We start from the raw sequence: 57,671 nt of genomic DNA, 5'->3' as shown, positions 1-57,671 counted from the left end.
GTATGCTCCAGGCCACGGAATTGGTCCCGCCGATGGACAAGGTGCACTTCCTTGGCAACGGGTTCAAGCATCAAGGCAATATCAATTGCGGAGTCTCCCCCACCAAGAATCGCAACCCGTTTGTCCGCATAATCAGCTTTATGATTAACAAAGTATGAAAGCTGCTTACCTTCAATCTCAGCTGCCCCTTCTAAAGCGAGCTTACGGGGAGTAAACGCTCCGTTACCAAGAGCAATGATTACTGCTCGTGACCGGGATACCCGCTTTGCTGATTTGATGGTAAAGGTTCCATCGTCTTCTTTAATGACGTCCTCAACGGTTTCGCCAAGGAATTGATCAATCGGTGCCACTGCCATTTGTTCATCTAGCTTAGCGATCAGGTCGTGTCCAGTTACGCCTGGCATTCCCGCTACATCCCAAACTTGTTTTTCAGGATAGAGCGCCCCTACTTGCCCGCCAAGTTGCGGAAGGCTTTCAATTAGCTGGGAATCTAATTCATGAAGGCCGCAATAAAATGAAGCAAACATCCCCGCTGGACCTCCACCAATAATTGTCACATCGTAAATTTTCTCTGCCATTTCTCCTCTGATCCTTTCATTTTCATCTCTAGAAGTATTATATCATCTTTATTTTTTCTAAAATTTCGTAAGCGGTCTCAAATTTTAATTGTAATTATTCCAAATTTAAATTAACATATTATATACAGAGATTGATTTTGCTTAAAATTGGAGGAATAAATACTATGGCAAAACGTAAAATGATTCTTGATTTAGATACTGGTGTTGATGACGCTTTAGCTATTGCCTATGCGCTCGCTGACCCAGAAGTTGATCTAATCGGAATTGTAAGTTCATACGGTAACAACCTATTAGATGTTTGTGCCGAAAACAGCCTTAAGTTATTGGAATTATTAGGTCACACTGATATTCCAGTATTTAAGGGTCTTCCACATTCATGCACTACTGACCACTTTGATGTAATGCAAGTTTCAAAGGATATCCACGGTGATAACGGTATCGGTGATGTTGAATTACCTGCTCCAAGTCGGGCTCTTGAAGAACAATCCGGTGTTGATTTCTACATCGAAGCCGCTCACAAGTATGGCAAGGACTTAATCATCATCCCTACTGGTCCAATGACTAACTTAGCTGCTGCTTTGAAGAAGGATCCTGAAATTGCTGACTTGATTGGTAATGTCACATTCATGGGTGGTGCCTTAACTGTTGAAGGTAATGTTACTCCTGTCGCAGAAGCTAACATTAACCAAGATCCAAAGGCTGCCGATGAAGTAATGAAGTCCAACTTGCCACTTACGATGGTTGGTCTTGATGTTACTCTTCGGACTCTTCTTACTAAGAACGAAACAAAGCAATGGCGTGAATTAGGCACTGCTTCTGGTAAGGCTTTTGCTGATATTACCGACTTCTACATCGACGCTTATTACAACCTTGATATTGATAAGCGTGGTTGTGCCCTCCACGATCCATTAGCTGTTGGTGTTGGTATTGACCCATCATTTGTTTCAACTATTAGCTTATTCATGAAGGTTGTTTACCAAGAAGGACCTTACTATGGTCGGACAATTGGTGACAACGCTAAGTTAAACGATCCTAACCCTAATGTTAAGGTTGCCGTTAACGTTGACAAAGAACGTTACCTCAAGGCCTTCATGGACCGCTTAAACAAGCTTTTCAAAGAAAACTAAATTTAATTAAGAGGCTGTTGAAAATAATTCTCCAGTCTCTTTTCATTTTGTAAGGCGTTATTCTCCTGTTTTTCTTCGATAGTTGTTATAATAAAATTTGTAAAGGATTGTTTTTGATTTTACTAAGGAAGTGTCTTATCAATGGGTCGTTTAGATAATAAAGTTGCAATTATTACTGGTGGTTCTAAAGGAATTGGGGCTGCTGTCGCAAAAAAGTTTATCGAAGAAGGCGCAAAGGTTGTTTTAACCGCTCGGAAGATGGATGAGGGACAAAAAGTCGCTGACCAACTAGGTGACAATGCGATCTTTATCCAACAAGACGTTGCTCGGAAAGGAGACTGGGACCGGGTAATTCGTCAAACTGTCCAAGTCTTCGGGAAACTCAATATTGTGGTTAACAACGCGGGAATTGCCGAATACGCCGATGTTGAAAAGACGGACGCTGAAATTTGGGATAAAACAATTGCCGTTAACCTCACTGGTACGATGTGGGGAACTAAGCTCGGTATTGAAGCAATGAAGAACAACGGGGAAAAGAATTCAATCATCAATATGTCATCCATTGAAGGACTAATTGGTGATCCTGATCTCTTTGCATACAATGCTTCTAAGGGTGGTGTCCGCCTCTTAACTAAGTCCGCTGCGCTTGATTGTGCCCGGAAAGGCTATGATATCCGTGTAAATACAATTCATCCTGGTTATATCTCAACTCCACTAGTTGATAATTTGGTCAAGGATGATCCAAAAGCAGAAGGACACCTAGAAAGCCTTCATCCCCTTGGCCGTCTTGGAAAGCCAGAAGAGATTGCTAACCTTGCTTTGTACCTTGCCTCAGATGAATCAAGCTTTAGTACTGGTTCGGAATTTGTCGCTGATGGTGGCTACACGGCTCAATAATATTCACAAAGGACAAAAACAAAAGGATCATTGCCAAACTAGATGACAGTGATCCTTTTGTTTTACATTAAATTCCGAATTACCAATGAAACTGCCAAAATCAACGATCCAATCCCGACAATTATTTGCATTAAGCGGCCAGGCAGGTGGCGAACAATAATCGGTCCTAAGTAGCCCCCAATTACATTTCCAATCATCAACGGAATAACATAATTCCAATAAATTGTCGTCTCAAGGGCGAACACTATCCAGGATGTTGTATTTGTAACTGTCATCGCAACATTTTTTAGCGCATTATTAACTGCAAAGCTCTTTTGCCGATTGATCACCGTCAGCAAAGTTAGCATTAACACTCCGGCACCCGCATTAAAGAAGCCCGAATAGATCCCGACAATAAAAATACCAATGATTGATAAAAATTGGCTGATCCGTGATTTACCAAATAATTTACTATTTCCTGCCATTGTCCCCGTACTTTGCTTCGGATGATGGGGAAACAACAAGATAATTCCGGCTAATGCAATGCATAATGGCACCAGTTCCGCAAACCACTTACTTGGGACAGCAAATAGCAAAAAAGCCCCAATAATGGAACCAGCAAATACCAATGGCAAAATAATCCATAATTGCCGTCGATTATGCTCTAATTCCTTAAACGATGAAAAGACCGAACTATAGTTGCCAGTGACTGTCGAAAAAGCACTCGTTACGTTTGCCATCACTGGTGGTAATCCTAGTGCAAGCAGTGATGGGTACGAGACTAGTGATGCTAAACCAGCGGCTGCACTAATAATCCCCGAAAGAATCCCAATTCCTAGTAATAATAAAACAAAAACTACTCCACTCATTTTTGAACCATCCCTTTAAATGCTAGTACTAATTGTAAACCACTTTTCTAAGATAAGTAACCTAATTAACGATTTGCATTCCGTTATAATATTAGCTATGATAATAGAGAATAAATCTGGGGTGCCAAACGGCTGAGATAATACCCATTGAACCTGCTCTGGTTAATACCAGCGAAGGGAGATTCAGTGATATTAACTTAATGATTAACTCCATGATTTTTTGTCATGGAGTTTTTTTGCCCTTATATCTTAAGGAGTTTTATTATGACTAAACGTTCATTACATTTGCGTGACATTATTTTGCTTGCCCTAATTGGAATTATTTTTGGTGTAATTTATTTTGCAGCCGGCTTTGTCTATAACGGGCTAACTGTTCTACTGACACCAATTGGTTATGGTCCAATGGCTAACGATTTAACAATGGGAATCTGGTGTATGGCTGGACCGCTTGCCGGCTTTTTGCTTCGGACACCGGGAGCGGCTTTCCTTGGTGAGTTTTTGGGAGCAGCCGTTGAAATGCTTCTCGGCGATCAGTGGGGAGCAGCCAACCTAATTTCTGGGGCAGTTCAAGGTATCGGGTCTGAGTTAGGTTTTACTTTTACGCTCTATAAAATGTATAACTGGCTGACCCTGCTCATCTCATCCCTCACCCTTACATTTGTTACCTTTGGCTGGGATTGGTTCCGCAATGGTTATAATCACTTCAGCGGACAAATGCTCATTATTATGCTTATTGCGCGCTTCATTTCAATGTTTGTCTTCTCGGGAATTCTGGTTAAATTGATTACTAATCTTCTCCAACGAGCCCACTTAATTAAACACTAAGACTATGAAAAATATACGATTTAATGATCTTTCCTTTAATTTTGATCAGCAACCAATCCTTAAAAATATCACCGCCGAATTTACGGCTGGAAAGATTCACTTACTTACCGGGGTCTCTGGGAGCGGCAAATCCACCATTCTCAAGTTAATCGCTGGTCTCCTGCCTAAATATGGTGGTGAAATAGTTGCGGGAGCAGTCGATGTATCAACAGATGCTCAAATTGGGATGGTATTTCAAGATCCGTTAATGCAATTTGCCCTTGATACGCCACGCCACGAATTAGAATTTACCCTAGAAAATTGCCAGGTACCCACTGACAAAATTCCAGAACGTGTTAAAAAAGCTTTACGATTTGGTAAAGTTGATGATCTTGCTAACCGGTTAATCACCACTCTTTCTGGTGGGCAACAACAGCGCGTGGCTTTAGCAGCTGCTACGGCAATGCAACCGAACGTGCTTCTATTAGACGAGCCCTTTGCCAATATTGATGAAGAAAACCGGCAACTTATCCTCAAACAATTAGTCCGCCTCAACAGTGACTATCACACAACAATTATCATTACTGACCACGATTTGCATGGTTACGAGCGACTACATCCACTGGTTTGGCAATTAGCTAAGGGGCGTCTTACTCAACTTTCCAGTAAAAATAGGAGCCAACTTTTAACAGCGAGCGCTACTCCCCAAATTACCACTGCTCTTCCCCCGTCAACCTTACCTGTGATTATCAAATTTGATGAATTAGCAATAAAACGAGATAATCGTTCCTTACTTTTACCGACCAATTTAGGCATTGTTAAAAATAAAATAACTTTACTAACTGGACCAAATGGGATTGGTAAATCTACCCTCCTAAAGGCAATTGCCCGGCTTTTGAAATATGAAGGAAAGATTGACTATGCGGGGGAAAGCATTCAAAAAATATCACCCGGGAAATATTACAAGTATCTGGGATTAATTTTTCAACATGCAAACGATCAATTCCTAAATGTAACCGTTGGCGAAGAACTGGCATTGGGCTTTAAAACTTGTCAGAACCCCTATTTTAATCAGCAACAAGTCAACGAAGCATTAGCAGCTCTTGGCCTGAACGGACGAGAAGATCAAGTTGTTTATTCTTTGAGTGGTGGTCAAAAGAAAAAGCTGCAAATCTTGCTGATGTTAATGCGCGGACAAGAAACACTATTGCTTGACGAACCATTTACTGGTTTAGATCCAGCATCTTTAAAGACTGTCCTGCAACTAATCAAAGCATCCAAAAAAGAAAAACCACAAACTTTGCTAATTATTAGTCATCAATTAAGCGGATTGGATGGATTCATTGATTATCACCTTACAATGAATCATCAACGTCTTAATTATGTTGGAGGGAGTTATGAATCCTAGTTTAAAATTATTACTTGTTATTTTGCTTTCATTTGAGCTGACTTTTGTAACTAAGCTGTGGATTAACCTGATTGTCATTGTGGTGTGTTTATTAATCCTTATCCATCAGCGATTTCACTGGCGACAATTTTGCTGGTTGGCTTTTGTCCCTCTCTTTCCGGCACTAGCTATTTTCATTACAATTGTCTTCTTTAGTCCTAGTCATAGTCTCTTCGATGGAACCGTTCTTTTCAGTCGACTTTACGTTTATGTCTGCCTTGGAACGGTCTTTACGTTCACAACCGATACCTTAACGCTTGCTCGCTCATTAGAACAAAATTGTCACCTTCCCAGCAAATATGCTTATGGGGTGCTCGCTGCTCTTAATCTGATTCCGAAAATGAAACAAGCCGTTACAACAATTTATACGGCAGGACAAATGCGGGGTGTTAATTTACATTGGTGGTCACCAACGCTCTACTTCAAAGCGATTCTGGTTGCGATTCAATGGTCAGATCAATTAGCACAAGCCATGGAATCACACGGTTTCGTTGAAGGACAAGCACGAACAACTACCGTGGATATTCCAATTACCAGTCGCGATTGGTTTTATTTTTTGAGTATTATTTGCCTTGTACAGATAATTGTAATTGCGCTCCCCTAAGATTACATGCGATAATAATATAAAAAGAAGGGATTGATATAGTGAACGATAATAATTTAACGGACCGGATCGTTAATGCTTTATCCTATTTAAGCATCTTATTTTTACCAGTTATCTTTCCACTAATTGTGTGGATAATTGCCAAAAGCAGTGATCGACCAACTATTGCTAAAAACGCTCGCTATGCATTTTGGAGTCAAATTTTCCCATTGTTATATGTAATAGGCGCAATTTTAGTCTTTAGTGTCTTTTCATTAAACCCCGCTAACTTCCACGGGGGCGCATTGTTTGGAATTCTCCTAACATTTGCTCTTTTATTAGCCCTTTTGTTATTTATTTATAATATTGCCATGGCCGTGAAAATGCTGATTGGCCGTGAATAAGCTAAGAGAGTAGTAAGTGGGAATTAACCTCCTCGACAAGGCGGTGGGCTAAGGATAGAACGGTGATTAGCACGGCACGGGCTGATTATCGTTCGGACTTAGCCTCGAGCCTTGTGGCGACGCGAAGCTAGTTCCACGATATCTTAACAATGTTCGTATAAATAAAGAGGCTGTTGAAAAAAATAAATTTTTCCAGCCTCAATTTTTTATCCAAAATATCAAGTGAGGTGATTAATCGATGGAAATGATTTTAGGCATTGTTCTTCTATTGACTGCTGTTGTTGCAGCTAATGTTGTTCATCTTGTTTACCCTAAGATTCCACTATCCATCTATCAAATTATTGCAGGAATTCTTTTAGCATCCCTGCCTACTGAGGCCACTAACTTTACCATGCATCCAGAATTATTCATGATGGTGATCATTGCTCCTTTAATGTTTAATGACGGGCAGAACCAATCATTCCGTTATCTTTCAAGCAATATCAAATCGATCCTATCAATGACTGTTGGATTAGCACTTGTAACAGTCTTGATTACTGGTAGCTTTTTACATTGGCTTCAACCGGAAACTTTCTCCTTAGCACTCGCCTTTATGCTAGCCGCGATTGTTACGCCGACTGATGCGGTCGCTGTAAAGTCAATTACTACTAATATGAAGGTCCCCAAAAACGTTAATGGTGCTCTCGAATACGAATCCCTCTTTAATGATGCATCAGGCATTGTGCTTTTAGATTTGGCGCTGGAAACCTACCGTTCTGGACAATTTTCGCTTGGTCATGGAATCTGGATCTTTGTTTATGTTTTCTTCGGCGGAATTATCTTCGGGGCAGTACTAGGAAGCCTATTAATTAGTCTCCGTACTAGTTTGATGCGGAAGCACGTTGATATTGGCTCCATCGTTATTCCGATCAACGTAATGACTCCCATCGTTGTTTACTGGTTGGCTGAAGAACTACACCTTTCAGGAATCCTAGCCGTCGTTGCAGCAGGAGTTGTTCATAGTATCCTCTATGATCGAATGCGGCTTACATCTACTAAAGTGCAAATGTCTACTACCACTATTTGGAACATCATTAGCGATGCGTTAAACGGGTTAGTATTTGTTCTTTTAGGGGTGATGCTTCCGCAGGTACTTGGAAGAACTTCTTGGCAAAATCTGGGTGCAATCGTCGCCTTAGCCTTTGCTATCTATATTATTACAACCCTCTTAAGATTCTTATGGGTCCGGTTTAAGCTCGTCAACATTCAATCGACTAACCTCAACCGTGATAGTCTCTTAATGGCGTTAGGAGGAATTCACGGAACAATCACTCTGGCATTGGCTTTCTCGTTGCCAGTTCTGATTAACAACCATCAATTTGCTTTCCGTAATTCAATGATCTTGATTGCCGCAATTGTTATTTTGATTAGTATTGCTGTCGGCGCAATTGGGTATCCAATTATTTTACCGCCTAAATCTAAGAGTTATTCGAAGAGTGAATTTCAAAAAGAACTTATTAAAACAGTTCAATATGCTATTAATGAGCTACGGACTTCAGAAAAATATTCCCCAGAAAAAGCCGTTGTTATTGACCAATTGAGTAGTCAAATGACGCAATACCACGAATTTAATCGTAATGTTTATAGTCAATTAATGGGTAAAGCTCATCAAATTGAATTAGCTACCTTAGACCGACTTAACGAAGAAGGCCGAATCTCTGACAAGGAGGCCAAATTCCTCGTTAATTTTGTTACACGGTCGATTTTCCGCGTAAATAAACACAGCTTTCTTGAGTTATGGGTCATCTTATGGCACCGGTTAAAATGGCGTTTTGTTCGCTACCGCCATCTCAAAAAAGGTTCCCGCTACAATGTGGGGCCAAAATATCAATTAACCAAGGAACAGCGCGCTGAAACAGCTGAGATCCTAGAAATAATTAATCGTGAAATCGATAAATACCTTCATTCGATTGAAACTCCACAAAACGCGAATGAAGTTGCCATGGTACGACGAACGTACTTCCAACGAAAACGATTCTTCCTGCACGATATTTCGATGGATACCGACCTTATTACTTCTTTATTTATTGAGGCATTTCAGCTTGAGCATAGTTATGTTCAAATGCAACTTGCTGATGACCAATTTTCACAAGAATTAGCAAACGCATTAAACGAACAGATCTCGACTGATGAATTGGTCTACACTCAATCATTAGACTAAAAAAGGGACTGTGACATAAGTTAAGTTACTTTCATAAAAAGCAAATACGCAGTACAATAATGGCCTCCAACGTCCGGCAAAACCGAACGTTGGAGGCCTATTATTGCTTGCGGGGGCTCGAAAACGAAGTCACAAGTGACTTCTGTCTCGCTCCCTTTTCCTACGATTAGTCAAGAAAAATATTTAGAAAAGAAGAGTATACTAAACCAACCCGGTTCTTCTTCAAAAATCGAGAATTAGTGGTATATTAAAATTGTGAGGTGATTATGCCTTCACAGGGACCATTGAGTCCGTATACCGATAGTGGTATTTTTCATGGTGCTTAATCATGGATAAGAGACATTTCAGAGTTTTATTCATACAAGCTACCATGGCGACCTTGTTCAGTTTTGGATGAGGTCGTTTTTCTTTTAAACGATAGTAATAGTCAACGATATGATTAGAATTAGCGTGTTGTTGGCGGATCATATTACCTACAGTAAAATATAAGAGCTTACGGGCAATCGGGTTTCCACGCTTATTAATGTGATCTTGACCTAAATAGGTTCCAGATTGGTAACGACAAATATCAATTCCGACAAAGGCATTAAGCTGATTAGCATTGTCAAAGCGACTAATGTCGCCCAATTCTCCCATTAACTGAGCCGCAGTTTGTTTCCCGATTCCCGGAAAAGAGCAGTATAGGATATACTCTGGCAAGCGCTGGGCAATAGACTCCATTCGCTTGATAACCTCTTCCTTTTTACGGGTTAAGGCAATTAATTGGCGAGCATAGTAGCGAACTTCATCAACCTGAATGGCATCACCAGAAACAGCCGGATATGAGTTTTGGGCGAGATCGATTAATCGATCGGCATACTTATAAGCTTTCATCTTAGATATTCGTTTATCTGTAGATGCCATTAGAATATTCTTTAATTTAACTCTCGAATAAGGCCTAACTAGTGCTGGATGAGGAAAAAGCTCCACGATATTCAACGCTAATTTAGATGTTCTATTTACAAATAATTGCTTAAGTTCTGGAAAAACTTGTTCAAGTGCAGTATGAAGATGATTTAGACGATAGTTCCAATCAGCATTGAGCTGATTATAGAACCGACTAAGCTCATGTAACTGAAGATAGTCTTTTTTCCAAGGAACTGTTAATCGAAAAGCATTTTCCTGGACAGTGAGCGCAATCCGATGAGCGTCTTTCTGATCGGTCTTAACTCGTCGTAGACTCTCGGACTTTAAATGAAGTTCTAGTGGATTAAGACGGCAAAAGCGGAGACCATTGGTCTCACAGAAATGTTCAATTACTCGCGAATAAATTCCAGTCGCTTCAAAGTAGATAATTGGCTTCTGAGCTTTCTTAATCATATCTCGTAGAGCATTAAACCCCGCTTTCGTGTGTACTAAAGAAAACTCCTTTAAACAGTGTTTCCCTCGATACCAGACACAGTAGCTTTTCCCCATTGAAACATCCAAGGCAAATATATCAGACATAAAAAGACTTCCTTTCTATAAATAGAGCTAGATATAACCGCTATCCTAGATTTGTACTTCATTTCCTAAATACTCGAACTCGTAGTTCCACAACCTAAAAGCAAAATATCAAATCAAAGATAGCGGAGATCATTTTATAATACGGACTCGAAGTCCCTGGGAGCATGATCGATCTTAGCTCTATCTTCAGAATAACAAAAAAGTCCAGGACAATAATTATTTTTGTCCTGAACTAATCTTAGGTTGTTTATGTTTAAAGAAATGTAAGTAAAAACGCAATCAACGCTGGTAAAAATTGAATTAGAATAATTTTTTTGGTTGCAGTAAGTGCACCAAATAATGCAACAACCATCACAAAAACCAAGAGCATTTGCCATACTAATACTAAGGTTGCCCCACTAAATAACCAGTAACTAGCGATGATAGCTGCTCCTAAGGCCCCGTTATAAATACCCTGGTTAGCAAATGAAACCCGTGCTTCATGCTGTTGCGTAAACTTAAGCGGTAAGTCAAACGCATTGGCTTGCTGTGCCGGGTTACCAAAGATTTCTAAGGCCATAATACCTAAATGTTCGATTGCAACAAACATCGTAACAATAATTGCAAGCATCTTTTTCCTCCAACTATTTAATATAATGATCTAAAAATTTTGTCAAATGGCGCCGATATTCGCTAGGATGGGTCGCATATGACTTCGCGTGCGCTGCTCCTGGCACTACCCACAATTCTTTACTTCCCTCTGTTGCACGGTAATTGCGATAAACCATTTCAGTTGGAACAAAATTATCTTTTGCTCCATGGATAAATAGCATTGGGCGATGATTATGATGCAACATATTTAAGGAGCTAGCTTCATGAATGTAAAAACCATTCTTCACCCGATTAATTAAACTCATCGTACTTATTAATGGCACCCGTAAAAACTTCGGAATCCCATATAAATTACCAGCTTCATAATTCAATTCATCATTAAGACTCGTATATCCACAATCTTCGACAAATGCTTTTACTTGTGGCGGAAGGTTAATGCCACTAGTCATCATTGTTGTCGCACCACCCATGCTAACACCAAACAAGACTACCTGACTGTCTTCCCCATTATGCCGAATAAGTTTATTAATCCATTTGCGAATATCATAACGCTCTGGCCATCCATAGCCAATGTATTTCCCTTGGCTTTGACCATGAGCTCGTGCATCTGGCATTAGAACATTATACCCCATCTGGTGGAAAAGCGCGGCATATTCGCCCATCTTCTCTTTGTCACCCATAAAACCATGGGCAATTACCACATTTTTAGTTGTTGATTTAGCAGCAGGGATGTAATCAGCAACTAGTTTATAATTTCCACTAGCCGATTTCATTGTCCATTTTTCTTTTTTAGCATGCTTAAACCACATTTTCTGCTCATACAATGGATCATTTCGTGAGATTTTAGTTGAATTATTAATAAAATCCTTATGCCCCGGTACCATTGCCACCGAGAAAAAATAGCTACTAGCGGCAAAGATTGCCACTGCAATTACGACTACAATTCCAATGAGCCATCGCCAAGGATGCCACTGTCTCTTTTTTGTCTTTGTTCTCAAAATAATTAACCCCATGTCGAATTATTTAATCAATGCGCCTAGTTTAGCACACTTTCTGTTATTTTGCATATTCTTTTCATTCAAAATCGTGATGCTAATGTTAAAATAGATAATGATATATTAAGGGAGTGAAATAATGTTTCCAGAACGCCTACGAGCACTTCGCAAAGGACAAAAGATAACCTTAAAGGAGCTTGCTACCCATCTCAATGAAAACCTTGGCCCCAATGAAAAGCCAAACACTGCTTCACAAATCGGTAACTGGGAACGCGGTATTCGGACCCCGTCATACGTTGAAGCACGAAAACTAGCCGAATTCTTTGATGTCAGTCTGGACTATCTTACCGGAAAAACTGATCGTGATGATTTTGATTTAGCAAAATTATTTTTCTCAAGTAAGAACCTGTCGTTTAATCAAACTGTACTTTCAAGTGATGATCGATATGAAATTTTTCAACTAATTGATGGTTACTTAAAGGGACGGCATAATCGCCGGGATACAGACACCTTCTATGGTAAGCAAGAACAACTAGATTTAAAACTTAAATAAGGAGTTTCTGATGAATCCTAAAAAATTAAAACAGCTAAAAAAGCGGGTAAAAAAAGCTCATCAAATTGTTAATGAGCCTTCATATATTCAAGAACTAAATACTTACCGTGACCTATTCGATGACTTTCCTCCTGTAAAATACCTCATTAATAATGTTTTAGAAAGTGATCGACTACTCAAAAACGGCTTATTGCCGCAACCTCTTCCAAAATTATTATTGCCGGATAACATTCAAGATACCATTTTCAAAAAGGTTAATGAACAGTTCCCACAAGGTGATCCACGCGGCGATAAACTTTGGAACAAATATAGCGAGGCGTTGCCAAAATTAGATAAGGCGTTGCGCAACTATCGTGATTATCTCGAAGAAACATACGGAATGTGGTCATACGTCAATGCACCTTTTGCCAAAGCACTTTCTGATTATTTAGGCGGGGCGCCGACACTGGAGATTATGGCCGGTAATGGTTATATTTCTAAGGGATTACGCAATAACAATGCCACCCAAAAGATTTATACTACCGATAGTCAGGCATGGATAAAAGAAAACGAAACGGGCAAACACCCTGTCACTAAGATTGAGAAGTTGGACGCTCTAGAAGCAATCAAAAAGTATGGTGACGAGGTCGAATATGTCATTATGTCATGGGCTCCCGACAAGGGTGAAATTGACTGGGAGGTCCTGCAACTTCTTCGTTCAACATTCCCTGAAGTCAAATTATTAGTTATTGGCGAAAAAGATGGCGCAACTAACTCTAAGAAATTCTGGCAAGAGGCACAATTGAGTCAAGACGATGAGTTACAGAAAGTTAATGCCAACTTGCACTCGTTTGATTTGATTGATGAACAAATTTATCTAGCAAAATAAAAAAAGTTGAGGTTAAAAGAGAACAAAAATTTTCTCTTAACCTCAACTTTTTATTTAATCAATTTTAGCCACTAATTTTCCGACTACTTCATGATTTTTAATCGCTGTTAAGCCCTCAATAATTTGATCAAACGGAATCACTTTTTCAATCAAAGGCTTTACATCCCCATTAGCTATTAATTTTAACATTTCCGCATTCATTCGGCCTAAATCAGCCTGCTGATATGGATTACCACTGAGATGCGCTCCACCAAGATTAACGACATCCATCCCTAGACCGCGATCAAACATTGGAACATTATCAAGTGAAGGAACGTCAACAATTGTTACTAAGCGTCCATTGTAAGCTAGCCGTCGCAAATCAAGTTCTGCTTCTTTTTTGCCTACCGTATCAATGATCAAATCAACGCCAAGCTCATCGGTGAGATCGGCTAACTTTTTATCCACATCTTCCGTTTGGTAGTTGATGATTGCATCTGGAGCAAGCTGCTTTACGTAGTCATATTTACTAGATGAAACAGTTGTAAATACCTTACAACCATGAAGTTTAGCGAGTTGGATAGCGATACTGCCAACGCCACCCGCACCAGCATGAACTAACACGGTATTAACATTGGCAAAATTAGCTTTGCGTTCTATTGCTTCATAAGCTGTCAAAGCCCCACATAAAGCACTAGCAGCAACTTCATCGGAAACAGAATCCGGGATCTTAGCTAATTCATAAGTCGGTGCAGTCACATATTCGGCGAAACAACCATTTTGCGTTAAATCACCATGTCCAGATACCCGGTCACCAACATGCCAATTTGTAACTCCTTGACCGACACTAACAATCTCCCCAGCAACGTCCAATCCAAGGATATGTGGATACTGCCAAGCACTAACGCCGCCTTCAACAATTTTGTAGTCGACTGGATTAAGTCCAGCAACATGCACCTTGATTAAGACTTCATGCTCAGCTGGCGTAGGAACCGGGACTTCCGCAAAATTCAAATCTTGCAATGAACGATCTGCTGCTTTTTCGACTACTAAGGCTTTCATTTTTTCGCTCTCCTTAATTTTATGACAATTATTATAGCACTTTACCTAAGCATTCTTCATGGCCATCTTATTAAGGTAGTGCCAAATTTGCGAACGATATTTCCGTAATCCGAACAACATCACAAGGTAAATGATAACTGCTAGTGAAATCCAAACGGGACTTTCTGATATAAAGGCAGCAAAAACCAATGCATTCAATGGTCGTGCTACTAAGTTAAAGCTTGTTACCAAGACTACCCCGGTTGGAATTGCAACGCCATAGTGGGCCACTGCTGCGGTATAGACCGGACTGAGCCAACTAGCTGCATATAAGCCTAAACTAAACCACACAATTCCCGTCGCAATTACTTTTAAGATATTTCCACGAGTCACCGCGACAATTGATTCAATCATGTACGGAATTGCAATTAAATCAACTACCGGAAGGGTCTTATTGCCAGGAAGGATAAAAGCAATTAAAACCATAATCGGGATTAAAATGATTCCTGAAATTAAAGTGGCTGATTCTCCATAGCCAACACCATCATCAACAGCTAGGAACCACCGCTTTTTATCATAACGGCTATTTTTATTTTCGCCATGTCGTTTCTTCTGCTGCTCATCAATTTCAGTCGCGATAGGAATAAATGCCTTTGCGAATACGTTTGTGACAAGGGGGAAGATTGCCATAACGGCAGCTAGTTGAATCGCAAATTTAGTAATCTGTCCCCACGCGCTTATTTTCCCCAGTGAAGATAAATTACCCAAGATTCCAATTATTAATCCCAAGATAATTCCCATTGTAATTGGTTCCCCAAAGACACCTAGTTTTTTCTGAAAATCTTTAGGGGTCATTTTCACTTTGTTAAATCCCAGTAAATTCCATAACGGATCTAAAATAATTGCTGGAACCACTTGCTCGATATTATGTAAGGAGTCGACGGTGGTATTTTCGATTCCATAATAGTCGGCCCACCGATCTGCTTGAATCTCCGCTAAGACTAGCGAATACAGGAGCATAAAAAATTCCAGCCCTAATGATAGCCAATAATTATGAGTTACATAAAAAGCTAGGGTACCCCAGATCATATAACCAAAATTGTTCCAAATATTAGAAGGCAGAAATACTTTGGTAACGCCAAGCGCAAATAAAATTAATTCAGCTAGTAACCCAAAAACAAAAAACGATAAACCAACCGTTGATCCAAATGCTGCTAATGACCCTGCTTGCCAGCCAATATCAACCACTGGCAGTTTAATCCCCGTGTTATCAACCATTTGGCGGACAATCTTAGTCACCACTGGCGTAAATTCTGTGATAATCCAGGTAAAACCAGTTAAACCGACACCAGCATAGAAAGCACTCATCATTGCGGTCTTAGGCTGCACTCGTAGTAATAAAGCAATGATAAAAATTATTATTGGGACAACTACACTCGCGCCAAAAGTTTGAAAAATAGCATTAACTTCTTGAAGCATGTTTTACCCCCTCCATCGAATAAACTGTTACCTATATTTTCCCTAAGACCGGTCTTTTTAGCAAGGCAAAAGGTTTATCTGCGTTTGCTGTAGAAATCCATTCAGAAATTTGCTACAGTATGATGAGTTTAATTTATTAGGGAGGGTACATTTTATGAAATATCGTTTACAAGCTATTATTTTTGTCTTCGTTGCCTTTATGCTTGGGTGTAACGAATATATGATTGTCGGCGTTTTACCTGATATTGCCCATGAATACCATGATTCGCTTGGTAAGTTAGGCCTACTTGTAACTGTATTTGCCTTGGTTTATGCTATTTTCACTCCGATTATTACTTCAATGGCAAATCGGTGGCGACGACATCATGTTTTACTAGTTCTCATGGTCATCTTCTTTATCGGCAATACGTGGACAGCGATGGCGCCAAACTTTATTTCAATGTTGCTTTCGCGGATTCTAACTGCTAGTGTTGCCGGTGCGATTATCTCAATGGTCCTCGTAATGGCGAGCTATGTTGCGCCGCGTGAAAAAAGAGCAAGCCTGGTTTCATGGGTTTTTGCTGGGTTTAGTATTGCTTCAGTTATCGGCATTCCAATCGGAACCGTTATCAGCACCACCCTTACTTGGCATGACAGTTTTTGGATGATTTCTGGAATTACGATCATTGTTTTTGTCGCCTTGATTTGGCTCGTCCCACGTGATACGCCTCAATTTAAGAGTACCCTTAGCAAGCAGTTTGTGTTATTTAAGGATTCACGAATCATTCTCGGTGTTAGTTTCATTGTTGCTATTTGTGCGGCTGACTACACAATTTATACCTATATTCGTCCTTTAATCACTAACGAAATGGGCTTTGATAATACTTGGTTGAACTGGCTCTTATTCGGAATGGGAATCTTCTTTATTATTGGTAATAAATTTGGTGGCTATCTAGCTGACCGTGGCGGAATTCATCGTCTCAGTGGAATCTACGCGGCAATGACAGTCTTATTTCTCATCTTTGGTCCCGTCTTACCATTCAAGTGGGGTGCCATTATTATTGTAGCTGTCTTATGTATTGCCTTTTCATGTTATGGTTCTTCCACCCAATTAATGTTCCTTGATATTGCCGAAAAACAATATCCTCAATCACTTGACTTAGCTTCATCTCTAAACTCAATTTTTGCTAATATTGGTATTTCACTAGGCTCTTTTACTGCCTCTCAGGCTGTTACCTTCACTGCCATGAAAAACCTCGGTTACGTTGGCGCAGTCTATGGGCTCCTTGCAACAATACTAGTCATCGTCCTGAGCAAAAAATATACGGGGATGCGCAATTATTAATCTTAACTTTGAGTACAGATGGATTTTTCTATCTGTGCTTTTTTATTTCCCGGGAAATTTATATGCAACTAATAGTAGCGAGGTGAGCAATTGTTGTTATCTAAGGATTCTATTGACCTTTTAAGCAGATCCAATTAAATTCTAAATATAGATTTTGAAAAGGAGCTTTTTACTATGTCGTACTCTTTCCCGCATCAACTGCTCAAATTGCGGACTGAAAAACAACTATCACAAGCTGAACTGGCTAAGCGTCTATTCGTTTCCCGCCAAGCCGTCTCCAAATGGGAAAATGGGGATGCTGAACCAAGCATCGATAAGCTGATTTTGCTTGCTAAAGTTTTTAAGGTTTCATTAGACCGCCTTATCTTGGGAACAAACGACTTTAATCAACCACTGGTAAAACTTAATAATATTGTTAAAACTTTTAACTCACCAGTTCTCAACAGCCTTGATTTAACTATTCATAATAATGAACGCATTGCCCTTCTTGGTAGTAACGGCGCTGGTAAAACAACTTTAGTAAAGATAATTGAAGGTGCTTTGCAACCCAACGAAGGTACTGTTAAATGGTATTTTAATAAAAATGATTCTTTAAATATCATGTCCCAAGAAAATATTTTAATTCCGACCCTAAAAGTTAAAGAGCAGATTATCTTGACAGCCGCCATAACTAAGGTTGATTCAAAACAACGAATCAATTATCTTCTTGATCAATTTAAACTATCATCCCAGCAAAATACAATTATTGCGAAATTATCAGGTGGACAAAAACGCCGCCTTTCGCTTTTGCTTAGTGTCCTCCGTCAGTCCAAGCTTTTGATCCTAGACGAGCCGACTGTTGGGATGGATTTAGAATCAATTGACTATTTTTGGCATTTTATTGAAAAGGTTTCGGGAAGTATTTTAGTTATTACTCATGATTTCAATCAAATTGATAAATTCTTTTCCCGTGTTCTGCTCCTTAAAGATGGCCAAATCTCTCAAGACATCCCTGTCAAGGAAATCCACCAACATAATCAAACAATCGAACAATGGTATCGTCAACATAATCGTTAGGAGCTTTCTTATGAGTATCATAGCAATTCAACTAAAACAAGTTTTACGCAATCGTCGTTTCTTTCTTTTTACTATTCTCCTGCCAGGTATTTGGTATGTGTTTATGATTCAAGTTGCTAGTACATCCCTCCCCGCCACTGGCAACTTCCAGCTCGCTTTACTCTTGCTTGCTCTTCTGATGGGAATACTCGGTAATTCAATCGTTACTTTCAGCAAACGGATTTGCAGTAATAAGGACTTCTACATTCTTCAATCGCACATTAGTCACTATTCTCTGTGGAACTATTTATTTTCGCAATTAATTACCCAAGTCATCATCAATTTGTTCATCACCCTCGTAATTATGATTCTTGCTATTTTCCTTCATACTATCGAGTTCAACTTCATTACTATCACTAGTATTTTGTTAACCAATATCATCGGAATATATCTAAGCGTGATCGGGTTTGCAATTGGGCTTTCCTTTGACGCACCAACTGTCGATGCTGCTGGAACCCCAATCCTATTTATAATCGCAACTTTTATTACTCCTTGGAAACACCTCCTACCAGCTAATTCTTTTATTGATTTTTTTACTAATGTTCAAAAGCTATTTCCAACTTATTATCTTTATGCCGACCTTGATCATCTATCGGTTAGTCATCTTGGGCTACTATTTGTAACTGCGATTATTACGCTATTACCTTGGCTTGGCTTTATCTATCGAAAATTAAAAAGATGAACCCTAATCAGGACAATCTTCCTCATAATGTTCATCTTTTTTTATGATTCTAAATTATTATTAATGAAATTTAACGCATTCTGGTGTAATTCGTCCAATGCTTCTTTTTCAATAGGATAATGGCCACCATTTTTTAAAACTGTCTTTTGTACCGGTACATGAGTTATTTTAGCAAGAAATGGATCTGATAGTCTTTGTGGTGTCCAGCGATCTGCTTCTGGCTGTGTTAAAATCACCGGACAAATATCAAAATCTTCTGGCTTAATTTCTGGTACATATGTCATATATGATGCCATAAATTTCATACTTACCTTAGCACCCGCCGAGGTCCGATCGCTTAACATTTCTTTTAAGCATTCTTCATCATTAACCAAGGCTTTCATTTTGGAAGGAATACTCATTTTCATCTTAAAGCCGCCCAAGCCTATTTGAGTACTTAATTGTGCTAAAGCCGTTCCATATTTTCCCCAAAAAGCATTATTAGTAGTAGTCATGCGAACTTCTTTGGATCGTTGGTCTAAGAATGTCATTCCAATAATCCCTTTAACCTTTTTATTTTTAGCAGCAATATGATAAGTTTCCATTCCACCAGCCGATAATCCATATAAAAAGATTGGCCGATTATCTCGCTTTAATTCATAATCAATATAATCACTTCCGCATTGTACCCAATCATTATACGAAATTGGTGTTGGTTGAACTATTTTAGTTTCGCCATAAAGGGGCATATCGATTGCCACTACTTCAAATCCATCCAGGCTCAACGGGTGACCTAAAACGGTCGTCATTTGTCTGCCGTTTGTACCAACACCATGAAGAAGGATAACTTTGGCCGGTGCTTTATCATTGCGATAAGTATCTAAATGAATTTGATTTCCATGCCAATTCCAATACTCCTCCTTGGGTAAGGTCGCTTCCGTAAGTTGATATTCAACTGGTAGATAGTTTTGGATTCTTTTCCACATGTCTTGATTTTTATAACTCATTTCTCTCTTCCTTTCATTGGTTTAAACATTTGAACATATAAACCAAAAAATAAAATGATGCTTAATTAGGACATCATCTTCATGTCATGTTCTAAAGAATTTAACAGTGACTTTAATAAATTATAAGAAGGTTCTAAATTCAAGCGGTATATTCTTTCCTTTCCATTTTTCTGAAATGATATTAGTCCTGCATCAAGTAATAATTTCAAATGGTGAGAGACCGCTGGACGTGATAGCGAAAGTTGGTCTGTTAATTCTGTTACTGAAAGTGCATGTTTATCGAATAAAAGCAATAAAATCTGTTGACGATTGTCATCTTGTAGCATATTAAATATTGGTGCACTCTCAGCCAAAAGTTTCATCGTTTTTTTACTCATTTTGTTCTTTCCTCCCCGAAACGTGTTCAAAGATTTAAACATATAATAAAGTATCTAGAAGAAGTTGTCAACAAAATAATAAAGAGGTTATTAAAAAACACAAAGTTTTTAATAACCTCTTTATTTTCTGTGTATTGATACTATCTCAAGTCAATCAGCACTGTCCACATGGCCGATTAACTGGACACCTCACAATCCGGTGAGTTAATGTGTCCCACTTGTCAAAATGTCAATGGTAGCTCTTAGGGTCGCTACCAGACCTCTCGACTCATCGCAAATTATAATCTAACATATTTGACTCATTGATGCAACTCTTATGCTCTTGCTTCCATTATATCTGCAAGGTGTTCGGCTACCCATTCTTGAGCTTTAGTAACCAAATCAGTTGTCTTTCCGCTTTGATCGGTTTCATTTGCTAATTCATCGATCCGCAATCCCGTTTTATTAATATCTTCACTCTCCATTACTAAATAAAGATTAACAGGGTACTCGATCTCTTTATCCAATAATTTAACATCTAATCGCTCTGCCTCATCCATCGGTATGTTAATTAGGTTGGTTTCTAAGCGAAAGCTAACTGGATCACCTTTTTTCATTTTAATATTCATCTTATATTGACCAAGGTGTCCCGTATCAAGCTGTTCAATCATAAAATTAATTGCAGTTGTTAATACTGTTTTTTGCTGTGATTGGGCAGCAGTTTTTTCAACTTCTTCTGTCACAACCTGATCGCTCGTCAACTGTGACAAATAATCAGCTACTGACATCTTCATTTTTTCATTTGCTCCTTCATTTTTTCAATTTTAGCTTTTGTATAGTCTGCACGCTGTTTTGCACCATAATAAACACCAGCAGCTCCTACTAAAATTCCAACAATACTTAGTGCTTGAATAAATAATCCGTATGCACTTTCTCGTGGACTTACCATTTGAAATGCGGCTAAACTAGCAATTGCAAAATAAAGATTTACTAAAATCGTTGCATATCCACAAAAGCGCATCTTTAAAAACGATAATCCGTTAACAATGATTGCTAAAACGATAAAGAGGAGCAGCCGCGGCCATACAGATGATGATGTCAGCGAGTGGCCATGCTGAACAAACATAAAAGCATCAAGGACTAATGCAATTACTGCTGCTACTGATGTTACAATAACAACTTTTTCATTATTTTTCATTTATTTTGCCAACTTTCTTTTTTGCTATCCCCGCGGATGACCAATATTTTTACATTCCTTAATTAACGAAAAAGGAATGTAACGATTAATTACACTCCTCATTTTACTAAATTAAGTTAAAAAGCTCAATTATGCGAGTAAATCAGCTACTTCAGCAGTTGGAATTCCCGTAATATATTGCTGGGTTCCTTCCGCTTCAAGGACTTTAGCAATTTCATCATGGTCATACTTAACCCCTTGGAGCTTTTCTGCTAATTGGTTAATATCCTGTGGGCCAAAGAAATCGCCATAGAATTTCACATTTTTGATTACGCCATCTTTAACATCAAAGCGGGCATCAATTGTCCCCATATCAAAGTGTTTCCGCCGCTTAACCGTAAATTCTGGCGACTTACCATAGACCCAATCCCAGTTGTTATAGTACTGCTCATAGATCTTATCAATTTCTTTTTGATCCTCGGGAGTAACCACGTATTGCTCATCCTTAATCTCTTCAAGGTCGTCAACATGGAAGAGACCCTTTATCAATTCATCCCTAAATGTTGGCACATCAATATCTTGGTACTTTTCATCCAAGTATGGACGAAGGTTCGTAACTCGTGATCGAACGGATTTGATCCCCTTTGAAGCAATCTTATCTTTTGCTACGTGAAGGGCATCCGCGACGACACTTAAGTCAACGTCAAGCATTAACGTTCCATGGGAAAACGTCTTTCCATTACGTGAATACATCGCATTTCCCGAGAATTTCTTACCATCAACTAAAATGTCATTACGACCGCTGACCTCTGCACTGGTAGCGCCCATTTGATGAAGAACATTAACAATTGGCTGGGTAAACGATTTAAAGTCACCAAATTCCTCACTATCGCTTGGGACCACAAAACTAAAACAGAGGTTCCCTAAGTCTTGATAAACAGCACCACCGCCTGATAAACGACGGGTTACCCGGATATTGTGTTCCTTTACATAATCATGATTAATCTCTTCAAGCGTATTTTGGTTCCGACCCACAATAATACATGGTTCTTCATAATAAAATAGTACTAAAGGCTCTTTTCCAAAATCCTTATTATTCATTAAATATTGTTCTGTAGCTAAATTCATTCCAATATTATGAGAAGTCATTGAAACATAACGCATAACTAGCACCCTCTTATAAAAACATCAACATAAATAGACTAAAACTTTACTTTTGTCATTTAGTCATCCAATTGTAGTGTACGTCTTTTAGTAAGCGTTTGCAATATATTATCGACAAAGCAAAAAATACTTTCTTTTTTACATCTTTTTAGGGCGAAAACATTTTATAATAAAGGTATAAACTTTCGGAGGTGTCTATTATGACAGAAATTTATCCATACAAACACATTCTAGTTGCTGTCGATGGCTCAAAAATTACTAGTAACGTCTTAGAAAGTGCCATTGATTCTGCACTACGGAATCATGCTAGCCTTGATATCTTACGGATTGTTCAAGTAACGCAACTAACAGATGGCTATAGCAATGCGGCCCTTAGCAACGAAGAAACATATAATATTGTTAAAACCACCAAGGAACGACTCGATGACTTGAAAAAACGTGCGGTCGATGCGGGGGTTGAAGACGTTAACGTTCATATCCGGTTTGGAAATCCAAAACGTGTTATTGCCCATGAATTTCCGTCAGATCACAACACCGACTTGATTGTTCTCGGTGCGACTGGTGTATCTGGTCTTGAACGCTTTGTTCTCGGCTCTGTTACCCACTATGTTAGTCGGATGGCAAAATGTGATGTTCTTGTTGTTCGCAAAAACGACCATGTTAACTAGGTGAAAAAACGGTGAAACAAATTGTTACTGGCATCGTTGCTCATGTCGATGCTGGAAAAACGACTTTAACCGAAGCCCTCATGTATGAAACCGGCGCTATTCGAAAGCTAGGCCGCGTAGATAATGGAGATGCTTTTTTAGATCCTAATACGCTCGAAAAACAGCGCGGAATCACTCTTTTTACCCATCAAGCTGAACTAACCTACAATGACCTTGCGCTTACCCTTCTCGATACTCCGGGACACGTCGATTTTGCTAGTCAAACAGAACAAGTCTTACCAGTTCTTGATTATGCAATTCTTGTCGTTTCAGCCACCGATGGTATTCAGGGATACACGCGCACATTATGGGATCTTCTTGCGCGTTATGATATCCCGACCTTCATTTTCATTAACAAAGAAGACGTGATTGGTGCTGATCCTAGCAGTGTTATCGAGCAACTGCAAAAAGAATTTTCGCCGGCTTGCCTTGATTTTGCTGATCCATTAACTGATGAAGTTCGTGAAACAATCGCCATGCAGGATGATACAGTTTTAGAAAACTACCTCAGTACTGGCAGTCTTAGCGATCAAACAATTCAACAATTGATTAAACAACGTAAAGTGTTCCCCTGTTATAGTGGAGCAGCCCTAAAGTTAACTGGAATCACTAATTTCTTAAAGGGACTTGAGAAATGGACTGTTACGCCTGCGTTTTCTGATGAGTTTGCGGCGCGGGTATTTAAAATTTCCCATGATGACAAGGGCAACAGACTTAGTTGGGTTCGCGTATTCGGTGGCAAAATTCCAGCTAAATCAGTTTTGTTAAATGAAGAAAAAGTGAACCAAATTCGAATATATAACGGGGCTAAATTTACCCCGAGTCAGGTTTTAAGTGCTAGTCAAGTCGGTGCTCTTACTGGATTAACTTCTACATCCCCTGGACTTGGTCTTGGTAAAACAAAGCCACTCCCGGCACCAGTCATAAAACCAGTCTTAAACTATGCCGTTAAAGTTGATAAAGAGGACCTTCATGCTTGTCTCAACGCCTTAAAAGAGCTTGAAGATGAAGATCCACAACTACAGATCTCTTGGCATCCTCACATCCAAGAGATCCACGTTCAAATTATGGGAGAAGTTCAACTTCAGATCCTGCAACAATTGCTTCAAGAACGTTACCAATTGGAAGTTACATTTGATGAGGGAAACGTTCTCTATCAAGAAACGATTACTAGCAAAGTTGAAGGGGTCGGTCACTTTGAACCATTACGTCACTATGCCGAAGCCCACCTTCTTTTAGAACCGGGAAAACAAGGCTCTGGAATTACAATTAGCAGTGATTGCAGTCTTGATATCCTGGATCGCAATTGGCAACACCAGATCTTAACTAGTTTACAGGCCAAAGAACATTTAGGGGTTCTTACAGGAGCTCCCCTTACCGATGTCAGAATCACCCTCATTGGTGGTCGCGGCCATATTAAACATACAGTTGGTGGAGATTTTCGTCAGGCTAGTTGGCGAGCGGTTCGCCAAGGATTGATGGAATTGAAGGAACAAAACGAATGTCAATTATTAGAGCCTTGGTATGCTTTCCACCTTAAAGTCCCGAATGACCAAGTAGGACGCGCAATTAATGACATTCAACAAATGCATGGTACGTTCGAGCTTGATGAAGCTAATAGTCAAGACTTAACCCTGATTACGGGAACCGCTCCTGTTGTGGGCATGCGCGACTACGCCCAAAGCGTTCGCGCCTACACTCACGGCCAGGGTCAACTCGAGCTTGTTGTTGCTGGCTATTATCCATGTCATAATGCTGAAGATATTATTAGAGATGTTAATTATGATCCGGTTGCTGACCTAGAAAACACTCCTGATTCCGTTTTCTGTGCGCATGGTGCTGGTTTCCCCGTTCCATGGAATGAAGTCCCAGCAATGGCGCATTATCCGTATAGAAAATAGGTTGTTGATAAAGAGAGAGGCTGAGAAAAAACTTCGTTTTTTCAACAGCCTCTTTATTTATACGAACATTATTTAAGATATCGTGGAACTAGCTTCGCGTCGCCACAAGGCTCGAGGCTAAGTTCGAACGCTAATCAGCCCGTGCCGTGCTAATCCCCGTTCTATCCTTAGCCCACCGCCTTGTCGAGAAGGTTAATTCCCACTCACTCTCTTTTTTCATTCAATTGTCAATAGCAATCCATACAATGCACCTAATAAATTAGCTTCATTGCCAAACTTTGCGGTCATTATTTCTGGCATCGTGACATCATCATGAAGACGGTAATCACCCTTTTGCAGAATCATAAATTGTTTCTTTATTTCATCAATTAAAATTTTTTGGGCACTAATGCCACCGCCAATGAGCACACGTTCAAGGTCAACAACTGTCTGGATATTTAAAATCAAAACAGCTACTCGCCGACAAAAACCTTCAAATAAGGACCAAATAACTGGATTATGACGATTAATTTCTTTAAATACTCGCCGGCCATCAGTTTTATCCTTAATATCACAAATATCAGCCATGGTTTCAATCATCTTAACTGCTGAAGTAGTAGCTCCCATTGTCGAATAGTGAAGTTCAGGCGCATCATTATCAATGATCATGGCACTTAATTCACCGGCCTGAAAATGTGGTCCGTGCAAGAGCTGGTTATTAATAACAATCCCGCCTCCAACTGAAGTTCCTAATGTAATTACAGCGCCATTACTGATACCGTTGAGATTGCCAAGCCACATTTCCGCCAATGTCGCACAATTAGCATCATTACCAACATATACTGGGCAATGAGCTCGTGATTCTAGATAGGCCGCAAAGTTAAAGGTCCCCATAAAGCCAAGGGCACCAGTAAACTTTACCTCTCCCGTCGCCGGATTGACGACTCCTGGAAGACTGACACAAATCGCAGTAACCCTGTCTAAAACCGGCTCCACAACAGCAAAGATTGCAGCCAGAAATGCTTCTTTTTGATGAGGAGTTGGGACATGATTTTTCTCAAAAATATTACCAGAGTGATCAATTAAAGCACTCTTTATCTCTGTCCCACCAATATCAATACTCAAATACTGTCGTTGCATAACTCCTCACCTCATCTTTCTTATATTATACACGACTCCGCTGCTGAGGGTACCATATACAAATACTGATGAATAAGCCCACCAGGGTAAAAGGCAACCAACTAAAGCCAAGTTGGTACAAGGGAAAGTATTTTTCTGCAAAATGAATTAATGACATGCTAAATGTGGTATCCCGTAAAACCGGTGGGAAAGCATTTACCATATCAAAAAACGCAGGAATCATTGTTATACCTGTCGTGATTCGGTAAATTAACGAAGCTCCCTTGAATAGGGGCGAAAAAATACCTAGTAGGATCAACACAATGGCTAACGGGTAAAGGAACATTAAAACTGGTATCGACCATGAAACGATCCGATCTAATCCCATGTTAGCAACTAGAAATGACAATAGGCAATTACCCCGTAAAAAGGCTTTATAAGAAATCTGGGGAAAACGATAATGAAAGTCCTGAGCAAAAGCAACTACTAACCCCATCGCCGTTGTCATACACGTGATTGTCGCAAGGGTTAGCAATAATACATTTCCAAAATCTCCCATATAATAATGAGCAATTTGATTTAATGTTGTTCCCCCATTAGCTGCGATTGTGAATTGGTGCCGACTCGTTGTTCCTAAATAAATTAGTCCGATATACAAAATCCCAATTCCCAAAATCCCGATCATTCCACCCTTGGTAGTAGCGAGTGAAACTGATTGTTGAGATTTAAAACCAAGTTGGCGGATTGCGGTAATAATCGTAACGCCAAAAACCAATGCTGCTAATGCATCAACAGTGTTATATCCCTGAATAAAACCATTACTAAAGGCATGATTAATATATTCTGGAGTTGGTTGGGGAGTAGTTGTACTTCCCATTGGATGAATAAAGGCGAGAAGAAAGATCAAAAATAACATAATAAGGAAAATCGGATTTAAAACCTTCCCAATTATTTCGGTGATTTTTCCCTCACGCGTTGCAAAAAAGTAAACAATTAGAAAAAATGCTCCGGTATAGGCTAATAATCCCCAACCTTGCATCCCTTTACTTAAATATGGCGCAACTCCAATCGTATAAGGAACAGTTGCCGTACGCGGGGTTGCACATAAAGGTCCAATAATTATTTGAACCAGGACAAGGAAAATAAGGGCAAACCTTTTCCCATTTGGTAAAGCTAGTTCATATAATCCATTTGCATGTGTAATACTAATCGCTAGTAATGCAAATAGCGGTAAAAGAACACCAGAAAGCAAGAATCCACCCGTTGCTGCTATCCACTGGTTACCAGCTAATTGTCCTAAATGCACAGGAAAAATTAAATTTCCTGCCCCAAATAACATTCCAAAAATTAGCGACCCAATTACCAAGTAGGGTTTACACGCTGCTTTAATTGAGCTCATAGTTAATCACTCATTCCTTTTCTCTCAATTTAATGATATTCAGCCGGAAATCCCGTGACTCTAGTCATGGGATGGAAGGCCCTATCAAGCTCCGTAAGGAGCTTTGTTCATTTCATTGTATTTTTGATCGTTTATATATTTCTCGACAACTTCTTTACTCATATTACCTAACGTGCTCATGTAGTAACTAGGCGACCATAAATGACCACTCCAGGATTGGGACTGCCGAATTTCCGGGTGTCGACGTAAGAAAATAAAGGCGCTTCTGCCTTTGAGCGCTTTGATGGCACTAGTCGGTGCCTTGCTAGGCGGAAAGCTAATTAAGACATGAACATGGTCAGGCATAACTTCCATTTTCTCGATTACAATTTCGTTATCCTCGGCTACTTGCCATAGGATCTCCTTCATTTCGTTTGATAACTCATCAGTAGTAAAAGTTTTATGACGATATTTAGTAACCCAAATTAGATGGAAATGGAAATTATAGATATATCGTCTGGTATATACTGCATCTTTGATTTTATCTTTACTCATTTTATTTACCTCTATATTTATCATCATTGACATATGATATAATGTCATTATATCAACAAAGAAGGTGAAATTAAATGAAGTCAATGGCAAAAATGCAATATCATTATGGTCTGAAAATGCGTTGCTATCCTAGTGACCAACAAAAGCAGTTGATTAAAGTTAATAGTGACGCTAGTCGCTTTATCTATAACGAAATGGTTGCGATCGGTAAGGAACTAATGCAACTTCGCAGAGTTAAATTACCGATTGACACAGTTCAGGATCGTATTAAACAACTAACTATGCGCCAAAACGCTAAACAAATGTCTAATCACTATCAATTTTTAGAAGATAAACGAATTGACAGTTTGGCGAAAGCTAATGCCATTCAGAACTATCGGAAAGCTTGGAATGCTTTTCGGAAGGTCCACACCGCTGGTGTTCCTAAATTTCATCGAAAGAGTTATCGCTGGCGTTATCAAACCAATTGTCAATACCCAGGGCAAAAGCTTGCGTTGCTAACTAACGGTACAGTCTGTTTTCTAGATAATAGCCATGTCAAAGTCCCTAAAATCGGACTGTTACGGGTTGCCGGTTCTCAAGCACGTCTTTTGAAGAGAATGTGTGAGACTAGAATTGGTACTGTGACATTGATTAAAGATCCAGCGGATCACTTCTTTCTATCAATGCAACTAGCTTCAGATGAATCTTTTGTTAAAGTGTCCCAAGCTAATCACGGACATATCGGAATTGATCTTAATACTGATAATTTCTTAACCGATAGTGACGGTAACACAGTTCCTAATCCACGATATTATCGCACTATTAAAGGCAAATTAGCCAAAGAACAGCGTATTTTATCTAGACGGCAACGGCGTGTCAAAAAAGAACATCGTTCTTTACGCGATAGTAAAAATTACCAAAAGCAACGCTTGTTAGTTGCCAAACTCCATGCCAAAGTAATGAACCAAAGACATAATTTTCTCCAACAAATCTCTACTGCATTAATCAAGAACCACGATTTAGTAGTAGCTGAGGAGTTGTGTAGTAAGAACATGCTCAAGAATCATGCTTTAGCGCTTAGTATTTCTGACGTTGGCTGGCGTTCCTTTCTCGGCATGTTAGCTTATAAAGCAGATTTGTATGGTCGTCAATTTATTACAATCAGCCCAAGAAATACTACCCAAACATGTCACAATTGTGGCTTTGTGATGGGTACTAATGGCACGGACAAACTAACGTTAGCTGACCGAAAATGGACTTGTCCTAACTGTGGTACTCACCATATTCGTGACTGGAACGCAGCTAAAAATATTCTTGATAAGGGAATAGTTAAACTAGCTTAGCTTATCTGTCCCTATGGCAACCTGGGGACATAAAAGGCGTTGGTAATTAGACGACCACTGTTTGATTATAACTTCGGTTGATCAAATAAGTTGTCCCTATCTACGCAAATTGTGGTCTGAAATCCACGAGGGTTTTCGGCTCACAAGCCACTAACTTTAGTCAGTGGTGGTTGACTCTGACGCTAAATTATACCATGAAATAATCATCCAGACAGGAGTATATTTTAAGCAAAGGGAGCGACTCGTGACTTCGTTTTTCGACGCGAAGCTAGCCTCTGGGTGCCCCCGCAAGCAACAATAGGCCTCCAATGTTCGGCTTTTTTACCGGGCGTTGGAGGCCATCGTTGTACTGCGCCATTTGTCTTTTGTGAAAATAACTTGGCTTATGTCACAGTCCCTTTAAAACTAATTTTTCAAAAAGTTAGCTACCAGTTCCAAAATTTCTTGGCGTCGTGAGCCATTAAACATATGCCCTTCTTCAGGAATTAAATGCAACTCACTGTTAGGCATGATCACATTATATTTCTTTGAAGCTTCCGGGGAAACTACATTATCAGCTAACCCATGAATTAGCAGTGTCGGTCCACTATAATGCTGTGCTGTTTCATAAATTGGTAAAAGCTGCGCCGTTCGAAAGTAGTCGCCGCCAACGGTAAAGCCATGCACATCAACCGTTTCTGGTATATGGTTAGGGTCATATTGACTTCCTTGACAGACTCCTTTTAGCGCATCATCTTTCAAGGTTGCGGCAGGTGCCAACAGTACCAGTTTTGTAATAATATCGCGATAATAAGCCGCCAGCATCGAAGCAACTACCCCACCTTGCGAATGACCAATAAGGTAAATCTTCTTTGCTTGCATAGTGGTGTGAGCATAGTCAATGATTTTCATTCCATCCTGGATTTCACTGAAAACTGTCATATCCTTGAATTCACCATCACTATGACCAGTCCCATCAAAATCAAAGCGTAACGTTGGAATTCCTTGTTGATTTAAATAGTGCGAAAGAGCATACAAAATTTTAGAATCATCATATCCCAGATTGCCCTTAAAACCATGCATCAGAATCGCAACCGTATCGTTTTTAATCGTCGTTGTTCCCTCAAGAAGGCCATATAGTTTTAGACCATCTCGTTTGATTGTTATTTCCATCAAACCACCTCTCGCCTATTATACACTGTTTGACTTAGTGTTTTAATTTCTCCAACATTGCACGGTGGTGTGCCTCGTGTTTCTCATCCACCTTAACAAAGAAGTAAGAAACCGCGGCTAGGATGGCAACTACAACCCCAACTGTGATCGTCTTAATTGTGAAATTGGTTACCATGTAGCATGAGATTAAGAGTGCCAGCACTGGAATGATATATTTTCCGGGAAGCTTAAACCCATGATTAGGAAATTCATTAGTATGTTTAAACTTAATTACCGCTAAAATGGACGGAACATATTGAACAAACGAAGCAAGCACAATACAAGAAACAAGAAAGAGGTAAGATTGCGTAACTAATAACATTGAAACAACGGCTGTCAGGATGATTGCTACCCAGGGTGCATCATGGCGGTTCTTTTTACCAACCCACTTTGGCAACATCGCGTGTTCATTCGCTAGTGAGGAAATTAATGACGGAGTGTTAAAGGAGGCCGCAAATGCCACCCCGAAAATACTGATTAACATTCCCACAATTACTAAAATGTATCCCCATTTACCGACACCAGTTCCAAAGGCATTTGCAATTGGCGTACTATATTTTGACATCCTAGTTCCCAAAATACCGATTGCTACCAGCATCATTAGCGAATACATAATCGTTACACTAACCATTACGGCGATTAACACGCGCGGAATATTTTTCTCCGGATCAGTCATTTGCTTTGCGGCAATTGGAATAAAGGAAAAGCCGGTAAACATATAGAAAACAACACTAAAAGCTGCTCCAAAATGTTTGGCAAGCGGCATTGCTCCGGTGGTTGCTGCATGAGGAATTACCGGTGAAAAATTAGCAAAATGAATACAAAAAACGCCAATAATAATAAAAGCAAGAATCGTAATCATTTTTGCAGCTGAAGAGAGGTTATCGACCAACTTAACAAGCGTCCGGCCGAAGAAATTAATAATTGAGAACAATAAAATTAAGCCAAAAACAGAAACATAGTAAACCCAATGAGTATTAAAAATCGGCAAAAAGCTTCGGAGAGTTGTCAACAAAGCTACCACTTCGGCAGATAAAGTACAACATCCCAGAAACCATGTAAAGATGCCGAGCTCATAGCCAGTAAATCGACCAAATGCATTATAGGAATAAAGCCATGCCGCGCCCGACCCGGTAAACCGACTAGAAAGGTCTGCATAACATAATGCAACCATGCTAACCGTAATCGCTGCACAGAGTAAGACAAGGACACTTGCTAAATTCATATCCTTATAGATAACTTGTGGTAGCAAAAAAGCACCTGAACCAATAACACCATTAATACCTAAAAAGTAAATTGAAATAAACGATAACTTTTTAGGATTTTTCTTTTTCGTATTGATAAGCTCCACCTTCTATCCTTTATAACAAAAATAATATTACCTTCATTTAAAGTCTATTCTTATTTTAAAGGGTTTACAAGTAAGGCAAGTTAACCAATCTTTATATTTCCAAACAAAAAGAGACCGAGTTAAACTCGATCTCTTTTCTTAATTTATTAAGTGTTTAATTAGCAATCAGTAGCTGATTACTTAAGACCCTTCCAAGTCCAGTTAGTAACTTCTGGTAAGTCCTTACCTTCTGAACGGATGTAGTGGTTGTGCTTGTTGATCATGTTGTCCATCTTGGCAACAAATGCAGCACTCTTTTGTTCGTAACCAGGAACACTTTGGATAGCGTCCTTAGCTAAGTGGAACCGGTCAAGTTCGTTTAATACACGCATGTCGAATGGAGTAGTGATATCACCATTTTCTTCGTATGAGTGAATGTGAACGTTACGGTTAGCACGATCGAAGAACAATGCTTGGATCATGTCACGGAATCCGTGCCATGCAAAGATAACTGGCTTGTCAGTAGTGAAGTAACTATTGAATTCAGCATCAGTTAAACCTTCAGGGTTCTTGTCAGTGTTCATCAAACGCATAATTTCGATGATGTTGATGTAACGAATCTTCAATTCAGGGAAGTTGTCATGAAGAATGTCAATAGCTGCAAGAGCTTCTTCAGTAGGTTCAGTACCAGAAGATGCAAATACAACATCTGGTTCAGTACCTTGGTCAGTAGATGCCCAGTCAATGTAGCCAAGACCATTGTCAGCCAATTGAGTAGCTTCATCAATAGAGAACCATTGTGCACGTGGGTGCTTAGAAGTTACGAAGAGGTTGATGCATTCTTGGTTACGGAATGCCTTGTTAGATACAGCCATTAATGAGTTAGTATCTGCTGGCAAGTATTCCTTAACAAGGTCTGGACGTTCCTTTTCAAATAAGTGAGTCAATAGACCTGGATCTTGGTGAGTGTAACCGTTGTGATCTTGTTGGAATACAGTAGAAGTATCAACAAAGTTCAATGCTGGGTATTGGTGACGCCAGTAAAGATCCTTAGCCTTACGTAACCACTTCATGTGTTGAGTAAGCATTGAATCAACAACACGACCGAATGCTTCGTAAGTTGCGAAGAATCCGTGACGACCAGTTAATGTGTAACCTTCAAGGAATCCTTCAGCTTGGTGTTCTGAAAGTTGTGAATCGATCATACGACCTTGTGGAGCCACATCTTCATCGTTTGGTTCGTGGACACTTTCCATCCATTGACGCTTTTGACCATCAAGGAATGCGTAAAGACGGTTTGACTTAGATTCGTCAGGACCAAATCCACGGAAGTTAGTTGGGTTCAATTCAGCCATCTTGTTGAGGTACTTACCCCATTCAAGCATGTCTTGCTTTACAACAGAACCAGGATTTTGAACATCAACAGCAAAATCACGGTAGTTTGGCAATACAAGTGGCTTAGGATCGATACCACCATTAGTGATAGGGTTCATAGCCATACGACGGTTACCTTCTGGTGTGTTCTCTTCAACAAGAGCAACCGGGTGACCATCTTCGTCAAACAATTCTTCTGGCTTGTATGACTTCAACCAGTCAACAAGGATGTCCTTGTGTTCCATGTCATCTTGGGATACTGGAACTGGAATTTGGTGTGCACGGAATGAGTTTTCAATTGGGTTACCATCAAGGTCAGTCTTAGGACCAGTCCAACCCTTAGGTGCACGGAAGATAATCATTGGCCATTGTGGTAATGAGTTATCATTGTTTTCACGAGCGTTCTTTTGAATAGCCTTGATTTCTTCAACAACCTTGTCCAAAGTCTTAGCCATTTCTTCGTGAACTTCCATGTGAGGCTTGTAACCCTTGAATTCACCATCACGGTCAGCTTCTTTGTAAGCTGAAACAAAGTATGGCTTCCAACCCATACCTTCGAAGTACTTAGTAAGTTCTTCGTCGCTCATCCGTGAAAGGATAGTAGGGTTAGAAATCTTGAATCCGTTAACTTGGATGATTGGTAATACCGCACCATCCTTGATTGGGTTAATGAACTTGTCTGAGAACCATGATGCCATTAATGGACCAGTTTCAGCTTCACCATCACCGATTTCAACAGCGGCAATAACTTCTGGGTTATCTAAGATAGCACCAACACCGTGTGAAAGTGAGTAACCAAGTTCCCCACCTTCGTGGATTGAACCTGGTGTTTCAGGTGCAGCGTGTGATGCAGTACCGCCTGGGAATGAGAAGTGCTTGAATAACTTAGCCATTCCCTTAGTGTCTTGAGTATATTCAGGATAAATTTCAGTGTATGAACCATCCAAGTATGAGTTGTTAACCATAACTTGGCCACCGTGACCTGAACCTTCGATGTAGAACATATCAAGGTCATACTTCTTAATTACACGGTTCAAGTGTGCGTAAATGAAGTTTTGAGGAACAATAGTACCCCAGTGACCAATTGGCTTAGGCTTAACATCTTCTGCCTTTAATGGTTGGCGAAGTAATGGATCACCCATTAAGTACAATGTACCAACTGAAAGGTAGTTAGCTGCACGCCAGTAAGCATCAACACTTTCCAAGTATTTCTTGGAATCGTAATCTACTGCCATCTAATAAACACTCCTTCTATATAAATCAATACGTCCTGTGCTTTCTAACAACATAACGTAAATCATTAAATTTACAATGTTAATGATAAACTGTTTTTTCAAAAAGTCAACCTTTTTACAAATTGATACGGTCCAATTATAAAAAATTAATAATTTTAAGCCGCTCTTTAGTTTTGCAAACCGGCTAACATCTTTAGTCTAACACCATTTGCCACATTCTACGGTTATATTGCGCAAACTTATGACAATCTAATGAACTTAAATTAATATTAGCCTTCCTGGTCTAAGCTAACAAAAGTACTATATTTCATGTATTTATAGTGAATGCGCATATTTGAAACTTCAAATGGTGTTCCATCATCTAAAAAGAAGATTCCATCAATTATGCCCACCGGTTCTATCGAGCTTAACTTTAATAATTCTTGGTCTTGTTTATCTGATGGTGATACGCCAATGGTCATGAATGACTTGGTAACTCGTTTTCCCATCTTATCCTCAAGATAATTAAAAATAGAGCCGTTAACAATTTCAGGAGATAAGGTTGGTGTAATCTTAATCGGGATAAAACCAGTTTCAATCATAAAAGGTTGGTCATCAATTAGCCGTAACCGTTTGATTTGGTAAACAAAGTCATTATCATTGAGGAACAACTCTTCTTGTACATCCTTATTTGCGGGAACAACCTGGTAATCAAGCAACTTAATCCCTTGCTTCTTCCCATCAGCACGGAAACTATCCGTAACTCCCAAATTACTCCCCTCATAATGAAATAAGGACTGATTTTTTAGGTAGAGCGGATTAATGAATGTTCCCGAGCCGCGCTTTTTGAAGATAATTCCTTCTTGCGCCAATACACCTAGTGCTCGTTTGATTGAACTTCGACTTACCTCATAAATCTCACTTAAGCTTCGTTCGTCCGGTAGCCGCATTCCGGGGTATTCATTGCCTAAAATTTTTTGTTTTATATCACGCATCACTGAGCGATATACTAAGTCTGCCATCTAATTAACTCCTCGGATTTATTTAATTCGAATTTTAATGATACACTTTAAGTATAGCAGACCTATTTTAAATTGGGATCTTTTTGTAAAATATTGGTGCGACCCAGATAAATTTAGGAGATGATCTTCTTATGAGTAAAAAGAATAAAAAAAGTAAAATGAAAAAAACGCAGGTGGAACAAATCTTAGATAAAAATAATATTCCATATGAGCAAGCTGAATTTCCGACGCATCAAGATGGCGATGTCCGTTCAATGAGCGTTGACCACACCGGCATTGATGAACATATTATTTATAAAACCCTTGTTCTTACTGGTAATGTGACTGGCCCCTTAGTCGGAGTCATCCCCGTCGATACTCACCTTGACGAAAAGAAATTAGCTAAAGTTTCCGGCAACAAAAAAGTTAATATGGTTCCGCTTAAAAACTTGTTAAAGACAACAGGGTATGTTCATGGTGCTAACACGCCTGTAGGAATCTATGAAAAATTTCAATATCCGATTTTTATTGATACTGAAGCAAAAGAACAAGGCGAAATTTATGTTTCATCTGGGAAACTTGGTCGATCGGTTAAACTAAATGCTGAAGACTTAGCTGGATTAGTTCATGCAACTTTTGCTGATTTAGAACAAAAGTAGTTTTCCATTGATTGACCTCCCTAGGTGTGAAGACTAAACTTATTACTATAGTTTTATTTAAGGTCATTATAGAAAGGTCCTGAAAAAATGAAGAAAAATCTATCTGCTTGTACGACTGTCCTTGTAGGTCGTAATGCTACAATTGACGGTTCAACCATGGCAGCGCGGAACGATGATACTTTCGCTCCACTTACACCACAACGTTTTGTAACTTATCCGGCATACCATAATCACCCCAATCAAGTTAAAGCTTATTTAAATAAGTGTGTGATTGACCGGCCTGCTGATGGCTACCGTTACCAAGGCACTCCTAATGTCGACTACAAAACTGAAGGAGTCTTTGACGAAAGTGGTTTTAATGAAAAGAACGTTGGGATGAGCGCCACAGAAAGCGTTTATGCTAATGCACGGGTTTTAGCCTGTGATCCGCTTAATACTGAAACAGGAATTAATGAAGACCTTATCGTCGCCGTTACCCTCCCCTTCATCGATAGTGCACGCGATGGGGTTGCTTACCTCGGTAAATTAATCGCTAAATACGGTTCTGCAGAAGGAAACGGGGTTATTTTCAGTGACAAAGATGATGTTTGGTACATGGAAATCGTTACCGGACATCACTGGGTTGCACAACGGATTCCAGATGATGCATACGCTGTTACTGGAAATCGAATTGCCATTCAACAAGTTGATTTTAATGATAAGGCTAACTTTATGTGGTCTGATGGAATTCAAGAATTTGTTTCAAAGAACCACCTTAACCCAGACAAGTACGAATGGAATTTCCGTCATATTTTCGGAACTGCTGATATTTTTGATCAACACTACAACACTCCACGCCAATGGTATGGTCATAAGGTGTTAAATCCGGAAACTGAATTTGATCCGCTTGATTTTGATATTCCATTTATTATGCAAACGGATCATCGAATTACCCTTGAAGACGTGGAAAAGATCCTTAGTAGCCACTACCAAGGAACCCCTTACGATCCACTAGGCCATGAAGGTACCGACCAGCAAAAGCATATGTTCCGGCCAATTTCACTAAACCGGACGCAAAATTCCCACGTTCTTCAGGTTCGTAATGACTTACCGGAAGCTGCTTCAACGATTATGTGGATGAGCTTTGGTATTCCTACCTTTACCCCATATGTTCCATTCTTTGGTAATGCTGAAGATATCGATGTAAGCTATCGTGAAACACCAGAGAAACTTAATATGGATTTAAAGAGTGCTTACTGGATGTATCGGGCGCTTTCAATGATTGTCGAATCACACCATGCAGAATTTTCTAAGGCCGACTTGGATTATCTCAAAGATGCCCGTGAATATCTCTACCGCTGGGTCAATGAAGTTGCTCCACAGGTTAAGGGGATGTCATCTTCTGAAGTCAGTGCTTTCCTAAGTTCAAAGACGCATGAAATGGTTGCCGAAATGGCTAAACGAACAAAAGCTTTAATGGCTGAGTTAGTAATGAACGGACTCGAACTTTCTAAGTTAACATTCCAAATCGATAAGAACTTGTAAAACAATAATAAAAAATGGGTTAGTTTATGGTAAAAACCACAAGCTAGCCCATTTTTCTTTAATTATTTCCAGCAAACTGACTATTATAAAGATTAGCGTAAAAACCTTTTTTATTCATTAATGATTCATGGTTACCTGTTTCGATAATCTTCCCATGATTAACCACGACAATCTGGTCAGCCTTCCGAATCGTTGATAGACGGTGAGCTACAACAAAACTCGTCCGTTCTTGTTGCAGAGCATTCATCGCTTCTTGAATCAAGACTTCTGTTCGGGTATCAACAGAACTAGTAGCTTCATCCAGAATTAAAATTTCCGGATCAGCTAAAAATGCCCGTGCAATCGTTAATAATTGTCGCTGTCCCTGTGAAATATTAGAAGCGGACTCGTCTAAGACCGTTTGGTAACCATCAGGCAGTTCACGAATGAAAGCATCCGCCCGGGCCATCTTAGCAGCATGATAGACTTCTTCGTCCGATGCATTCTCATTCCCATACTTAATATTTTCAAAAATCGTCCCAGTAAAGAGCCAAGTATCTTGAAGAACAATCGCAATATGCTTACGTAAGGTATCACGAGTCATTGAACGAGTATCTTTCCCATCAAGATAAATATGGCCACCTTGCGGATCATAAAACCGCTCTAAAAGATTAATAATGGTCGTTTTCCCTGCTCCGGTTGGGCCAACAATGGCGACCATCTTATCTCGCGGTGCTTTAAGGTTAAAGTCTTGAATAAGCGGTTCATCAGTATAGCTAAACTTAATATCCTTGAATTCAACTTTCGGAATATCCTTTCCAGTAAGGGATGGAATATCTTCAACCTTATCACTCATCTCTGGTTCATCCAAAACAGCAAAAATACGTTCTGCCGAAGCAATTGTTTGTTGGATGGTGTTACTTAAATTCGCAATTTGGGCAATTGGTTGAGAAAACTGATTGGTATATTGCAGAAATGCTTGCACATTACCAAGAGTAATCTGACCATGAATAACTTGAATCGCTCCAACAACCACGACAACAAGGTACCCAAGATTCCGAATAAAGACCATCATTGGCATCATTAAGCTAGAGAAAAATTGTGCTTTCCATGCTGCTTGGTAGTACTGATGGTTCTCTTTATTAAACTTTTCTTCTTCATCTTGTTCCTTGTTAAATGTCCGCACGATCGTATGAGCAGCGTATGTTTCTTCTACTTGGTCATTAATTTTTCCCAAAGCAGCTTGCTGACGACCAAATAGCCGTTGTGAAGTTGGGGCAACAAAAGCAACTACCAGAATACTAAGCGGAATTGTGACAAGGGCAATGATTGTTAATTTCCAACTAATCGTAAGCATTAAAATAAAAACACCAACAAGCGTTAACAAACTCGTAATGATTTGAATCAAACTTTGCTGGAGAGTTCCCGCAATATTGTCCATATCATTAACCATTCGACTCATAATGTCCCCATTATTATGAGTATCGTAATATTTAATTGGCACCCGGCGCATTTTCTCTTCAAAGTCTTGACGCAAATTGTAAACAACACGTTGCGATACCCGTGTCATAATTTGTAACTGGAGGAAACTAAATAGTCCAGAGAACAAATAAAGCAAAATGACGGTAATTCCAATTTGCCAAATCCGGGTAAAGTTAATTGGAAGGGTGCTTAAGTGGGCACCAGCTTTCATTTCTGCATACCCTTTAAGCATTCCGTCATAAATGATCGTAGTAGCTTCACCAAGAATTTTTGGTGCTAAGATTGATAAAATAACAGAAATAACAGCTAAGAGAATTGAAACAATAACCCCAACTCGCCATGGCCGTAAGTAGGCAATTAATCGCTTTGTGGTTGGCCAAAAGTGTTGAGCCTGTTCAGGTACTCGTGGTCCTCTACGCACGATCAACATCCCCTTTCTCGACTTGTGACTTAATTATTTGTTGGTAAGTTTCATTATGTGCTTTTAATTCTTGGTGAGTCCCTTGACCAACTACTCGTCCTTCATCAAGCACAATAATTTGATCAGCATCAACAACAGTAGAGATTCGCTGAGCTACGATAACCGTTACGGCACGTTGAATTTGTGGGTCTTTTGCTAAGGCCGCCCGGAGTTTTGCATCAGTTTCAAAATCCAAAGCCGAGAATGAGTCATCAAAAACATAAATCGATGCGGGCTTAATAATTGTTCGAGCAATCGCTAACCGTTGGCGTTGACCACCAGAAAAATTACTTCCGTTTTGCTCAACAATTGCGTCCAATCCGCCTTCTTCACGGACGAAATCTGCCGCTTGCGCAATTTCAAGTGCATGCCACATTTCTTTATCCGTTGCTTCCTCATACCCAAATTGAAGGTTAGACCGAATAGTCCCACTAAAAAGGACCGCTTGCTGTTGGGTAATAGAAATAACCTCATGCAGATTATGCTGACTTAGCTTTTTAACTGGGACACCATCAACTTTAATCTCCCCGCTTTCAATATCAAACAACCGCGGAATTAAGTTAACCAAAGCTGATTTACCTGAACCGGTCCCTCCAATAATCGCTAAAGTCTGACCTGCTGTAACTTTAAAGTTCAAGTCATGCAAGGCCAATCTTTCCGCCCCATGGAAACGAAAATCAACATTCTTAAATTCAAGTGAGGCCGGTTGATTAATCGAAATCTTTTCTTGATCTTTTTCCGGTGCATTATGAATACTGATCGGCTGATCTAGAACCGCATTAACCCGAGTAGCAGATGCCGATGCTCGTGGAACAAAGACAAAGATCATTGAAAGCATCATAAAGCTAATCATAATCTGAGTGGCATATGTCATAAAGGCAATTAAATCCCCTACTTGCATGCTCATATTAGCTACAAGATGGCCACCCAGTAAAATAATGGCAACATTTGTCATTCCTAAAATAAGCGTTACTACTGGGAATAATGTCGAAACAATTGTAAAGGCCTTAATTCCGGTTTGCGTGTAGTCCTCGTTTGCTTTTTTGAAACGGTTTTGTTCCCGCTCTTCCTGCCGAAAAGCACGGATAACTCGAACTCCTGTTAGCCCTTCCCGAAAGATTAAGTTAATGCGATCAGTTTTTTTCTGAATGCTCTTGAATAACGGAACCGCAAAGTACATAACTGCCATGACGATAATCGCTAAAACTGGCAAACTAATAAAAAACACTTTAGTTAGTTGCGGTTCTCGAACATACGCTAAAACACAGGCTGCAACAAGCATTACAGGTGATTGGAGCATCATCCGAAGCATTTGCACCATGACATTTTGAATCTGCACAATATCATTGGTTGACCGCGTAATTAAAGATGAATCGCCAAACTCATCCATTTCACGATTCGAGAAACGTAAAACCTTATGATAGATCTGGCTTCGTAGCTTTTCACCCACCTTCATTGATTGGGTCGCCGCAAAATAAACGTTTAATCCTGCTGCCACTAATCCAATCGCAGCTACAATCAGCATCTTAATTCCTTCATTCCAAATTACGCCCATATCCTTTTGCACAATTCCTCGATTAACAAGGTCGGCGGTAACTGTCGGCAAGTATAGGTCACACGAAACTTGGATTAATAAAAAGAAAACTGCACCAATTGTTGCCCATAAGGCTAAATTTTTTCGTGCTATACGTATCAAAACAATCCTTCCTTCATCTATTTTTAGTCATCTTGAACTATTATACAGACTTTTTAAAAAATTAGCTTTTATTCTGATAATCCCTTTGATTAACACTTTTGTATAAGATAGAATATTATTTGAAAGCAATTACACACTTTTGGCACATACAGAAAGAAGATAGATATTTATGGTTAAAAAAATTTTTGCTTTTAGTATCCGAAAAGATGAAGAACCTTACGTTAAAGAATGGGCTAAGGATCATCCCGAAGTAGAAGTAGAATATACGGATGAACTCTTAACTCCTGAAACTGCCGCAAAAGCTAAAGGAGCTGACGGGGTAGTCGTTTACCAACAACTCGATTACACACCAGAAACGCTACAAGCACTGGCTGACGAAGGTATTACAAAGATGTCACTACGTAATGTTGGTGTTGATAACATTGACATGGCTAAGGCAAAAGAACTTGGTTTTGAAATTACCAATGTTCCTGTTTACTCACCAAACGCAATTGCCGAACATGCTGCTATTCAAACAGCCCGAATTCTTCGCCAAACCAAGGTCTTAGATGAAAAGATTGCTAATGGCGATTTACGTTGGGCCCCAACAATTGGTCGAGAAGTGCGTGATCAAACTGTTGGTGTTATCGGAACTGGCCATATCGGACGTGTTTATATGCAAATTATGGAAGGCTTCGGTGCTAAGGTAATTGCATATGACCCATTTGAAAATCCAGAATTAAAGAAGCAAGGATATTACGTTGACAGCCTTGATGATCTATATGTTCAAGCTGATGTGGTTTCTCTTCACGTTCCGGCTACCAAAGAGAACTTCCATATGATTGATAAAGACGCAATTGCTAAAATGAAAGACAATGTTGTAATTGTTAACTGTTCACGAGGCGCATTAGTTGATACTGATGCTGTAATCGAAGGACTTGATAGTGGAAAGATCTTTGGCTTTATCATGGACACTTACGAAGATGAAGTTGGAATCTTTAACGAAGATTGGCGTGGCAAGGACTTCCCTGACAAGCGACTTAAAGACCTTATCGATCGTTCAAACGTCCTTGTTACTCCACATACCGCTTTCTACACTACTCATGCTGTCCGCAACATGGTTCTTAATGCCTTTGACAATAACCTTAAATTAATTAATGGTGAAGAAGCTGACACACCGGTTAAGGTTGGCTAATAATTATTAATCTTTCTTAAAAAGCCCGACTATTAGTGCAAGACTAATAATCGAGCTTTTTTGTTCACTAAACTAGTGCCGTTTGTAAAGCACAAGCAAGAAGGCCCCCAACAATTGGGCCACATATTGGAACCCATGCATACCACCATTCTGAAACACCCTTATTAGGAATTGGCAAAATAGTATATGCTAAACGTGGTGACCAATCACGAGCTGGGTTTAAGGCAAAGCCAGTAGTTGTCCCGAGACATGTACCAACAACTGCAATAACCATTCCTACGATAAATGGCTTCAATCCCTGTGTAAAGTTACCAAGATTTAATAAGATGAAAATAAATGCAAAGGTCGCAATCACTTCTGAGAAAAAGTTGAAAATTGGACTATTTATCGCTGGACGAGTAGCAAAAATACCAACATTATTTCCTTCTTCCTCATTTGGGGTTGCTTTAAATTGTGGATAGAATTGAATAATTACTAATACTGCACCAACAAACGCACCAAGAAATTGACCAAGTAAGTAAGGTATAACGTTACTCCATGGGAATAAGCCAAAAATAGCAAAAGGAATTGTTACAGCGGGATTTAAGTGCCCTAATGAACCCAGAAATCCTGCAACATAAACTCCCATTGTAACTGCTAAGCCCCATGAAATACAGATAAACCACCAGCCACTTTGTTTCCCATATGTTTTATTCAAACTATTACCAGCACAACATCCTGCTCCTAATAGGATTAAAACCATGGTGCCAAAAAATTCGCCAATAAATCCATGCATGTCTAAACACCAACCTTTTTATATTATTTCCAAATTGTATGCGTTTTCTATACATATAATGCTAACACATTAATTATGTATTTTATTGTCTTTATTGGATTAACTGTTCAATAACGGCAATATTTTACAAATTAATACACAAAAAAATCATGTTCCTTACCAGAAATTATTAGCTTTTCTTAAAATAAAACCTAGTCCTATGAAAATAATCACCAAGAAAATCCCACAGTAAATATATCTTTGCGGATGTCCTTTTACGTGTCCGTACCGATAATCATTATTATAACGTTGCATAGCTCCTATTATTAATCCACTGATTCCATTTATTGTTGGACTAAGCGCAAAGGACACCGACACTCCGCTTATTTCATTACTAATAAAGCTAAAAATAATAAAAAGGACTCCACTCATCACCGTTGAAATTATTGTTGCAAGATTAATCCCAACTAACAGTTCATAAATAATACTGTTATTAGCTGGAACCTTAACAAGTATTCTTGGTATCTCTTGCCAACTTCTTGCAATAAAGAAGATGAGTAAAATGCAATCACCAATAATAAACGGTAAAGTCCAACCATTATGTAATTCTAAACTTGGCGGAGTTACAATCCCTGCAGCGCATAGAACTACTATTGGCCAATACATCGAAGCAAATTTTCGGCGTGATTGCGGTCGTTCCAGGAGAGCAAAAAATTGTCCCAAAAGAGCTTGTAAGAAATTTAAAACGATAAATATCATGACCCATATATTTAAGTAGCTAGGAATTAGTACTACTTTAGGCTGTCCCCAAGCTAAGACAATCGAAATAATTAAAATAATAGCTAATAACAAAGCCCTTGGTGCATAAGGGGACAGATTTCGATACTTTTCTGCTCGTTGATAAATTAATATCAGATTATACATATTCATCACTAAAATGACAGCTGAAACCAGTAAAACAGAGTCCTGCAACTGATTTGGGGATGGGGGTTGTCCACCTAAAATAATATATGCTGACATTGTACAAAGCCATCCCACTGTCCACATCAATGGAATAGTTGGTGTCAAGATTAATGGCTGACGCGGCAACCATTGTTCCATGTGAAACACCTCCTCAATATGGTATCTTACCATAAGAAATTGCTCAAAATCTGGTAAGATAAATAGTAGTTAGTTTTAGGAGGTAAATTTTTATGTTTTTACCACAATTAGGATTAAAAGGAAGCAGTCAACTAGACCAAATTGAGGATCGCTTACAGTACAATCCTACTACTTATGAATTTTACACTGATGCTGATGACTTTACTGATGAGGGTTATCATCGTCTCTATGATGCAATTCAATACGTTAAAGATGCTGGAATTAAAAATATTATTCTACATCACCCAATGAAGTTTCAGGATCATCATTCAGAAGTAGTGGCCCCTGAAAAACAGTACCCCGACCTATACCGCTTCATCGAATTTACAACTGAAAAGCTCCTTTACTTAGCCGATGACCTCGATGTTCAAGTTTTGGTTCATGGTGGTTATGCCGGTCCTGAATCACGTTACTTTGTTTCACTTTATCCCAGTGTAGAAGCTGCCCGAGATGCTGTCTATCAGCGGTTGGATCGTTTTGCAGATGCTGGCGGTGATCATATCATGTTTGAAAACTCAATTGCACCAGTCTTTGCTTACGGCGATCCTCTTCAAGAAGATGAAATTCTTGCACAAAATTATCGACTTGCCTTTGATACCTCCCATTGTTTTATTGAGCTTCATGGGAATAACCAGAAATTAGTAGCATCCCTAGAACACTTAAAAGATCGTACCGTTCACTATCACCTAGTTGATTCAATGGGCAAAACTCATGATAGCCTTACTCTCGGCACCGGTAAAATTGACTGGGCTAATGTTTTGCCTCACTTAAACCCAATTGCTACTAGTATTTATGAAATTAACTTACATGATCAAAATAATTGTCGTGAACAAATCGACAGTCATAACTATTTACTTAAACTTTATCAAAAGCTTAATAATAGAGGAGAGTTATCGTGAAGCAATATATCAATCGCCGTCATATTTCTTTAGTATTAGCCCTATTTGTCCTCTACTTAGCAATCACCTATTGGGAAATTGTCGCTAAATTTATCCAAACAATTTTTTCTGCAACCGTGCCGCTTTTAATAGGAGCAATTCTTGCCTATATTGTTAACTTACTATTAAAACAATATGAACACTTCTACTTATCTTTATTCAAGAAACCAAGTGCGCAAAAATTCAAACGGCCGGTTGGAATAGTGATGTCTTACTTAACAATCATCCTAATAATCGCCGTCGTTTTTGCCCTGGTAATTCCCGAACTTATTACGTGTGTAAAACTGCTTATTGCAAATCACAGTCACATTATTAACCATTTTATCGATTACTTTGAACATAGCAGTGATTTTAAAGGCTTCATCAATAGCTTTGATGCTAGTAAAATTCAATGGGATAAAATTGGTAAATATCTTACGTCTGGCGTTGGTGGGACTTTCCGTACGGTTATTTCAACAGCCTCATCTGTATTTTCGGCTGCCACAACTGCAATTATTGCGTTTTTCTTTTCAATCTACCTCTTGATTTATAAAGAAATGTTGCAACGCCAGTTTACAAAATTACTTTCAACATACTTTAGCCGATACCAGTCACAAATAATTAGAGTTCTGAAAGTTTTTGATGAAAGTTACAGTAACTATATTATTGGGCAATGTAAAGATGCTGCTATTCTTGGAGTCTCGTGTTTTATCGGAATGACGATCTTACGAATGCCTTATGCCTCCATGATCGGAGTTGTAACTGCATTTGGTGCTTTAATCCCAATCATCGGCGCCATCCTCGGGGCTAGTGTCGGAGTAGTTATCATCTTTGCCGTTTCTCCACTTCAAGCTGGTATTTTCTTGATCTTTATTATTCTCCTTCAACAGTTAGATAACCGCATTACCTATCCACTAGTTGTTGGAAGATCAATTGGGCTACCGAGTGTATGGGTATTTGCCGCAGTTATTATTGGTGGGGGAATTTCCGGAATTCTTGGAATGATGTTCACTGTTCCTTTATTTGCAGCCCTTTATAAATTATTAAGTGCTGATGCAAAAAATAGAAGAACAATTCAAAAAGGGACTGTGACATAAGTTAAGTTACTTTCATAAAAAGCAAATACGCAGTACAATAATGGCCTCCAACGTCCGGCAAAACCGAATATTGGAGGCCTATTATTGCTTGCGGGGGCTCGAAAACGAAGTCACAAGTGACTTCTGTCTCGCTCCCATTTTTTCATTTTTTATAAATTATCTGGAACCTCTGCAACAGGCTGATCTTTAGTCAGGCGATAAACTTGTGATGCATTTACACCAAAGTACTGGTTAATTAGCTTGCTCAATTCTTCCATTGCTTCATTAGCGCGTTCAATTTGTTCTGGATTAATTGCTTCCATAACTGCAACTACATTTTGAGAATCTTCTGTCAACATTGTTCGTTGAGCTTCACGCCAGTTTAGACAACGACAAACAGCTCCTTCATCGTCATAATAAATAACTTCGCCCTCCAAAGCAGGTTCATCTTCTTCAGCACCAACTGGCCGAAATGCTTCGCCACCTTTTGCAACACCCAAATGAAGGTCGCCAGCAATCTTATTTCGGTCTTCGATACCTACTGGAACACCGTAGCTCAAGGAAATACTATTGTAGACATCAACAAGAGGTTCAATTGGTTCAAATTTCCGTCCTTGATTGGCACGCTTCAATAAGGCCTCAATTGATGAGCGCGCACCTTTCTTTTTCTTAAACTGTTGAAATGCTTGACGCCATTGATCAACAACTGGATTCAGACGAAAAGTTTCATTAGTTAAAAACTTATCAGCCTCATGAGTAGCATTTGCTAATAGCTTCTTCCGTTCATCATAGTTGTTATCAGTATCATGGTTATCAATGCCATTTGCAAACAAGATGTTTACTTGTGCATCTGGAAAAAGTTCCCAAAAACTTGGATCAATCGTCACTTGCTTCATAAAAATAATCTCCTCTTTATAAATTAGTATTGACGTTTGCCCCCATGCTTTACGGTATCCCAATCACCATCAATATTTTGCCGGATACGAACTAGATAATCATGAACCTGTTGAGCCTCTTTTTCCGAGAAGCCTTTCAATGCCTCCCTATTTGAAAATTGGTTTTCACGAATAATAAAAGGATAAATCTCTTTCCCCTTTTGAGTAACATAAAGTCGTTTAATTTTCTTATTCGTCGGATCACTTTTTCTTTCAATAAAGCCGTTTTTTTCAAGCTTTTTAACAGCACGGGCAATCGTTGTTCGGTCTACTTTTATCAAGTTTGATAATTGTTCTGAAATAATTCCTGGATGCTCATAAATACGAACAACATATAGGTATTGACCACGTGCTAAATCGATTTGCTTGAACTCAATATTGGCAATCGAATCAAGGGCTCGATCAATCATCCCTATTTCACGTAAAATATCAATCATTGATAAAAATTCTCCTTGTCTACAATATTAAAACGTTTTTGTTGTAATTGCAACAAAACAATTAACTTTAATTATTTTCCAACGGCACAGGCTGAGCGACTTTTTGCATGGCTGTTAATAATTGAGCTGCATCCATTCGCGATAAAACTGATTTCAGTGCTAATGTCATTAAACGATCATTTTGTGGATTAATCACGTTATTGCTTGGAATTTCTTCTCCCGCTAAAAGTGCATTTAAGATTTCGACAAAACGGTCATACGCAGCCTGCGGATAAGAATTCATAGTAACCTGAGCAATTCCTGCACGGATATCATCTAGTGAAAAATTTGATTTTAATAATCCAATAAGTAAAAGATCTACTAATTGGTTAACAGCATACTTTTTCTTGATTGGTGCTTGAATAACTTTCTTTTTTACATAATTATTTACCATTGATTTTGTAAGTGGTTCAATTCCCAAATGGTTCAATTGTTCATTTACAATTGCCACCACCTGGTCAACATACAAACCTAGTGTAGGTAATTCTTTCCATCGTGGAAATCGCACCCGTGCTAAATTATTTTGCCATCGTTGATATTCTTCTAATTTATCCATATCACAACCTGCTTTCTTATGGGGCAATTCCAATCGATTGATTCCGAAAATCATCGGTAGTAACTGCTTGTTCAATTATCTGTGCTACTTGTCCTAATCCAATCTCTTTGCCTTCTAAAGCCTCCCCTTCACTAACAACCTTAAGAGAAGTTTCTTCATTAGTAATTGGCAAAGCTCTAATAATAGTATATGGTAACTCAAATTCATCAATCATTTTAACCGCATATTGATGAGCAAGGACCGCCTGAGTTGCCTGTTGTCCATACCATTCCTGTAGTTGCTGATTGGTCGCATCATCTGCTGTTCCTGCAATCGAAAGCATTACTATTTTTGATGGTAAAAACAGTGAGCAATCGATCAATTCAGCTAACTCTTGCACTTCATCATCTACATACTCATTAACAGTAGGAAGCCAACACAACACATCCCCACGTTGAATTTCAAATTTAAAACTAGTGAGCGCAACCGCTTCTGGAACCCTTTTGATAATAGTTGGTACTAAATCGTCATGCCGGTGACTAATAAAAACTATCCGACCCATCACAACCTCCAAATCTATTAGTAAGCCATCAATTCATCTTCAATCGTTGCATCTTCAATTCTGACGTCAGTAATGGTGCTTTGCTCTAGTAATGGCAATAATGTTTGAATATTTCCAGTGAAAAGAAAACGGGTCTCATTACCTGCTTCTTCCAACATGTGCGCCCCTAGCTTTACTGCATTGTCGATTGGGAAACCAGTTCCCATTACTGTAACAGTACAATCTACTCCATCATTCATCGATAAATCACGTGCAGAAGTCAAATGACTGCCATTAAAGTAATAAAGAGTATGAGCAAACCGCATCAATGTTGAAATATTTTTACTTGTGAAAAGCACTAAGGCATCGACCTTTTGAGCATAATCTTTAACAAGGTGACCAATCATTTGCCGTTTATCTTCCTCCAAGCCGTCAAAGGCATCACTCAAAATAACGATTGGACATTGCCAAGTAAGAAGGAGGGCTATCCGTAGTTCTAGTTGTTGAGCATCACTTAATGCAGCAATCATTTGATCAGGTTCAAATTTTAATGATTTAAGCATTTGGAGTGCTTGTTCTGGCTTTAAAGCATTTTTATGATGACGTAACGCGTGGTCAACGGCTTTCTCCACTGTTTTTCCTTTTAAAACCACATCATTAATTCGGCCGATTTCATTTTTGCTTTGACGCTTATATTTTTTGAATGGGACCCCGTTAATTGTTACATCCCCATTTAAAATTTTTCCACGGACAGATAATAAATCTTCTAATGCAGCTGCTGCACCTGTATCATTACTGCAAATTCCGATTACTTGTGGTGACTTTAGTTCTAATGAAACGTTATCTAATTGGTCTCCTGATTTAGCATCATAGACTAAATCATTAATTGTAATACTACTCACTATATAACCTCTTTTCCTAAGCTATCTACCTTTACTAATCTTATCATTTTTTAGGTAATGAACGAAATAAACATGTCCTTCTTTTTAACATGCTTTAATTTATAACACCTTATTTGAATGGTAGAATAATATACATAAATTGTACTTACCAATCGAAATGAGGAATGTTATTTTGAATGAGGGCCAACTATTCACAAATTTTATAATTATCATCATTACGTTTATCTTTGCAGCATTCTTTGTAGCAGCCGAGTTCGCCTTAGTGCAAGCACGGGTAACGGCCCTAGAAGAAATGCAAGCAAAGCGCGATAAACCATCTGCGAAAATAACCCGTGCAATCAAAATGGTCACCAATCTAACGGAATATCTTTCGACCACTCAAGTAGGGGTTTCAATTTGTGGAATTATCCTCGGTTGGGTCGGCGAAGGAACAATTGAAGAGCTCTTAACTGATGCTCTCTCGCTGCCAAGCTGGTCACTAAACAATAGTGTCATCCATGTTATAAGTGCCATCGTGGGAGTTCTTCTTCTAACATATTTTGAAGTGGTCTTAACCGAAATCGTACCTAAAAACATCAGTATTGATATTCCAATTAAGACCCTGATGTTTGTTACCACCCCATTGCACTATTTTCACATTACTTTTTATCCTTTCGTCTGGTTGCTCAATAGTTCTGCCAACGGAATTGTCAAAATGTTAGGTATGAAGCCAGCCGATGAGAGTCAAGACGTCCTTTCGCAAAGTGAGATTATTAGCCTATCTCGAAACGCTGTCAAAGGTGGTGAGCTTGAACACAATGACTTGCTATATATGGAACGAGCCTTTGACTTTAACGATAAGGTTGCTAAAGATATTATGATCGATCGCACGCAATTAACAGTTATTGATATCAATAAAACCGTAAATGACGCGATTAAACTATATCTTAAGACGAAATATAGCCGCTTACCGGTAGTTGCTGATAATGATAAGGATAAGATTTTAGGTTATGTTTTTAACTATGACTTAATTCGGCAAAAACAAATTAACGGAGATGTATCCTTAGCCAAAGTTCTCCGCCATATGCCTACTACTCCTGAGACTACCCCAATTACCGAAGTTCTTAAGTTAATGATTAGTACCCGGGTGCCGATGGTCGTCGTTGTTGATGAGTATGGGGGTACTAGCGGAATTATTACTGATAAAGACATTTATGAAGAATTATTTGGAACGGTGAGAGACGAGATCGACAATGTTTCAGATAACATGATTTCTAAGATTGGTGAAAATCAATACCGGGTTGATGGAAAAACGACCATTTATGACTTTGAACGCTTCTTCCATGTTGAACTTAAAGATACTGAAGATAGCGATGTGGTTACTTTGTCAGGATATGTGTTAGATAATTATCATAATATTCATGAAGGAGAAACGATCAAACTAGCCAACCTTGATTTAAAAATTCAAGATTATCGCCATTCATATATCGATAGCTTTATCGTTACTACTTTATCAAAGTAAAATTTTACATTTTGGCAACAATAAGAAGATTATCCTTTTATTTAATCCTTAATTCTACTAAAATAATTTTATAATATTAAAACAAATCTAAACTAGAAGGAAGAAATTCACATGGCACCACTGAATATTATTTATATCTCGCTTGAGGGAAATACCCGTTCCTTCTTAACGCGGATGCAGGGATATGCTAAACAACAGCACAGTATTAGCGAAGATCGTCCACTTCTTGAATTAAAAGAAGTTAGCGACCAAACTCTTCCTGCCGATGAGACAGAACCCTTCTTTGCTTTCGTGCCCACATATTTAAATGGGGGTAACGGGATCGATTCTGGTTTCACTGAAATTATGACAAATGCATTAGGTGAATACATTGCCTACAACGATAATGCCAAACAATGTATCGGCGTAGTAGGCAGCGGTAATAAGAATTTTAACGAACAATATTGCTTAACCGCTCGTAAATATGCGCGAGATTTTGACGCACCATTTCTCGCAGATTATGAATTACGGGGCACTTCACAAGATATTGAGCGAATTTATACTATCTTAGCCAAACGGTGGAGCGAAGTTAACGCCTAACTTCTAAAATAAAAGCGACTTGGAAAATCCAATCCAAGTCGCTTTTATTTTAGCCTTGTTTATTAGCACTTATCAGCCATGTTATCCCATACTTATCCACAATCTGCCCCATTACATTATTTAGGACCCAATCACCAAATGGTACCGTCACACGTTGATTGTCTGATTTTGCTAAACGATTAAACAAATCGCGTGCTTTATCTTCCTCTTCTTCAAAATCAAGTAAAATTGAAATTAGCGTAGACGTTTGGGGATTGCCCATCGTTGCATCTGCACAAATAATTTTTTGACCAGCAATCATAAATTCACCACGCATTGTTGTCTGGTCCAATTGATCAACTGGTAATCCAAGACTTTCCGCCTGCTCTTTTGTCAGAGCCTCGTGATATGTAATTTGAGCGCCAAAGTCTTGTTCGTAATAAGCCATTGCTTCCTTCGCATTCTCAAATGTTAGGTATGGGTATATAGCCGTCATAGTGTTCCTCCAAAAATATTCATTGTTGATTATATATTTTGAATCGCTTTCCGTCAAACCAGCTTCCAATTGGATTAGCCACTTCTAACCGGATATTAATCATAACGAGGGACCTATTATGATATAATTGTCTAGTCTATTATCAAGCTAATCTTATGATGAAAGGATGAATTTTTTGGAAAAAATTAAAAAGCATAGCCCACTTCTAATTCTCGGACTATTTTTCCTTGGAGTTTGTATGCGTATGCCGATTACAGCAATACCATCTGTCATTAAAGACATTGCACAAACTTTTAATGTTGAAACTACTAGCTTAGGAATTTTAACAACTATTCCACTACTTTGTTTCGGATTACTATCATCAGTAGTTTCAGCACTCGCTCAACGAATTGGTAATGAATTAACGATTGAGTTAGCAATGATTTTAATGTTTATTGGTTCCTATTTGCGAATTTTAAATTTCTCATCGTTAATGATCGGAACAATATTAGTCGGTGCTGCCATCACCTGTATTAACGTCTTATTACCTGCAATTATTTCTGATAAGTTGCCAAATCAAATTGGTAGTGTAACAGGGATGTATAATGTCGCAATGACTTTATTTGCTGCAATTGGAGCTTACGCAATTACTCCAATTACCCACGCTACTAGTTGGCAAACTGCTGTTATCATTATTAGTATCGTTGCTTTAATTGCTGCAATTATCTGGGTACCAAACTTACGCTATAATCAACGCGCCACTAACGAAAGCAGTTCTACCGATCGCGGAACTAACATGTGGAAAAATGCAAATGCATGGTGGTTACTCTTATTCTTCGGGGGACAATGTTTCGTCTTCTATAGTATCGTTGCCTGGTTGCCTACAATTGCCATGGATGCCGGATTAAGCAGCGATAATGCAAGTTTAGTTGCTGGATTATTACAGTTATTATCAATGCCATTTGCTTTTGCAATCCCCGTAATTGCCACCAAGATGAAGAATCGGCAACCAATTATGCTATTTGCGGGAACCATTTCTTTAATTGGAACTGGAATGATGTTCTTCCCAGTAAATTCCCTTGTTTACTATATATTTGTTGCCCTATTTCTTGGTGCCGGTACAACTACTACTTTCGTTCTTGCAATGACTTTGTTCGGACTAAAGACCAAGAGTTCCACTGATACCCGAAACCTTTCTGGGATGGTTCAATCAGTAGGATACTTAATTTCTGCATTAGGCCCTATCGTTGTCGGGAACCTTTATTCACAAACACATAATTGGTTTGCAAGTTTAATCGTGATTGCTATTGCCGCTATCTTCTTTACAGTCTGTGGTGTAATAGCAGAACGTAAACAATTTGTTTAAGATATTTTTCAAAGCTGCGGAATTTTTCCCAGCTTTTTTAGTTAGTTTTGTTTTCATAAGCTATAATTTTAACCGATTCCAAATTTCTTTTAAAAGTTTTTTGATCTAGACCATTAATTGATAAGCGCTTGCCAAAGACTAATCAACAAGCCATTTATCGGTGATGGTCCATTTTCACTTTCTAAGACATCTTCTCAGAAAACGTTTCCTTTGATAGTGCAGATTGCGCTTTAAGAGTATATAATTGTCACGGTATAAGAATTTTCTGAAATTTCAGAAGGAGTGAACATTTTGGCTACAGAAAATAAGGCTGTCATTACATTATTTGGTGCGACTGGTGACCTTGCAAAGCGTAAACTTTATACTGCTTTGTTCAAGTTATATCAAAAGGGTTACCTAGCTGACCATTTTGCATTACTAGGAACTTCCCGTCGTCCATTAACTGACGAAGAATTCCAACAAATCGTTCGTGAATCTATTAGCAACATTCCAGAAACTGAGGATGGCCAAGCAGAAGCATTCTCAAAACACTTTTTCTACAAGTCACATGATGTTACTAAGCCAGAACATTACGAAATCCTTAAGCAACGCCTTGCTGAATTAGATGAACAATTTGGCGCTGAAGGCAACCGTCTCTTCTACATGTCAATGGCACCACAATTCTTCGGTACTATTGCCTTGAACTTGAAGAAGCAAGGATTATTAACTGACAATGGCTTTAACCGTCTTGTTATTGAAAAGCCATTTGGTCGTGACTTTGAATCTGCTAAGAAGCTTAACGATGAACTATCACAAACATTTAGTGAAAATCAAATTTTCCGGATTGACCACTACCTTGGTAAGGAAATGGTTCAAAACATTCAAGCATTACGTTTTGGTAACACCATGATTGAATCACTCTGGAATAATCGTTACATTGACAACATCCAAGTAACTTTAAGTGAAAAGCTTGGGGTTGAAGAACGTGCCGGTTACTATGACCAATCTGGTGCATTACGTGATATGGTGCAAAACCACATCATGCAAATCGTTGCTCAATTAGCAATGGAACAACCAGTTGCATTTACTGATGCTGATGTTCGAGTTGAAAAGATTAAGGCTCTTCGTAGTCTTCGCCTCTACACGCCATCAGAAGCAGCTGCTAACTTTGTCCGTGGACAATATGATGCTGGTGATGGAACTAACGCTTACCGTCATGAAGATGGTGTTGATCCAGAATCTGGTACTGAAACCTTTGTTGCTGCTAAGTTAATGTTTGATAACTATCGTTGGTCTGGTGTACCATTCTACGTTCGGACTGGTAAGAAGTTAGCAGACAAATTTACTCGTATTGATGTTGTCTTCAAGAAGCCATTAATCGATATCTTTGCTAACCCACGTTCTGAAAGTGACCAATCCCTTAACTCAAATGTATTAACTATTTTTGTTGAACCTAACTCAGGTTTTGCAATCCAATTAAATGCTAAGCGCGCAGGTCAAGGCTTCACAACAGAACCTGTTGATTTACGCTTCTTGCAAAGTGATTCTGATAAGAAGGAATCTCCAGAACCATATGAACGTCTTTTCCATGATGCACTTGAAGGTAACCACACAAACTTTGCCTCATGGGCTGAAATTGCTTATGCATGGAAGTTCGTCGATGTTATCCGTAAGCTTTGGGATATTGAAAAGCCTCAATTCCCTAACTACACTCCTGGTTCCATGGGTCCAGCAGCTTCTGACGAACTCTTGGCTCGTGATGGACGTAAGTGGGTTTATCGTTTAAATCATTAGTTACTAAAAGTAATTTATAGCATTCTTGCTGTAAATTACTTTTTTATAATAAAAATTGATGTTTAGCGTTTGCACTATCTTTAATTTTTGTTATAATCGAGGTTGTGAATTATATTACATAAGTATTGAGGAGAGTGACTTTAATGTCTGATCAAAAAGCACAAATTGGTGTTGTTGGTTTAGCTGTTATGGGTAAGAACCTTGCACTAAACATCGAAAGTCGTGGCTTCACGGTTGGTGTATACAACCGTCACCGTAACCGTACTGACGATATGATGCGTGACCACAGCGATAAGAAGTTAGTACCTAGCTACACTGTTAAGGAATTCGTAGACTCACTAGAAAAGCCTCGTCGGATTCTTATGATGGTTAAGGCCGGTAAGCCAACTGATGCTCTTATCGACGAATTATTGCCATTACTTGACAAGGGTGATGTTTTAATCGATGGTGGTAACACTAACTTCCACGATACTATGGCTCGTAACGCTAAGTTAGACAAGTCTGGTATCAACTTCATCGGAATGGGTGTTTCCGGTGGTGAATTAGGTGCCCTTCACGGTCCTTCACTTATGCCAGGTGGTCAAAAAGAAGCTTATGACTTAGTTGCTCCAATCCTTACTAAGATTGCTGCTAAGGCTGAAGAAGATGGCAAGCCATGTGTTGCTTACATTGGACCAAATGGTGCTGGTCACTATGTTAAGATGGTTCACAACGGTATCGAATACGGTGATGAAGAATTAATCGACGAAAGTTACAACATCATGCGTAACGTATTAAAGATGCCTGTTGATGACATTGCTAAGACTTTTGCTGAATGGAACAAGGGTGAATTAAGCAGTTACCTTGTTGACATTACTGCTGATATCCTTACTCGTAAGGATGACCTTGGTGACGACAAGAGCAAGCCTATTGTTGACATGATCCTTGACCGTGGTGCTAACAAGGGTACTGGTAAGTGGAGTTCAATGACTGCCCTTGATGGTGGTGCTCCTCAATCAGTTATTACAGAAGCTGTTTACGCTCGTTACATTTCAATGATGAAGGACGAACGTGTACAAGCAAGCAAAGAATTGCCTGTTGAAACTGAAGCTATTTCAATCGACGACAAGAAGGAAATGATTGAAAAAGTACGTCAAGCTCTTTACTTCGGTAAGCTTATGAGTTACGCACAAGGTTTCGAACAAATGCGGATCGACTCCGAACGTTACGACTGGAACCTTAAGTACGGTGAATTAGCTCAAATCTGGCGTGCAGGATGCATTATTCGTGCACAATTCTTACAAAACATTACTGATGCTTTCACTAAGAACCCAGACTTGAAGAACTTGCTTCTTGATGATTACTTCAAGGACATTGCTAAGAAGTACCAAAAGGCAACTCGTGACGTTGTTGCTCTTGCTGTTAAGGCTGGTATTCCTGTTCCTTCACTTAGCGCTGCTATTAGTTACTACGACTCATACCGTTCAGAAGTGCTTCCTGCTAACTTGCTTCAAGCTCAACGTGACTACTTCGGTGCTCACACTTACGAACGTACTGACCGTCCTGGTAACTTCCACTACAGCTGGTACGAAGAACAATAATCAAATAAATTTTGATTTAACGACTGAGATTCATTCTCAGTCGTTTTTTATGTGCGCCCGGCATGGGTATTAGCTAGGCGATGAGAGTCCGCTATGGGCCGTAGTAGTCGGAACCATGAGCTGAGGACAAGGGTGTCCACTGTGAGGTGGAATCTGAAGGAAGTCTAAGGCAAAGTACTGCACCGATGAACAAGAAGTAGCTATAAGGCTGGAACTAACTGGATAAGACTGCATGACAAGTTAAAGTCCAACACTACTCGAAGTTACTTTCAGTAAAGCTACCGGTGACATGGTACGAAAGTTAATATCCTTACCCGGGGAGATCTGGCCTACACGTTTCCGACAAGAGGAATAAGTTTAATTTCCACAGAAACAAGCGGTGCAGTGATGTAGCGTTGAGTAAGCCAGAAGTCAGCCGAGGTCATAGTAGT

54 protein-coding genes and 1 riboswitch (1 of these 55 running past the window's edge) are annotated in these 57,671 nt (G+C 39.1%); of the genes, 25 read left to right on the top strand and 29 right to left on the bottom strand.

Features of this window, described 5'->3' with window-relative positions; translation table 11 throughout:
• On the bottom strand, positions 1-578 hold the 5' portion of the coding sequence (locus LMB56_RS04685) for an NAD(P)/FAD-dependent oxidoreductase (RefSeq protein WP_229283912.1). It extends 421 nt beyond the left edge of the window; the window shows 578 of its 999 coding nt (coding positions 1-578); the start codon lies at positions 576-578; its stop codon lies off the left edge, out of view.
• Positions 579-742: 164 nt separating this feature from the next.
• On the opposite strand from LMB56_RS04685, the gene LMB56_RS04680 reads away from it, so the two are divergent.
• Together LMB56_RS04680 and LMB56_RS04675 are read left to right on the top strand one after the other, a co-directional pair.
• Positions 743-1,705, top strand: coding sequence for a nucleoside hydrolase (locus LMB56_RS04680; protein ID WP_003664874.1), 963 nt, complete (start codon positions 743-745; stop codon positions 1,703-1,705).
• Between the two features lie 141 nt (positions 1,706-1,846).
• Complete coding sequence (locus LMB56_RS04675; protein ID WP_003669062.1) at positions 1,847-2,602, top strand: glucose 1-dehydrogenase; 756 nt, start codon at positions 1,847-1,849, stop codon at positions 2,600-2,602.
• A 62-nt stretch (positions 2,603-2,664) separates the two neighbouring features.
• On the opposite strand, the gene LMB56_RS04670 is transcribed toward LMB56_RS04675, so the two are convergent.
• Positions 2,665-3,450, bottom strand: a complete 786-nt coding sequence (locus LMB56_RS04670) for a sulfite exporter TauE/SafE family protein (RefSeq protein WP_229283911.1) — start codon at positions 3,448-3,450, stop codon at positions 2,665-2,667.
• Between the two features lie 107 nt (positions 3,451-3,557).
• A riboswitch (TPP riboswitch) is annotated at positions 3,558-3,647 on the top strand.
• 67 nt (positions 3,648-3,714) lie between these two features.
• Between LMB56_RS04670 and LMB56_RS04665 the strand changes: the two genes are divergently transcribed.
• From LMB56_RS04665 to LMB56_RS04645, 5 genes are all read left to right on the top strand, one after another.
• Complete coding sequence (locus LMB56_RS04665) at positions 3,715-4,275, top strand: ECF transporter S component (RefSeq protein WP_020843359.1); 561 nt, start codon at positions 3,715-3,717, stop codon at positions 4,273-4,275.
• A gap of 4 nt (positions 4,276-4,279) precedes the next feature.
• Entirely contained in the window at positions 4,280-5,662 is a 1,383-nt protein-coding gene (locus LMB56_RS04660; protein WP_229283910.1) for an ATP-binding cassette domain-containing protein, read from the top strand.
• Positions 5,652-6,305 (top strand): energy-coupling factor transporter transmembrane component T family protein, encoded by a 654-nt coding sequence (locus LMB56_RS04655; protein WP_229283909.1) that lies wholly within the window; start codon positions 5,652-5,654, stop codon positions 6,303-6,305. Before LMB56_RS04660 ends, LMB56_RS04655 begins: the two co-directional genes overlap by 11 nt.
• A gap of 41 nt (positions 6,306-6,346) precedes the next feature.
• A complete protein-coding gene (locus tag LMB56_RS04650; protein ID WP_003669070.1) occupies positions 6,347-6,688 on the top strand; it encodes a DUF4870 domain-containing protein in 342 nt (113 codons plus the stop codon).
• A gap of 238 nt (positions 6,689-6,926) precedes the next feature.
• Complete coding sequence (locus LMB56_RS04645) at positions 6,927-8,888, top strand: cation:proton antiporter (protein WP_229283908.1); 1,962 nt, start codon at positions 6,927-6,929, stop codon at positions 8,886-8,888.
• A 264-nt stretch (positions 8,889-9,152) separates the two neighbouring features.
• On the opposite strand, the gene LMB56_RS04640 is transcribed toward LMB56_RS04645, so the two are convergent.
• From LMB56_RS04640 to LMB56_RS04630, 3 genes are all read right to left on the bottom strand, one after another.
• Positions 9,153-10,373 carry an IS110 family RNA-guided transposase gene (locus LMB56_RS04640; protein WP_153703627.1) on the bottom strand — a complete coding sequence of 407 codons (1,221 nt, stop codon included), beginning with the start codon at positions 10,371-10,373 and terminating at the stop codon, positions 9,153-9,155.
• Between the two features lie 253 nt (positions 10,374-10,626).
• Positions 10,627-10,983, bottom strand: a complete 357-nt coding sequence (locus LMB56_RS04635; protein ID WP_229283907.1) for a DUF1304 domain-containing protein — start codon at positions 10,981-10,983, stop codon at positions 10,627-10,629.
• 13 nt (positions 10,984-10,996) lie between these two features.
• Positions 10,997-11,977: an alpha/beta hydrolase gene (locus LMB56_RS04630; protein WP_229283906.1), complete on the bottom strand. Its 981-nt coding sequence runs from the start codon at positions 11,975-11,977 to the stop codon at positions 10,997-10,999.
• Positions 11,978-12,098: 121 nt separating this feature from the next.
• Here LMB56_RS04630 and LMB56_RS04625 point away from each other — a divergent pair, with 121 nt between their 5' ends.
• Together LMB56_RS04625 and LMB56_RS04620 are read left to right on the top strand one after the other, a co-directional pair.
• Positions 12,099-12,512 carry a helix-turn-helix domain-containing protein gene (locus LMB56_RS04625; protein WP_003664887.1) on the top strand — a complete coding sequence of 138 codons (414 nt, stop codon included), beginning with the start codon at positions 12,099-12,101 and terminating at the stop codon, positions 12,510-12,512.
• A gap of 10 nt (positions 12,513-12,522) precedes the next feature.
• Positions 12,523-13,380 (top strand): SAM-dependent methyltransferase, encoded by an 858-nt coding sequence (locus LMB56_RS04620; protein WP_065533338.1) that lies wholly within the window; start codon positions 12,523-12,525, stop codon positions 13,378-13,380.
• Positions 13,381-13,434: 54 nt separating this feature from the next.
• Here LMB56_RS04620 and LMB56_RS04615 read toward each other — a convergent pair whose 3' ends face one another.
• On the bottom strand, positions 13,435-14,421 hold the full coding sequence (locus LMB56_RS04615; protein ID WP_229283905.1) for a zinc-binding dehydrogenase: 987 nt from the start codon (positions 14,419-14,421) through the stop codon (positions 13,435-13,437).
• A 45-nt stretch (positions 14,422-14,466) separates the two neighbouring features.
• Complete coding sequence (locus tag LMB56_RS04610) at positions 14,467-15,879, bottom strand: PTS galactitol transporter subunit IIC (RefSeq protein ID WP_065533341.1); 1,413 nt, start codon at positions 15,877-15,879, stop codon at positions 14,467-14,469.
• Positions 15,880-16,033: 154 nt separating this feature from the next.
• Here LMB56_RS04610 and LMB56_RS04605 point away from each other — a divergent pair, with 154 nt between their 5' ends.
• From LMB56_RS04605 to LMB56_RS04595, 3 genes are all read left to right on the top strand, one after another.
• Complete coding sequence (locus tag LMB56_RS04605; protein WP_020843368.1) at positions 16,034-17,203, top strand: MFS transporter; 1,170 nt, start codon at positions 16,034-16,036, stop codon at positions 17,201-17,203.
• A gap of 174 nt (positions 17,204-17,377) precedes the next feature.
• The gene (locus tag LMB56_RS04600) at positions 17,378-18,259 is read left to right on the top strand and encodes an XRE family transcriptional regulator (protein ID WP_153702832.1); all 882 of its coding nucleotides are present in this window, start codon (positions 17,378-17,380) and stop codon (positions 18,257-18,259) included.
• 10 nt (positions 18,260-18,269) lie between these two features.
• Positions 18,270-18,980, top strand: a complete 711-nt coding sequence (locus LMB56_RS04595; protein ID WP_229283904.1) for a lantibiotic ABC transporter permease — start codon at positions 18,270-18,272, stop codon at positions 18,978-18,980.
• A 41-nt stretch (positions 18,981-19,021) separates the two neighbouring features.
• Here the strand turns inward: LMB56_RS04595 and LMB56_RS04590 are convergent, their stop codons facing one another.
• The 5 genes from LMB56_RS04590 to LMB56_RS04570 all read right to left on the bottom strand — a co-directional run bounded on the left by LMB56_RS04590 (position 19,022) and on the right by LMB56_RS04570 (position 22,663).
• A complete protein-coding gene (locus LMB56_RS04590) occupies positions 19,022-19,966 on the bottom strand; it encodes an alpha/beta fold hydrolase (RefSeq protein WP_229283903.1) in 945 nt (314 codons plus the stop codon).
• A 65-nt stretch (positions 19,967-20,031) separates the two neighbouring features.
• Positions 20,032-20,343, bottom strand: coding sequence for an ArsR/SmtB family transcription factor (locus LMB56_RS04585; RefSeq protein ID WP_229283902.1), 312 nt, complete (start codon positions 20,341-20,343; stop codon positions 20,032-20,034).
• Between the two features lie 314 nt (positions 20,344-20,657).
• On the bottom strand, positions 20,658-21,116 hold the full coding sequence (locus LMB56_RS04580) for a hypothetical protein (protein ID WP_003669080.1): 459 nt from the start codon (positions 21,114-21,116) through the stop codon (positions 20,658-20,660).
• Entirely contained in the window at positions 21,113-21,520 is a 408-nt protein-coding gene (locus tag LMB56_RS04575; protein ID WP_003669993.1) for a hypothetical protein, read from the bottom strand. The genes LMB56_RS04580 and LMB56_RS04575 overlap by 4 nt, the downstream gene beginning before the upstream one ends.
• Before the next feature lie 129 nt (positions 21,521-21,649).
• Positions 21,650-22,663 carry a lipoate--protein ligase gene (locus LMB56_RS04570; RefSeq protein ID WP_229283901.1) on the bottom strand — a complete coding sequence of 338 codons (1,014 nt, stop codon included), beginning with the start codon at positions 22,661-22,663 and terminating at the stop codon, positions 21,650-21,652.
• A 200-nt stretch (positions 22,664-22,863) separates the two neighbouring features.
• Between LMB56_RS04570 and LMB56_RS04565 the strand changes: the two genes are divergently transcribed.
• Both LMB56_RS04565 and LMB56_RS04560 read left to right on the top strand, forming a co-directional pair.
• Positions 22,864-23,331, top strand: a complete 468-nt coding sequence (locus tag LMB56_RS04565; protein ID WP_003664906.1) for a universal stress protein — start codon at positions 22,864-22,866, stop codon at positions 23,329-23,331.
• Between the two features lie 11 nt (positions 23,332-23,342).
• The gene (locus tag LMB56_RS04560; protein ID WP_229283900.1) at positions 23,343-25,271 is read left to right on the top strand and encodes a GTP-binding protein; all 1,929 of its coding nucleotides are present in this window, start codon (positions 23,343-23,345) and stop codon (positions 25,269-25,271) included.
• A gap of 216 nt (positions 25,272-25,487) precedes the next feature.
• Here LMB56_RS04560 and LMB56_RS04555 read toward each other — a convergent pair whose 3' ends face one another.
• The 3 genes from LMB56_RS04555 to tnpA form a co-directional block, all read right to left on the bottom strand.
• Positions 25,488-26,390 (bottom strand): ROK family protein, encoded by a 903-nt coding sequence (locus LMB56_RS04555; protein ID WP_229283899.1) that lies wholly within the window; start codon positions 26,388-26,390, stop codon positions 25,488-25,490.
• Between the two features lie 25 nt (positions 26,391-26,415).
• Positions 26,416-27,768: a branched-chain amino acid transport system II carrier protein gene (brnQ, locus tag LMB56_RS04550; protein ID WP_229283898.1), complete on the bottom strand. Its 1,353-nt coding sequence runs from the start codon at positions 27,766-27,768 to the stop codon at positions 26,416-26,418.
• A gap of 84 nt (positions 27,769-27,852) precedes the next feature.
• Entirely contained in the window at positions 27,853-28,302 is a 450-nt protein-coding gene (gene tnpA / locus LMB56_RS04545) for an IS200/IS605 family transposase (RefSeq protein WP_011953568.1), read from the bottom strand.
• 74 nt (positions 28,303-28,376) lie between these two features.
• On the opposite strand from tnpA, the gene LMB56_RS04540 reads away from it, so the two are divergent.
• The gene (locus LMB56_RS04540) at positions 28,377-29,627 is read left to right on the top strand and encodes an RNA-guided endonuclease InsQ/TnpB family protein (protein WP_229283897.1); all 1,251 of its coding nucleotides are present in this window, start codon (positions 28,377-28,379) and stop codon (positions 29,625-29,627) included.
• A 405-nt stretch (positions 29,628-30,032) separates the two neighbouring features.
• Here the strand turns inward: LMB56_RS04540 and LMB56_RS04535 are convergent, their stop codons facing one another.
• From LMB56_RS04535 to LMB56_RS04520, 4 genes are all read right to left on the bottom strand, one after another.
• Positions 30,033-30,779: an alpha/beta hydrolase gene (locus LMB56_RS04535; protein ID WP_229283896.1), complete on the bottom strand. Its 747-nt coding sequence runs from the start codon at positions 30,777-30,779 to the stop codon at positions 30,033-30,035.
• 34 nt (positions 30,780-30,813) lie between these two features.
• Entirely contained in the window at positions 30,814-32,169 is a 1,356-nt protein-coding gene (locus LMB56_RS04530; RefSeq protein WP_229283895.1) for an APC family permease, read from the bottom strand.
• A gap of 176 nt (positions 32,170-32,345) precedes the next feature.
• On the bottom strand, positions 32,346-34,757 hold the full coding sequence (locus tag LMB56_RS04525) for a phosphoketolase family protein (protein ID WP_019253774.1): 2,412 nt from the start codon (positions 34,755-34,757) through the stop codon (positions 32,346-32,348).
• 269 nt (positions 34,758-35,026) lie between these two features.
• Complete coding sequence (locus LMB56_RS04520; protein WP_003669094.1) at positions 35,027-35,758, bottom strand: GntR family transcriptional regulator; 732 nt, start codon at positions 35,756-35,758, stop codon at positions 35,027-35,029.
• 131 nt (positions 35,759-35,889) lie between these two features.
• Here LMB56_RS04520 and ybaK point away from each other — a divergent pair, with 131 nt between their 5' ends.
• Both ybaK and LMB56_RS04510 read left to right on the top strand, forming a co-directional pair.
• Positions 35,890-36,396, top strand: coding sequence for a Cys-tRNA(Pro) deacylase (gene ybaK / locus LMB56_RS04515; RefSeq protein WP_229283894.1), 507 nt, complete (start codon positions 35,890-35,892; stop codon positions 36,394-36,396).
• An 87-nt stretch (positions 36,397-36,483) separates the two neighbouring features.
• On the top strand, positions 36,484-37,920 hold the full coding sequence (locus LMB56_RS04510) for a C69 family dipeptidase (RefSeq protein WP_229283893.1): 1,437 nt from the start codon (positions 36,484-36,486) through the stop codon (positions 37,918-37,920).
• A gap of 58 nt (positions 37,921-37,978) precedes the next feature.
• On the opposite strand, the gene LMB56_RS04505 is transcribed toward LMB56_RS04510, so the two are convergent.
• A complete protein-coding gene (locus LMB56_RS04505) occupies positions 37,979-39,811 on the bottom strand; it encodes an ABC transporter ATP-binding protein (RefSeq protein ID WP_229283892.1) in 1,833 nt (610 codons plus the stop codon).
• A complete protein-coding gene (locus LMB56_RS04500; protein WP_229283891.1) occupies positions 39,795-41,537 on the bottom strand; it encodes an ABC transporter ATP-binding protein in 1,743 nt (580 codons plus the stop codon). The genes LMB56_RS04505 and LMB56_RS04500 overlap by 17 nt, the downstream gene beginning before the upstream one ends.
• 169 nt (positions 41,538-41,706) lie before the next feature.
• On the opposite strand from LMB56_RS04500, the gene LMB56_RS04495 reads away from it, so the two are divergent.
• A complete protein-coding gene (locus LMB56_RS04495; RefSeq protein WP_229283890.1) occupies positions 41,707-42,711 on the top strand; it encodes a D-2-hydroxyacid dehydrogenase in 1,005 nt (334 codons plus the stop codon).
• 67 nt (positions 42,712-42,778) lie between these two features.
• Here LMB56_RS04495 and LMB56_RS04490 read toward each other — a convergent pair whose 3' ends face one another.
• Together LMB56_RS04490 and LMB56_RS04485 are read right to left on the bottom strand one after the other, a co-directional pair.
• Positions 42,779-43,486, bottom strand: coding sequence for an MIP/aquaporin family protein (locus LMB56_RS04490; RefSeq protein WP_229283889.1), 708 nt, complete (start codon positions 43,484-43,486; stop codon positions 42,779-42,781).
• A gap of 156 nt (positions 43,487-43,642) precedes the next feature.
• On the bottom strand, positions 43,643-44,599 hold the full coding sequence (locus LMB56_RS04485; protein WP_153702797.1) for a hypothetical protein: 957 nt from the start codon (positions 44,597-44,599) through the stop codon (positions 43,643-43,645).
• A gap of 59 nt (positions 44,600-44,658) precedes the next feature.
• Between LMB56_RS04485 and LMB56_RS04480 the strand changes: the two genes are divergently transcribed.
• Positions 44,659-45,504 carry a sugar phosphate isomerase/epimerase family protein gene (locus tag LMB56_RS04480; protein ID WP_229272966.1) on the top strand — a complete coding sequence of 282 codons (846 nt, stop codon included), beginning with the start codon at positions 44,659-44,661 and terminating at the stop codon, positions 45,502-45,504.
• The gene (locus tag LMB56_RS04475) at positions 45,501-46,619 is read left to right on the top strand and encodes an AI-2E family transporter (RefSeq protein WP_229272967.1); all 1,119 of its coding nucleotides are present in this window, start codon (positions 45,501-45,503) and stop codon (positions 46,617-46,619) included. Before LMB56_RS04480 ends, LMB56_RS04475 begins: the two co-directional genes overlap by 4 nt.
• 149 nt (positions 46,620-46,768) lie before the next feature.
• On the opposite strand, the gene LMB56_RS04470 is transcribed toward LMB56_RS04475, so the two are convergent.
• The 5 genes from LMB56_RS04470 to LMB56_RS04450 form a co-directional block, all read right to left on the bottom strand.
• Entirely contained in the window at positions 46,769-47,494 is a 726-nt protein-coding gene (locus LMB56_RS04470; protein WP_003669212.1) for a B3/B4 domain-containing protein, read from the bottom strand.
• Positions 47,495-47,517: 23 nt separating this feature from the next.
• Positions 47,518-47,970, bottom strand: coding sequence for a MarR family winged helix-turn-helix transcriptional regulator (locus LMB56_RS04465; protein ID WP_035169052.1), 453 nt, complete (start codon positions 47,968-47,970; stop codon positions 47,518-47,520).
• A gap of 67 nt (positions 47,971-48,037) precedes the next feature.
• The gene (locus tag LMB56_RS04460) at positions 48,038-48,619 is read right to left on the bottom strand and encodes a DUF1836 domain-containing protein (protein WP_229283888.1); all 582 of its coding nucleotides are present in this window, start codon (positions 48,617-48,619) and stop codon (positions 48,038-48,040) included.
• Positions 48,582-49,106: an NAD(P)H-binding protein gene (locus tag LMB56_RS04455; protein WP_229283887.1), complete on the bottom strand. Its 525-nt coding sequence runs from the start codon at positions 49,104-49,106 to the stop codon at positions 48,582-48,584. The genes LMB56_RS04460 and LMB56_RS04455 overlap by 38 nt, the downstream gene beginning before the upstream one ends.
• Before the next feature lie 17 nt (positions 49,107-49,123).
• A complete protein-coding gene (locus LMB56_RS04450; RefSeq protein ID WP_229283886.1) occupies positions 49,124-49,987 on the bottom strand; it encodes a P-loop NTPase family protein in 864 nt (287 codons plus the stop codon).
• A gap of 157 nt (positions 49,988-50,144) precedes the next feature.
• Here LMB56_RS04450 and LMB56_RS04445 point away from each other — a divergent pair, with 157 nt between their 5' ends.
• Both LMB56_RS04445 and nrdI read left to right on the top strand, forming a co-directional pair.
• Positions 50,145-51,488 carry a hemolysin family protein gene (locus tag LMB56_RS04445; RefSeq protein WP_229283945.1) on the top strand — a complete coding sequence of 448 codons (1,344 nt, stop codon included), beginning with the start codon at positions 50,145-50,147 and terminating at the stop codon, positions 51,486-51,488.
• A gap of 111 nt (positions 51,489-51,599) precedes the next feature.
• Positions 51,600-52,067 carry a class Ib ribonucleoside-diphosphate reductase assembly flavoprotein NrdI gene (gene nrdI / locus LMB56_RS04440; protein ID WP_229283885.1) on the top strand — a complete coding sequence of 156 codons (468 nt, stop codon included), beginning with the start codon at positions 51,600-51,602 and terminating at the stop codon, positions 52,065-52,067.
• Positions 52,068-52,116: 49 nt separating this feature from the next.
• On the opposite strand, the gene LMB56_RS04435 is transcribed toward nrdI, so the two are convergent.
• Positions 52,117-52,542, bottom strand: coding sequence for a VOC family protein (locus tag LMB56_RS04435; protein ID WP_003675206.1), 426 nt, complete (start codon positions 52,540-52,542; stop codon positions 52,117-52,119).
• 166 nt (positions 52,543-52,708) lie between these two features.
• Here LMB56_RS04435 and LMB56_RS04430 point away from each other — a divergent pair, with 166 nt between their 5' ends.
• The 3 genes from LMB56_RS04430 to gndA all read left to right on the top strand — a co-directional run bounded on the left by LMB56_RS04430 (position 52,709) and on the right by gndA (position 57,240).
• The gene (locus LMB56_RS04430) at positions 52,709-53,887 is read left to right on the top strand and encodes a CynX/NimT family MFS transporter (RefSeq protein WP_065533375.1); all 1,179 of its coding nucleotides are present in this window, start codon (positions 52,709-52,711) and stop codon (positions 53,885-53,887) included.
• Between the two features lie 291 nt (positions 53,888-54,178).
• The gene (gene zwf / locus LMB56_RS04425) at positions 54,179-55,660 is read left to right on the top strand and encodes a glucose-6-phosphate dehydrogenase (protein WP_003664946.1); all 1,482 of its coding nucleotides are present in this window, start codon (positions 54,179-54,181) and stop codon (positions 55,658-55,660) included.
• Positions 55,661-55,803: 143 nt separating this feature from the next.
• Complete coding sequence (gndA, locus tag LMB56_RS04420; protein WP_003664947.1) at positions 55,804-57,240, top strand: NADP-dependent phosphogluconate dehydrogenase; 1,437 nt, start codon at positions 55,804-55,806, stop codon at positions 57,238-57,240.
• Positions 57,241-57,671: the final 431 nt, after the last annotated feature.

It is taken from the genome of Limosilactobacillus reuteri, assembly GCF_020785355.1.
Lineage (GTDB): Bacteria > Bacillota > Bacilli > Lactobacillales > Lactobacillaceae > Limosilactobacillus > Limosilactobacillus reuteri_I.
Note: the sequence above shows the minus strand (reverse complement) of the source record. Positions and strands in the feature narration are given on the sequence as shown.

What these genes read in the sequence shown, in the direction of transcription:
- LMB56_RS04635 (WP_229283907.1), bottom strand. Translation starts at nt 10,983, where the DNA reads ATGCTTGCAATTATTGTTACGATGTTTGTTGCAATCGAACATTTAGGT.
- LMB56_RS04555 (WP_229283899.1), bottom strand. Translation starts at nt 26,390, where the DNA reads ATGCAACGACAGTATTTGAGTATTGATATTGGTGGGACAGAGATAAAG.
- LMB56_RS04675 (WP_003669062.1), top strand. Translation starts at nt 1,847, where the DNA reads ATGGGTCGTTTAGATAATAAAGTTGCAATTATTACTGGTGGTTCTAAA.
- LMB56_RS04565 (WP_003664906.1), top strand. Translation starts at nt 22,864, where the DNA reads ATGACAGAAATTTATCCATACAAACACATTCTAGTTGCTGTCGATGGC.
- LMB56_RS04470 (WP_003669212.1), bottom strand. Translation starts at nt 47,494, where the DNA reads ATGAAGCAAGTGACGATTGATCCAAGTTTTTGGGAACTTTTTCCAGAT.
- ybaK (WP_229283894.1), top strand. Translation starts at nt 35,890, where the DNA reads ATGAGTAAAAAGAATAAAAAAAGTAAAATGAAAAAAACGCAGGTGGAA.
- LMB56_RS04620 (WP_065533338.1), top strand. Translation starts at nt 12,523, where the DNA reads ATGAATCCTAAAAAATTAAAACAGCTAAAAAAGCGGGTAAAAAAAGCT.
- LMB56_RS04680 (WP_003664874.1), top strand. Translation starts at nt 743, where the DNA reads ATGGCAAAACGTAAAATGATTCTTGATTTAGATACTGGTGTTGATGAC.
- LMB56_RS04660 (WP_229283910.1), top strand. Translation starts at nt 4,280, where the DNA reads ATGAAAAATATACGATTTAATGATCTTTCCTTTAATTTTGATCAGCAA.
- LMB56_RS04595 (WP_229283904.1), top strand. Translation starts at nt 18,270, where the DNA reads ATGAGTATCATAGCAATTCAACTAAAACAAGTTTTACGCAATCGTCGT.
- LMB56_RS04465 (WP_035169052.1), bottom strand. Translation starts at nt 47,970, where the DNA reads ATGATTGATATTTTACGTGAAATAGGGATGATTGATCGAGCCCTTGAT.
- LMB56_RS04485 (WP_153702797.1), bottom strand. Translation starts at nt 44,599, where the DNA reads ATGGTAAGATACCATATTGAGGAGGTGTTTCACATGGAACAATGGTTG.
- LMB56_RS04610 (WP_065533341.1), bottom strand. Translation starts at nt 15,879, where the DNA reads ATGCTTCAAGAAGTTAATGCTATTTTTCAAACTTTTGGCGCGAGTGTA.
- LMB56_RS04600 (WP_153702832.1), top strand. Translation starts at nt 17,378, where the DNA reads ATGTCGTACTCTTTCCCGCATCAACTGCTCAAATTGCGGACTGAAAAA.
- LMB56_RS04575 (WP_003669993.1), bottom strand. Translation starts at nt 21,520, where the DNA reads ATGAAAAATAATGAAAAAGTTGTTATTGTAACATCAGTAGCAGCAGTA.
- brnQ (WP_229283898.1), bottom strand. Translation starts at nt 27,768, where the DNA reads ATGAGCTCAATTAAAGCAGCGTGTAAACCCTACTTGGTAATTGGGTCG.
- LMB56_RS04585 (WP_229283902.1), bottom strand. Translation starts at nt 20,343, where the DNA reads ATGAGTAAAAAAACGATGAAACTTTTGGCTGAGAGTGCACCAATATTT.
- LMB56_RS04655 (WP_229283909.1), top strand. Translation starts at nt 5,652, where the DNA reads ATGAATCCTAGTTTAAAATTATTACTTGTTATTTTGCTTTCATTTGAG.
- LMB56_RS04570 (WP_229283901.1), bottom strand. Translation starts at nt 22,663, where the DNA reads ATGCGTTATGTTTCAATGACTTCTCATAATATTGGAATGAATTTAGCT.
- LMB56_RS04490 (WP_229283889.1), bottom strand. Translation starts at nt 43,486, where the DNA reads ATGCATGGATTTATTGGCGAATTTTTTGGCACCATGGTTTTAATCCTA.
- LMB56_RS04590 (WP_229283903.1), bottom strand. Translation starts at nt 19,966, where the DNA reads ATGAGTTATAAAAATCAAGACATGTGGAAAAGAATCCAAAACTATCTA.
- LMB56_RS04645 (WP_229283908.1), top strand. Translation starts at nt 6,927, where the DNA reads ATGGAAATGATTTTAGGCATTGTTCTTCTATTGACTGCTGTTGTTGCA.
- LMB56_RS04540 (WP_229283897.1), top strand. Translation starts at nt 28,377, where the DNA reads ATGAAGTCAATGGCAAAAATGCAATATCATTATGGTCTGAAAATGCGT.
- LMB56_RS04625 (WP_003664887.1), top strand. Translation starts at nt 12,099, where the DNA reads ATGTTTCCAGAACGCCTACGAGCACTTCGCAAAGGACAAAAGATAACC.
- LMB56_RS04605 (WP_020843368.1), top strand. Translation starts at nt 16,034, where the DNA reads ATGAAATATCGTTTACAAGCTATTATTTTTGTCTTCGTTGCCTTTATG.
- LMB56_RS04460 (WP_229283888.1), bottom strand. Translation starts at nt 48,619, where the DNA reads ATGATTTTCGGAATCAATCGATTGGAATTGCCCCATAAGAAAGCAGGT.
- LMB56_RS04615 (WP_229283905.1), bottom strand. Translation starts at nt 14,421, where the DNA reads ATGAAAGCCTTAGTAGTCGAAAAAGCAGCAGATCGTTCATTGCAAGAT.
- LMB56_RS04455 (WP_229283887.1), bottom strand. Translation starts at nt 49,106, where the DNA reads ATGGGTCGGATAGTTTTTATTAGTCACCGGCATGACGATTTAGTACCA.
- LMB56_RS04665 (WP_020843359.1), top strand. Translation starts at nt 3,715, where the DNA reads ATGACTAAACGTTCATTACATTTGCGTGACATTATTTTGCTTGCCCTA.
- LMB56_RS04525 (WP_019253774.1), bottom strand. Translation starts at nt 34,757, where the DNA reads ATGGCAGTAGATTACGATTCCAAGAAATACTTGGAAAGTGTTGATGCT.
- LMB56_RS04580 (WP_003669080.1), bottom strand. Translation starts at nt 21,116, where the DNA reads ATGAAGATGTCAGTAGCTGATTATTTGTCACAGTTGACGAGCGATCAG.
- LMB56_RS04480 (WP_229272966.1), top strand. Translation starts at nt 44,659, where the DNA reads ATGTTTTTACCACAATTAGGATTAAAAGGAAGCAGTCAACTAGACCAA.
- LMB56_RS04535 (WP_229283896.1), bottom strand. Translation starts at nt 30,779, where the DNA reads ATGGAAATAACAATCAAACGAGATGGTCTAAAACTATATGGCCTTCTT.
- LMB56_RS04435 (WP_003675206.1), bottom strand. Translation starts at nt 52,542, where the DNA reads ATGACGGCTATATACCCATACCTAACATTTGAGAATGCGAAGGAAGCA.
- LMB56_RS04520 (WP_003669094.1), bottom strand. Translation starts at nt 35,758, where the DNA reads ATGGCAGACTTAGTATATCGCTCAGTGATGCGTGATATAAAACAAAAA.
- LMB56_RS04430 (WP_065533375.1), top strand. Translation starts at nt 52,709, where the DNA reads ATGAATTTTTTGGAAAAAATTAAAAAGCATAGCCCACTTCTAATTCTC.
- gndA (WP_003664947.1), top strand. Translation starts at nt 55,804, where the DNA reads ATGTCTGATCAAAAAGCACAAATTGGTGTTGTTGGTTTAGCTGTTATG.
- LMB56_RS04510 (WP_229283893.1), top strand. Translation starts at nt 36,484, where the DNA reads ATGAAGAAAAATCTATCTGCTTGTACGACTGTCCTTGTAGGTCGTAAT.
- LMB56_RS04640 (WP_153703627.1), bottom strand. Translation starts at nt 10,373, where the DNA reads ATGTCTGATATATTTGCCTTGGATGTTTCAATGGGGAAAAGCTACTGT.
- LMB56_RS04495 (WP_229283890.1), top strand. Translation starts at nt 41,707, where the DNA reads ATGGTTAAAAAAATTTTTGCTTTTAGTATCCGAAAAGATGAAGAACCT.
- LMB56_RS04445 (WP_229283945.1), top strand. Translation starts at nt 50,145, where the DNA reads ATGAGGAATGTTATTTTGAATGAGGGCCAACTATTCACAAATTTTATA.
- LMB56_RS04670 (WP_229283911.1), bottom strand. Translation starts at nt 3,450, where the DNA reads ATGAGTGGAGTAGTTTTTGTTTTATTATTACTAGGAATTGGGATTCTT.
- LMB56_RS04630 (WP_229283906.1), bottom strand. Translation starts at nt 11,977, where the DNA reads ATGGGGTTAATTATTTTGAGAACAAAGACAAAAAAGAGACAGTGGCAT.
- nrdI (WP_229283885.1), top strand. Translation starts at nt 51,600, where the DNA reads ATGGCACCACTGAATATTATTTATATCTCGCTTGAGGGAAATACCCGT.
- tnpA (WP_011953568.1), bottom strand. Translation starts at nt 28,302, where the DNA reads ATGAGTAAAGATAAAATCAAAGATGCAGTATATACCAGACGATATATC.
- LMB56_RS04505 (WP_229283892.1), bottom strand. Translation starts at nt 39,811, where the DNA reads ATGTTGATCGTGCGTAGAGGACCACGAGTACCTGAACAGGCTCAACAC.